At 45.7% G+C, this 57,671-nt stretch carries 46 protein-coding genes and 1 tRNA gene (2 of these 47 cut by a window edge); 16 read left to right on the top strand and 31 right to left on the bottom strand.

What is annotated here, in order from left to right:
• The 5 genes from metH to JUB15_RS21745 all read right to left on the bottom strand — a co-directional run.
• A protein-coding gene (gene metH, locus JUB15_RS21765) for a methionine synthase (RefSeq protein WP_207514768.1) crosses the window boundary here: on the bottom strand, window positions 1-2,144 show its 5' portion. It extends 598 nt beyond the left edge of the window; 2,144 of the gene's 2,742 nt are visible here — the first part of the coding sequence; it begins with the start codon at window positions 2,142-2,144; its stop codon lies beyond the left edge, outside the window.
• Between the two features lie 148 nt (window positions 2,145-2,292).
• Window positions 2,293-3,321 carry a homocysteine S-methyltransferase family protein gene (locus JUB15_RS21760; RefSeq protein ID WP_207514767.1) on the bottom strand — a complete coding sequence of 343 codons (1,029 nt, stop codon included), beginning with the start codon at window positions 3,319-3,321 and terminating at the stop codon, window positions 2,293-2,295.
• A 347-nt stretch (window positions 3,322-3,668) separates the two neighbouring features.
• Window positions 3,669-4,286, bottom strand: coding sequence for a recombination mediator RecR (recR, locus tag JUB15_RS21755; protein ID WP_207514766.1), 618 nt, complete (start codon window positions 4,284-4,286; stop codon window positions 3,669-3,671).
• A 121-nt stretch (window positions 4,287-4,407) separates the two neighbouring features.
• Window positions 4,408-5,850, bottom strand: a complete 1,443-nt coding sequence (locus tag JUB15_RS21750; RefSeq protein WP_207514765.1) for an Ig-like domain-containing domain — start codon at window positions 5,848-5,850, stop codon at window positions 4,408-4,410.
• A gap of 184 nt (window positions 5,851-6,034) precedes the next feature.
• Window positions 6,035-9,256: an ATP-dependent helicase gene (locus JUB15_RS21745; RefSeq protein WP_207514764.1), complete on the bottom strand. Its 3,222-nt coding sequence runs from the start codon at window positions 9,254-9,256 to the stop codon at window positions 6,035-6,037.
• Between the two features lie 319 nt (window positions 9,257-9,575).
• On the opposite strand from JUB15_RS21745, the gene JUB15_RS21740 reads away from it, so the two are divergent.
• Both JUB15_RS21740 and JUB15_RS21735 read left to right on the top strand, forming a co-directional pair.
• Entirely contained in the window at window positions 9,576-10,937 is a 1,362-nt protein-coding gene (locus JUB15_RS21740) for a sigma-54-dependent transcriptional regulator (RefSeq protein WP_207514763.1), read from the top strand.
• A gap of 54 nt (window positions 10,938-10,991) precedes the next feature.
• Complete coding sequence (locus JUB15_RS21735) at window positions 10,992-13,391, top strand: ATP-binding protein (RefSeq protein WP_207514762.1); 2,400 nt, start codon at window positions 10,992-10,994, stop codon at window positions 13,389-13,391.
• Between the two features lie 120 nt (window positions 13,392-13,511).
• On the opposite strand, the gene JUB15_RS21730 is transcribed toward JUB15_RS21735, so the two are convergent.
• From JUB15_RS21730 to JUB15_RS21720, 3 genes are all read right to left on the bottom strand, one after another.
• Window positions 13,512-14,162 carry a tetratricopeptide repeat protein gene (locus JUB15_RS21730; protein ID WP_207514761.1) on the bottom strand — a complete coding sequence of 217 codons (651 nt, stop codon included), beginning with the start codon at window positions 14,160-14,162 and terminating at the stop codon, window positions 13,512-13,514.
• A gap of 216 nt (window positions 14,163-14,378) precedes the next feature.
• Window positions 14,379-14,828, bottom strand: a complete 450-nt coding sequence (locus JUB15_RS21725; RefSeq protein WP_207514760.1) for a VOC family protein — start codon at window positions 14,826-14,828, stop codon at window positions 14,379-14,381.
• Window positions 14,829-14,934: 106 nt separating this feature from the next.
• Window positions 14,935-15,432 (bottom strand): DinB family protein, encoded by a 498-nt coding sequence (locus JUB15_RS21720; protein ID WP_207514759.1) that lies wholly within the window; start codon window positions 15,430-15,432, stop codon window positions 14,935-14,937.
• 243 nt (window positions 15,433-15,675) lie between these two features.
• Between JUB15_RS21720 and JUB15_RS21715 the strand changes: the two genes are divergently transcribed.
• Window positions 15,676-15,747, top strand: a tRNA-Arg gene (locus JUB15_RS21715).
• 641 nt (window positions 15,748-16,388) lie between these two features.
• Here the strand turns inward: JUB15_RS21715 and JUB15_RS28655 are convergent.
• Complete coding sequence (locus JUB15_RS28655) at window positions 16,389-16,514, bottom strand: hypothetical protein (protein WP_255539662.1); 126 nt, start codon at window positions 16,512-16,514, stop codon at window positions 16,389-16,391.
• Between the two features lie 67 nt (window positions 16,515-16,581).
• Between JUB15_RS28655 and JUB15_RS21710 the strand changes: the two genes are divergently transcribed.
• Window positions 16,582-17,637: a hypothetical protein gene (locus JUB15_RS21710; RefSeq protein ID WP_207514758.1), complete on the top strand. Its 1,056-nt coding sequence runs from the start codon at window positions 16,582-16,584 to the stop codon at window positions 17,635-17,637.
• A gap of 285 nt (window positions 17,638-17,922) precedes the next feature.
• On the opposite strand, the gene JUB15_RS21705 is transcribed toward JUB15_RS21710, so the two are convergent.
• From JUB15_RS21705 to JUB15_RS21665, 9 genes are all read right to left on the bottom strand, one after another.
• Window positions 17,923-18,087, bottom strand: a complete 165-nt coding sequence (locus JUB15_RS21705; protein WP_207514757.1) for a hypothetical protein — start codon at window positions 18,085-18,087, stop codon at window positions 17,923-17,925.
• A gap of 190 nt (window positions 18,088-18,277) precedes the next feature.
• A complete protein-coding gene (locus tag JUB15_RS21700; RefSeq protein WP_207514756.1) occupies window positions 18,278-18,646 on the bottom strand; it encodes a hypothetical protein in 369 nt (122 codons plus the stop codon).
• Between the two features lie 190 nt (window positions 18,647-18,836).
• Window positions 18,837-20,609: a RagB/SusD family nutrient uptake outer membrane protein gene (locus tag JUB15_RS21695; protein ID WP_207514755.1), complete on the bottom strand. Its 1,773-nt coding sequence runs from the start codon at window positions 20,607-20,609 to the stop codon at window positions 18,837-18,839.
• Between the two features lie 20 nt (window positions 20,610-20,629).
• The gene (locus JUB15_RS21690) at window positions 20,630-22,933 is read right to left on the bottom strand and encodes a SusC/RagA family TonB-linked outer membrane protein (RefSeq protein ID WP_207514754.1); all 2,304 of its coding nucleotides are present in this window, start codon (window positions 22,931-22,933) and stop codon (window positions 20,630-20,632) included.
• Window positions 22,934-22,984: 51 nt separating this feature from the next.
• On the bottom strand, window positions 22,985-23,437 hold the full coding sequence (locus JUB15_RS21685) for a TonB-dependent receptor plug domain-containing protein (RefSeq protein WP_242696467.1): 453 nt from the start codon (window positions 23,435-23,437) through the stop codon (window positions 22,985-22,987).
• Window positions 23,438-23,561: 124 nt separating this feature from the next.
• Window positions 23,562-23,885 carry a carboxypeptidase-like regulatory domain-containing protein gene (locus tag JUB15_RS21680; RefSeq protein ID WP_207514753.1) on the bottom strand — a complete coding sequence of 108 codons (324 nt, stop codon included), beginning with the start codon at window positions 23,883-23,885 and terminating at the stop codon, window positions 23,562-23,564.
• A gap of 438 nt (window positions 23,886-24,323) precedes the next feature.
• On the bottom strand, window positions 24,324-25,172 hold the full coding sequence (locus JUB15_RS21675; protein WP_207514752.1) for a helix-turn-helix transcriptional regulator: 849 nt from the start codon (window positions 25,170-25,172) through the stop codon (window positions 24,324-24,326).
• Between the two features lie 114 nt (window positions 25,173-25,286).
• Entirely contained in the window at window positions 25,287-25,940 is a 654-nt protein-coding gene (locus JUB15_RS21670) for a hypothetical protein (protein ID WP_207514751.1), read from the bottom strand.
• 165 nt (window positions 25,941-26,105) lie between these two features.
• Complete coding sequence (locus tag JUB15_RS21665) at window positions 26,106-26,897, bottom strand: DoxX family protein (protein ID WP_207514750.1); 792 nt, start codon at window positions 26,895-26,897, stop codon at window positions 26,106-26,108.
• A gap of 170 nt (window positions 26,898-27,067) precedes the next feature.
• Here JUB15_RS21665 and JUB15_RS21660 point away from each other — a divergent pair, with 170 nt between their 5' ends.
• Together JUB15_RS21660 and JUB15_RS21655 are read left to right on the top strand one after the other, a co-directional pair.
• On the top strand, window positions 27,068-28,345 hold the full coding sequence (locus tag JUB15_RS21660) for a hypothetical protein (RefSeq protein WP_207514749.1): 1,278 nt from the start codon (window positions 27,068-27,070) through the stop codon (window positions 28,343-28,345).
• A 413-nt stretch (window positions 28,346-28,758) separates the two neighbouring features.
• Entirely contained in the window at window positions 28,759-33,249 is a 4,491-nt protein-coding gene (locus tag JUB15_RS21655; RefSeq protein ID WP_207514748.1) for a DUF4979 domain-containing protein, read from the top strand.
• Window positions 33,250-33,348: 99 nt separating this feature from the next.
• Here JUB15_RS21655 and JUB15_RS21650 read toward each other — a convergent pair whose 3' ends face one another.
• Entirely contained in the window at window positions 33,349-34,251 is a 903-nt protein-coding gene (locus JUB15_RS21650; RefSeq protein ID WP_207514747.1) for a hypothetical protein, read from the bottom strand.
• A gap of 221 nt (window positions 34,252-34,472) precedes the next feature.
• Entirely contained in the window at window positions 34,473-36,728 is a 2,256-nt protein-coding gene (locus JUB15_RS21645) for an ATP-binding cassette domain-containing protein (RefSeq protein ID WP_207514746.1), read from the bottom strand.
• A 197-nt stretch (window positions 36,729-36,925) separates the two neighbouring features.
• Here JUB15_RS21645 and JUB15_RS21640 point away from each other — a divergent pair, with 197 nt between their 5' ends.
• The 6 genes from JUB15_RS21640 to JUB15_RS28500 all read left to right on the top strand — a co-directional run bounded on the left by JUB15_RS21640 (window position 36,926) and on the right by JUB15_RS28500 (window position 42,470).
• Window positions 36,926-37,744 carry a helix-turn-helix domain-containing protein gene (locus JUB15_RS21640; RefSeq protein ID WP_207514745.1) on the top strand — a complete coding sequence of 273 codons (819 nt, stop codon included), beginning with the start codon at window positions 36,926-36,928 and terminating at the stop codon, window positions 37,742-37,744.
• Window positions 37,745-37,801: 57 nt separating this feature from the next.
• Window positions 37,802-38,965: a serine hydrolase domain-containing protein gene (locus JUB15_RS21635; protein WP_207514744.1), complete on the top strand. Its 1,164-nt coding sequence runs from the start codon at window positions 37,802-37,804 to the stop codon at window positions 38,963-38,965.
• Window positions 38,966-39,040: 75 nt separating this feature from the next.
• Window positions 39,041-39,460, top strand: coding sequence for a DoxX family protein (locus JUB15_RS21630; RefSeq protein WP_207514743.1), 420 nt, complete (start codon window positions 39,041-39,043; stop codon window positions 39,458-39,460).
• Between the two features lie 114 nt (window positions 39,461-39,574).
• On the top strand, window positions 39,575-39,955 hold the full coding sequence (locus tag JUB15_RS21625; RefSeq protein WP_207514742.1) for a nuclear transport factor 2 family protein: 381 nt from the start codon (window positions 39,575-39,577) through the stop codon (window positions 39,953-39,955).
• A 142-nt stretch (window positions 39,956-40,097) separates the two neighbouring features.
• Window positions 40,098-40,898, top strand: coding sequence for an ABC transporter permease (locus tag JUB15_RS28505; protein ID WP_242696457.1), 801 nt, complete (start codon window positions 40,098-40,100; stop codon window positions 40,896-40,898).
• Between the two features lie 42 nt (window positions 40,899-40,940).
• Window positions 40,941-42,470, top strand: a complete 1,530-nt coding sequence (locus JUB15_RS28500; RefSeq protein ID WP_369411574.1) for an ABC transporter permease — start codon at window positions 40,941-40,943, stop codon at window positions 42,468-42,470.
• A gap of 64 nt (window positions 42,471-42,534) precedes the next feature.
• On the opposite strand, the gene JUB15_RS21615 is transcribed toward JUB15_RS28500, so the two are convergent.
• Window positions 42,535-44,859, bottom strand: a complete 2,325-nt coding sequence (locus JUB15_RS21615; RefSeq protein ID WP_207514741.1) for a TonB-dependent receptor — start codon at window positions 44,857-44,859, stop codon at window positions 42,535-42,537.
• 245 nt (window positions 44,860-45,104) lie between these two features.
• Between JUB15_RS21615 and JUB15_RS21610 the strand changes: the two genes are divergently transcribed.
• Window positions 45,105-45,581: an LEA/WHy family protein gene (locus tag JUB15_RS21610; protein ID WP_207514740.1), complete on the top strand. Its 477-nt coding sequence runs from the start codon at window positions 45,105-45,107 to the stop codon at window positions 45,579-45,581.
• A 24-nt stretch (window positions 45,582-45,605) separates the two neighbouring features.
• Here JUB15_RS21610 and JUB15_RS21605 read toward each other — a convergent pair whose 3' ends face one another.
• Together JUB15_RS21605 and JUB15_RS21600 are read right to left on the bottom strand one after the other, a co-directional pair.
• Window positions 45,606-46,322: a LytR/AlgR family response regulator transcription factor gene (locus JUB15_RS21605; RefSeq protein WP_207514739.1), complete on the bottom strand. Its 717-nt coding sequence runs from the start codon at window positions 46,320-46,322 to the stop codon at window positions 45,606-45,608.
• Window positions 46,319-47,353, bottom strand: a complete 1,035-nt coding sequence (locus tag JUB15_RS21600; RefSeq protein WP_207514738.1) for a sensor histidine kinase — start codon at window positions 47,351-47,353, stop codon at window positions 46,319-46,321. The genes JUB15_RS21605 and JUB15_RS21600 overlap by 4 nt, the downstream gene beginning before the upstream one ends.
• A 230-nt stretch (window positions 47,354-47,583) precedes the next feature.
• Between JUB15_RS21600 and JUB15_RS21595 the strand changes: the two genes are divergently transcribed.
• Window positions 47,584-48,738, top strand: a complete 1,155-nt coding sequence (locus JUB15_RS21595) for an acetyltransferase domain-containing protein (protein WP_207514737.1) — start codon at window positions 47,584-47,586, stop codon at window positions 48,736-48,738.
• Between the two features lie 19 nt (window positions 48,739-48,757).
• Here the strand turns inward: JUB15_RS21595 and JUB15_RS21590 are convergent, their stop codons facing one another.
• The 5 genes from JUB15_RS21590 to JUB15_RS21570 all read right to left on the bottom strand — a co-directional run bounded on the left by JUB15_RS21590 (window position 48,758) and on the right by JUB15_RS21570 (window position 51,673).
• Window positions 48,758-49,231: a nucleoside deaminase gene (locus JUB15_RS21590; RefSeq protein WP_207514736.1), complete on the bottom strand. Its 474-nt coding sequence runs from the start codon at window positions 49,229-49,231 to the stop codon at window positions 48,758-48,760.
• A gap of 10 nt (window positions 49,232-49,241) precedes the next feature.
• Window positions 49,242-50,141, bottom strand: a complete 900-nt coding sequence (locus tag JUB15_RS21585; RefSeq protein ID WP_207514735.1) for a pyridoxamine 5'-phosphate oxidase family protein — start codon at window positions 50,139-50,141, stop codon at window positions 49,242-49,244.
• A gap of 70 nt (window positions 50,142-50,211) precedes the next feature.
• Window positions 50,212-50,574 (bottom strand): DsrE family protein, encoded by a 363-nt coding sequence (locus JUB15_RS21580; RefSeq protein WP_207514734.1) that lies wholly within the window; start codon window positions 50,572-50,574, stop codon window positions 50,212-50,214.
• A gap of 39 nt (window positions 50,575-50,613) precedes the next feature.
• Window positions 50,614-51,027: a nuclear transport factor 2 family protein gene (locus JUB15_RS21575; protein WP_207514733.1), complete on the bottom strand. Its 414-nt coding sequence runs from the start codon at window positions 51,025-51,027 to the stop codon at window positions 50,614-50,616.
• Window positions 51,028-51,103: 76 nt separating this feature from the next.
• Window positions 51,104-51,673: a TetR/AcrR family transcriptional regulator gene (locus tag JUB15_RS21570; RefSeq protein WP_207514732.1), complete on the bottom strand. Its 570-nt coding sequence runs from the start codon at window positions 51,671-51,673 to the stop codon at window positions 51,104-51,106.
• A 210-nt stretch (window positions 51,674-51,883) separates the two neighbouring features.
• Here JUB15_RS21570 and JUB15_RS21565 point away from each other — a divergent pair, with 210 nt between their 5' ends.
• Together JUB15_RS21565 and JUB15_RS21560 are read left to right on the top strand one after the other, a co-directional pair.
• Entirely contained in the window at window positions 51,884-52,828 is a 945-nt protein-coding gene (locus JUB15_RS21565) for a helix-turn-helix domain-containing protein (RefSeq protein ID WP_207514731.1), read from the top strand.
• A gap of 84 nt (window positions 52,829-52,912) precedes the next feature.
• Complete coding sequence (locus tag JUB15_RS21560) at window positions 52,913-54,154, top strand: MFS transporter (protein WP_207514730.1); 1,242 nt, start codon at window positions 52,913-52,915, stop codon at window positions 54,152-54,154.
• Window positions 54,155-54,255: 101 nt separating this feature from the next.
• Here JUB15_RS21560 and JUB15_RS21555 read toward each other — a convergent pair whose 3' ends face one another.
• The 3 genes from JUB15_RS21555 to JUB15_RS21545 form a co-directional block, all read right to left on the bottom strand.
• Entirely contained in the window at window positions 54,256-55,215 is a 960-nt protein-coding gene (locus JUB15_RS21555) for a homocysteine S-methyltransferase family protein (RefSeq protein WP_207514729.1), read from the bottom strand.
• Window positions 55,216-55,222: 7 nt separating this feature from the next.
• On the bottom strand, window positions 55,223-56,503 hold the full coding sequence (locus JUB15_RS21550; RefSeq protein ID WP_207514728.1) for a vanadium-dependent haloperoxidase: 1,281 nt from the start codon (window positions 56,501-56,503) through the stop codon (window positions 55,223-55,225).
• A gap of 93 nt (window positions 56,504-56,596) precedes the next feature.
• Window positions 56,597-57,671, bottom strand: the 3' portion of a protein-coding gene (locus JUB15_RS21545) for a tetratricopeptide repeat protein (RefSeq protein WP_207514727.1). Its footprint extends 707 nt past the window's final position; the window shows 1,075 of its 1,782 coding nt (coding positions 708-1,782); its start codon lies off the right edge, out of view; its stop codon occupies window positions 56,597-56,599.

Genomic DNA, 57,671 nt, shown 5'->3' with positions numbered 1-57,671 from the left:
TGCCCGGCCGCTTTTTTATTTTGCTGACGCAAATGCTCGAGCCTTACTGTTTCTTTTCTGGTTTCATCATATACAAACACAGAGTCTTTTCCGTTGCTGTTAGCCTGCCAGAAACCGACCACCCCACGGGCTGTTAACCATTTTTCTGCAATGATCTTCTTCAACAGCTCGTTGGCATCCTGAAACAGTTTGGTAGCTTCTTTTCCTACTTTTTCATCCTGTAAAATGGCGGGGAACTTACCATGTAATTCCCAGGCAATGAAGAATGGACCCCAGTCGATATAGTTGGTGAGTTCGTTAAGATCGTAGTTATCAAAAATGCGTGTGCCCGTGAATGTAGGAACCGGTGGGGTATAATTGTTCCAGTCGATGGCTACGCGGTTTTCCTGCGCCTGCTCAAAAGACAGGTATTGTTTGGCGGTCTTCTTGCTGCCGAAATCATCGCGCAGTTTTTGGTATTCTTTACCGATAGTTGCCAGGAAATCGGGTTTTTGTTCTTTGCTTAATAAAGAACCGGCTACGGTAACACTGCGCGAAGCATCGAGCACGTGCACTACCCCGTTGTCATATTGAGGGGCAATTTTAACCGCCGTATGCATACGGCTGGTGGTGGCGCCGCCGATCAGCAGCGGCTGCTTCATGTTGCGTCTTTTCATTTCATGCGCCACATGCACCATTTCATCGAGCGATGGAGTGATTAGTCCACTTAACCCAATGATGTCTACGTTCTCTTTCTGGGCTGTTTCCAGGATCTTATCTGCCGGAACCATTACGCCCAGGTCGATGATATCGTAGCCGTTACAGCCCAATACCACACCTACAATGTTCTTTCCGATATCATGCACGTCACCTTTTACCGTTGCCAGCAGGATCCTGGCGGCGCCTGATGTTGCCTGGCCTTCACCGGCTGCCCGCAGCTTTTCTTTTTCTGCTTCGATGTAAGGGGTAAGAATAGCCACCGATTTTTTCATTACCCGCGCACTTTTTACCACCTGTGGCAGGAACATTTTACCGCTCCCGAACAGATCACCCACCACGTTCATGCCGTCCATCAAAGGCCCTTCTATGACGTCTAATGGTTTTGGGTATTTCTGCCTGGCTTCTTCGGTATCCTGGTCTATATAGTCTGTAATGCCGTTTATGAGGGCGTGTTTCAGGCGTTCTTCGACTGAGTTACTGCGCCAGGCCTCATTCTTTACTTCGTTCTTGTCTTTTGCTTTTACGGTTTCGGCGAACTGGATCAACCGGTCAGTTGCATCTTCCCGGCGATTCTGGATCACATCTTCACAGAGCTCCCGTAACTGGGGCTCAATTTCATCATATACGGCCAGCTGACCGGCATTTACGATACCCATATCCATGCCGGCTTTAATGGCATGGTACAGGAATACCGCATGCATGGCCTCACGCACCGGTTCATTACCGCGGAAAGAGAAGGAGATATTACTTACCCCGCCGCTTATTTTGGCCAGGGGCATTTTTTGCTTAATGATGCGGGTAGCTTCGATAAAGTCAAGCGCATAGTTATTATGCTCTTCAATACCGGTTGCTACGGCGAATATATTTGGGTCGAAGATGATATCCTGCGGATCGAAGCCTACTTCTTCTGTTAAGATCTTGTACGCTCTTTCGCAGATGTCCACCCGGCGTTGCAGGGTATCTGCCTGTCCCTGTTCGTCGAATGCCATTACCACAACAGATGCGCCGTACAGTTTACAGATCTTTGCCTCGCGAATGAATTTCTCTACGCCTTCTTTCATGGAAATAGAGTTCACGATACACTTGCCCTGCACGCATTTCAAGCCTGCTTCAATGATCTCGAATTTAGAGCTGTCGATCATGATGGGGATCTTGGCGATATCAGGCTCACTTTGCAACAGGTTCAAATAAGTGGTCATGGCTTTTACCCCGTCGAGCAGGGCATCATCCATGTTCACGTCAAGGACCTGCGCGCCGCTTTCTACCTGCTGGCGGGCTACGCTTAGTGCTTCTTCATATTTGTTCTCCCTGATGAGTCGGGCAAATTTTTTGGAACCGGTTACGTTCGTACGTTCTCCTACGTTCACAAAATTGGTTTCAGGACGAATGACCAGGGGTTCTAACCCTGAAAGCCGCAAGTATGGTTTTATCGTGTTCGCTGGCATATCTTGTTTACTTTTTGGGAATCTTGAAACCGATCGGTTCCCGGGCAGGCGGTTCCTGCACCAGCAATTCCTTTAATATTTTAAAAATTGCCTGTATCTCTTCATCTTTTTAAGCAGGCTCTTTTCAATAGACTCGATCCAAATATCCTTACAACGCCGTTTCCAATACCGGTAAAGGTCTTGGTTTAAACTGGCGAACATGATCGGCAATATGTTTGATGTGATCGGGTGTAGTGCCGCAGCAACCGCCTACAATGTTTACAAAACCTTCTCTTGCCCATTCTTCCAGGAAGTGAGCGGTTTGCTCAGGTTGTTCGTCGTACTCACCCATGGCATTGGGCAAGCCGGCGTTGGGATATGCTGAGGTATAGCAGGCTGCGATCTGGCTTAACTCTTCAATATGCGGCCGCATTTCTGATGCACCGAGGGCACAGTTCAAGCCAATGGAAAGCGGTTTGGCGTGCATTACCGATGTATAGAAAGCCTCCAGCGTTTGCCCGCTCAGCGTTCGGCCCGATGCATCGGTGATGGTGCCGCTGATCATAATAGGCAGCTCTGGTTTGGCTTCATCGCTGAAATATTTTTTAATGGCGTAAATAGCGGCTTTGGCGTTAAGCGTATCGAAAATCGTTTCGATCAACAGCAGGTCTACACCACCTTCTACCAGTCCTTTTACCTGTTCGTAATAGGCGCTCATAGCCTCATCGAAAGTAAGGGCTCTGAAGCCGGGGTTATTTACGTCGGGTGATAAGGAGAGGGTTTTGTTAAGCGGACCAATAGCACCAGCTACAAAAGCCCGTTCGCGGCCGCCCTTATTGGTGGCGGGGTCGGCAAAGAATTCCTGTACGGCTTCTTTGGCGATCTTTGCGGCGGCAAAATTCAGTTCATAAGCCAGCGGCTCCATGTGGTAATCTGCCAGGGATATGCGTTGGGCATTGAAGGTATTGGTTTCAATGATGTCGGCGCCGGCTTCGAGGTATAATTTGTGAATCCCTTTGATAATGTCTGGCTGTGTAAGGCACAAGAGGTCATTATTGCCTTTGAGGTCGCCAGCCCAGTCTTTAAAACGTTCACCGCGATAATCAGCTTCTGTAAGTTTGTGCCGCTGGATCATGGTTCCCATGGCGCCATCGATGACCAGGATCCGCTCCTGCAGGCATTGCTGTATTGTTTTCATGCTGCCCTCCTTTTGTTTTGCATAGCAATTAATTTAATGAGCATAACCGGATGTTTTAACGACGATCCAGCTACCTGAAACGGGACAAATGCCGCGAGGCGAAAAAACCGAACTTGTAAACGTTGGGAAACTGTGTAGAGGGAGTTTCTTATCGTTTATTAGTTCAGTTTTGGCATCGTATGCCTCCTGTTTACCAGGATGTCAGATGCCGGTTCCTGCTCAGGATGCACAGGCCGAACAATAAACAAATCTGCCTATGCGGGTGCAAATTTACAGCTTGTTATGGTAATAGCAAACTTGATGTTAATGGCGGTTATAATCGGGGCGGGTGTTGTTCAGGCTGTTGTTTAATGTTGTACGTATTTTTCAACCGGCAGGCGATTGGTAATGCTGCGGGCAAGGGTCATTTCATCGGCATATTCCAGCTCGCCGCCAAAGGCTATGCCCCTTGCAATGGTGGTTATTTTCACCTGTGTAGCCTGCAACTTCTTTTGAATGTAATAGATGGTGGTATCGCCCTGGATCGTAGGGTTCAGGGCAAAGATCAGTTCTTCAGTATTTTCCTTTTGTACGCGTTGAACCAGGGGCTCAACAGTAAGCTGGTCGGGACCAATGCCATCGAGCGGGGAAATGATACCGCCCAGAACATGATATACGCCACTGAATTGCTGCGTGCTTTCGATGGCAATTACATCGCGCAGATTTTCCACTACACAAATGATCTCCTGTTTGCGCAGCGGATTGGCGCAAATAGCGCAGGTGGTAGTATCGGCAACGTTATAACAACGTTCGCAGAATTTGATCTCCCGGCGCATTTTCAACACCGCTTCGCCGAAAGCATCTACATTACCGGGGTCCTGCTTCAATAAATGCAGCACCAGCCGCAATGCTGTTTTTTTACCAATACCGGGTAGTTTGGCAAACTCACTCACCGCATTTTCCAGCAAAGAAGAAGAAAATTCCATAGCGCAAAGATACCAAAGAGTTTGTGGTTTGTGGTTTGTGGTTTGTAGTTGTGGTTTGCCGCTGATCGAACTCACCGACCAATGGCATGCTCATATTTTTTATTTCCTAATTTCTAAATCCTCATTTTGTCAGCGTAATATCTACTATGTTATCCCAGTTGGCTTTAACGTTTAGTTTCCGGCTGATGGGCTGTACTTTTTCGGGTTGGTGGCGGTCCTTAAAAAAGGAGCCCGGGTCCCAAACATTGTTCTTATTATCATCGTATAAAATACGTAGGTCGTATTCGCCCGGCGCAAATAATTTGGCGTAGAATTCCCTGTTCGTCATAGGATAGGCGAATTTCACCTCCTCGCCCTGCACAAATTGTAATACGGGGTTCCTGCTGAAATCGAGGCCGATGATGCGTAAACGAACCAGGCCGTAATCGCTTTGTTTTTTGGTGCGAAAGGCAACCGTATCCGTACGGGCAATCTTACTGCCGGCCGTATCCTCAGCAAAATCCTTATCTACAATAAGATTATAGGCAGTATTTTCTGTCCAGTTGTAGGTAAGTGTGACCTTTTTGTTGCTGGTGTCTTTCGTAAAATGATAGTTGGACAGTGGCTCAAACTTTTCGCTGGTGAGAATGACCTTGGTGCTGTCGAAATATTTGATCGGGGTTTCAAACCGCATCTCAAATTTGTTCAACAGGTCCTGCTCATTATTGCTCAGGTTGGTCTCCAGCTTCAGGCGGGGTTCCTGTTTATCATTTTTTCTGGCAGGTTTTACAGCAGGTGCTGTCGGTTTTTTCGCTTTGGCCGTATCTTCTTCTTCTTTTTCGAGGTAGGCATACAGCGTAATTGGCGTGGGCGTTGTACTCGGGCTTACCCGCTCATCGGCAAAAGCGAACAGCTGGGAGTTGCTCAGGTACCGGCGCTGACCCCCTTCATCTTTTAATGCGAACATGGCAAATGAACCGGAAGGCAGGTTGCTAAAAGTAAAATTGCCATCTTTATCAACCCGGGCAATATAGCGTGGCTTTTCTTTAATTACGGCCGAATCATCGGTGCTGCTGTGCAGCATAACAATGAGGGTGGAATCTGTTTTACCGGATTCTGCAATGATCACTTTACCGGCCAGCGACAGTGAATCCAGGGTTTCACCTGTAGAGAACAGGTACGTAAAGTTCTTTAACACGTTTCCCTCGTTAATATCTTTTATGGCGTTTCCGAAATCAATGGAATAGGTAGTATTGGGCTGCAGGGTATCTTTAACGGTCACCGTTACCGTACGCAGTTTTGCATCAACGATCGGATTTATTTTAGGGACTGGTGAAACCAGCAGGTTTTCCTGGGCATTTTCTACCTGAACGAATTCATCGAATTCAAACACGATCTTTTTACCTGAAAAGTTTATGGCTGAATCATGGGGATTCACTTTTGTCAGCCGGGGCGGCAGGGAGTCGCGCGGCCCGCCCATGGGGGGAACTATATTGGCACAACCAGTTTGAACCAGGGTAGGCGGAAGCAGCGCAAGGATCAACAGGAACGGCGAAACTATCTTTAATATAGTAGCATACTTCATAAGGCCGCAAACTTAAGCCGTTTATTGGCAAATGTTGCTTCAAAATCCGTTAAATTAACACCCCCAGCCCATACCCCCTAAAGGGGGAGCGGTTCCCGGTTACCGGTCTATTATACAGGCCTCATAAATATTGCGTTGAAGTTACAGAACCTGCAACCCTGTACCCGGGAACCTGTAACACTTACTAGTCCTGTGCTTCTTCTTCGGAGGTCAGATCGTGCAATGCGATAGCCAACTTATTGGTTTTAACAAAATTGCACCAGTGGCAGTCTTCCTTGCCGCAGCCAATATAAAACTCGCGGTTCTGGATCTTTTCCCAAACCGTAACGATCTGCTGGGTAACGGTGGTAATATCTGAGGGTTTTATAATTACTTTTTCCTTGCGGTATACCTTCTTTTTATCGGGTTCTATAAAGTCGAATTCTGTGCTGATCACCTGCCAGTCGCGGCTTTCGTAATTATCGACCAGGATCTTGTAAAACACTGCCTGCCGCCAGTAATCGCCGCCATTGGGATCTTTTTCACTGGGCGGCTGCAGTTTGGCCTTTGCCTTTTCGGGATCGCCGGTCTTGTAATCAACAATATTTACCTGTTTGCCATCAAACTCAAGTTTATCGAGCTTGCCTTTGAGCGGCACGCCGCTCACCTCAATATTGCGAATATTCCTTTCCACGGCAACGATCCGGTTCCAGGTAAAGATGTAGTTGTCGTAATAATTCGATAATACTTCCTGGCCATATTCCAACCGGCGCTCGAACTGTTCACGGGTAAAGTTTTCGCGGTGGCGGTGCATATACCAGTTGAAATCATCAACAAATTCCCGTTTACCCGGGAATGTGTTGTTGTTCTCCTTCATTTTTTCAAAGAACCGCTGCAGGGCATGGTGAATAGCCGAACCAAATTCGGTGGCTTCATTCTTGGGCGAAGGAATGCGCAGCAGGTTTTTGAAGTAGAACTCGAGCGGACATTTCAAATAATTGTTCAGCGCGGTTACGTTCATCACAAACCGGTCGAGCAGGGCCGTTATAAAATCATCTTCTATGCGGCCGATCTCCGGGGCTTCGGTTTCGCCAAACTGAACGATCTGGAAATCGGTAAGCGTTTCATCGCTCATAAACACTTTTTCAACAGGCAGCAGGTGCTGTTCCTGTATTTCTGCAATGAACATGGAGGGTTCCAGTTCCCGGCCATCGTTTTTATAGCGACAATAAGAAATGGTGAGGTGTTGTTCGGCCCGGGTGAGGGCTACGTAAAAAAGGCGGCGCAATTCTTCGATCTCTACATCACTACGGCCGGCAGCATTAACAGCGGGACCGGCTTCCCCCCGGCCCCCTCCGGTGGAGGGGGTGCTGTAACTGGAGAAAACGTTCTCTGGTATTTTATAACCGCCACCGGGTTTACGTTTCTTTTCCCAGAAAGAAGCGTTGCAGCCGGCAATGAACACATGCTCGAACTCAAGGCCTTTGGAGCCGTGAGCGGTTAACAGGTTTACCCCTTTATCGTTACCGCTAACCTGTACGAGTGGCAATGACAACCCTTCCTTTTCCATAAGATCAAACACTTCTACCAGGTCGCTCAGCTGCAGTAAAGGATTGCGGTGCGATTCTTCTTTTATAAAATCGAACAGGGCGGTTAACACCTGCATCATCCATGCTTTTTCAGGACTTTGCATGATGTTGTTGAGCAACCCTGTACGGCGGATGATATTTTCAACCAGCACCAGCAGCGTAACGTTGGGTACGATGCCTATCAGTTTTTCCAGCGCCCTGGTAGCCTGCTGTAAACCCGGGTGCAGCCCCCTGCTGAACAGGTCGGCCGGCGGCGTATTCGCCTTGTCGTACAACAGGCGGCGTAAGGATGTTTTGTTATTACTGAACTGGCGGTCGGCTACTTCAATGCTAAGTTTGGCAATTTCAACAGGCGGAATATTGAACCAGTCGAAATGCAGGATCTCAAACAACATTTCATCACCACCGTAAGGTATGTCATGTTCGGCGGCGATGTATTTGATGAGCAGAATGATCTTTTTGGCAAAGGGTTCCTGCAGCAAATTCAAATGCCGTTTGCTGTAAACCGGTACGCCCAGTAATTTGAAATACTGGGTCAGTTCTTCGCCATATTTATTTTCGCGGTAAATGATGCTGATCTTTCCCGGCGGTACATCCTGCGCCAGCAGTTGCTGTACCTGCATGGCGATGTCGATCATTTCATGCCGCTGCGTTTCGTATTCTTTTATGACAGGGATAGCGTCTGTTGGTTCCAGCGCAAAAAAACGCGGGTGCGACGATTTAAGGTTCTTGCTAAGACCTTCAATTTGTTTCACCAGACGCTCCCTGTTGTTGTTAATAAGCGTCATGGATACATCGAGAATAGGTTGAGCCGAACGATAGTTGTTGGTCAACACTACAGTAAGCAGGCTTTCGCGGTAGGAGTTGGCAAACTGCAACATATTCTCCACGTTGGCGCCCTGAAAGCGGTAGATACTCTGGTCGTCGTCGCCCACAACAAAAATGTTGGGCACATCCCAAAAGCTGATCAGCAGGTTAACCAGCTGATTCTGCGTACCGCTGGTATCCTGAAATTCATCTACGAGAATGTACAGGAACTGCTCCTGGTAACGGTTCAACAAAGCCGGATTTTCCTGAAACGCTTTGATCACCCAGTTGATCATGTCGTCGAAATCATACCGGTTGCGGCCGCGCATCAACTGCTGAAAACGGTCGAATTCATTGACCGCTGCCCGCAGTTTTTCCATCTTCTCTTTTTCTTCATCGAGTTTGTCCTTCTTCACATCACCGGCTTTGAATTGCTTGTACGCCCGTTTGTAGATGAACTCTTCACGGGTGGGAAGATCGGCGATCCAGGCATCGATGCGTTCATTGATGAATGCGGGCGACCAGCCTTCGCGTTTCATGGTGCTGAAAAGCGATTGCAGGTTATGGATCTCATAGTATACATCACCGCGGTAACGCTTGAGCGCGTGGTTCCTGGGGAAAGTATCTATGAGATGTTTGAACAGTTCAATTCTTTCCAGGTCAGAAATGGGATCGAGCGCTGTTTTTTCAAAAAGCGACAGGTTCTCCTGGATGATATCGTTGCAGAAAGCGTGAAAAGTATAAATGTTCACCCGGTATGCATCGGGGCCAATGAATTGTGACAACCGCTTGCGCATGGCCACTACCCCGGCATCGGTATACGTTAAACACAGGATGTTCTGAGGCTGAGCGTCTGTATCGAGGAGGATCTTGCCAATGCGGCTGGCGAGGATCTGGGTTTTTCCGGTTCCCGGTCCGGCGATCACCATAACGGGACCTTCAATGGTGTCGACGGCAATGCGCTGCTGAGGATTCAGCTTTCTGTACTCTTCAGTGAATTTCTGGTTAAGGCGCTCCCGGTTCACGCTCATATACCAAAGATAAAGAAGGGTCAATAAATACGACGGCGCCCTAATATGATAACCGGCAGATGTTCAGAAACTGTGTCTAAATGTGCAAAAGTTTTTAGTTTTTTAATCTCACGGTATGCCCGATTTGATCTTTTTTTACCTGATTTTGCCGCATTTTCGTGTTCAAAATACGCTATTTCCACTAAGGAGAAACAATTAGTTGTTGATAATAAATAGCTTATGAGGAAAAAAGAAAACGATGGTTCCGCGGTGGAAACGTTCTTTTTTTGGGAATAAAATCAAATTTCCTTCGTTTCTAATATTACAGATTTTCACAATAATGAAAAATCAGCACCCTTTAAAGATATTTATACTCGAAGACGATGTTTGGTATGGATCAATGCTTCAGCATTACCTGGCACTGAACCCCGATTATGAAGTTAAACGCTTTCACAACTGTAAAGATTTTCTGAATCAGTTGCATGAACGGCCAGAAGTCGTAACGCTTGATTACTCCATGCCGGATATGGATGGCAGTGAAGTGTTGAAGAAGATCAAGGAAATTGATCCCGGCATACAGGTGATCATCATTTCGGGTCAGGAAGACATTAAAACCGCTATCAGCCTCATCAAGAATGGCGCCTTCGACTACATTGTAAAGGATGATGATGCCAAAGACCGCTTGTGGAACAGCCTGCTGCATTTAAAAGAAATTGACGGCTTGAGAAAAGAAGTGGAGCAGCTGAAAGAGCAGGTGGGCAAAAAGTATGACTACTCAAAATACCTGATCGGTAAAAGTCCGGTGTTCGAAAAAGTATTCAGCTTAATAGAGAAAGCCTGTAAAACCAATATAACTGTTTCCATTACGGGCGAAACCGGTACCGGAAAAGAGATGGTGGCGCGGGCCATTCATTATAATTCCGATAAAAGCAAAAAGCCGTTTGTTGCGGTGAATGTGGCAGCAATTCCCAGGGAGTTGATAGAAAGTGAGCTGTTCGGGCATGAAAAGGGGGCATTTACGGGCGCCATTACCCGCCGGATCGGTAAATTTGAAGAAGCGCATAACGGTACGCTTTTTTTAGATGAGATCGGAGAGCTGGACATTAACCTGCAGGCAAAGCTGCTGCGTGTGTTGCAGGAACGGGAAATAACCCGGGTTGGTGGTAATGAGGTAGTGCCGATCAACGTACGCATTATTGTAGCTACCCACAAGAACCTGTTGGAAGAAGTGCAGGCCAGGCGGTTCAGGGAAGACCTGTATTACCGTTTGATCGGTTTGCCCATAGCGATACCACCATTGAGGGAGCGGGGCAATGATATTGTCATTCTGGCCAAACATTTTATGGACCAGTTCTGTAAAGAAAATAACACGGATAGGAAATTGCTTTCGCCCGAGGCACAGCAAAGGCTGTTACACCATGCATTCCCCGGTAATGTGCGGGAATTGCGGTCGGTAATGGAGTTGGCTGTCGTGATGGCAGATGGTGATACAATTTTACCGGAACACATAACCCTTAATTCCAACTCATCGGTGAACGACCTGATGAACAAAGAGCGGACGCTGAAAGAATTTGAGTTGCAGATCATTCAGCACTATCTCGACAAATACGACAAAGATGTACTGCTGGTTGCAAAAAAACTGGACATAGGTAAATCGACCATTTATCGCATGATCCAGGCCGGTGAATTAAATGCCCGGTAAGTGGTGCTGCAGTGACTTCGTTCGTGCGTGTTGGATACCATTAACATGAAACCGTTGAAAAACATACCGTCTGCCGAAAAGGCTGATCCGCCCGTAACCAGCGGTAGCGGGAACGGTAAGGACAATGTGGTTAACACACCGGCTTCCTTTTATGAAGAGGTGCTCATGAATATTCCGGCAGACATCGCCGTGTATAATACCCGCGGCGAGTTTATGTTCATTAATGCAGCGGTTATCAAGGATGCGGCTACCCGCGAATGGCTTATTGGTAAAACCATAGAAGATTACTGTAATATACGGCAAAAGCCACCCGAACTGGCCATCAGGCGCAAGGAAATGATAGCAGAAGCGGTGCAAACAAGGCAACTGCAAAAATGGGAGGAGCGGTTTGAGTTTCCTGACGGGCAGGTTAAATATCATATCCGGCATATACAGCCGGTATTGGATGCGCAGGAACAGGTTAAGTTCTGCATTGCGTATAGCATTGATATCAGCGACCAGAAGCGGGCGGAAGAGTATATACAATTAAGCGAGAAGAAATACCGCGATCTGTTTAATTACAGCCAGGCCTGGATCTGTACGCATGATCTTAACGGCAGGTTATTATCGGTAAATCCCGCTGCCAGCCTGGCGATGGATTATACCGCCGGCGAAATGGTTGGCCGTGAACTGTTGGAGTTTATTCCGGAAGAAGATAAAGCGTTATACGAATTGAATTACCTGCAGCCGATATTGCGGAATGGCAGATCGGAAGGAGTATTCAGGGTGCAGGGTAAAACCGGAAAGGTAATTTACCTGTTATACCAGAATTATAAAATGGACGTACCGGGCGTAGAGCCCTATGTTATTGGATTTGCACAGGATATCTCGGACCGGATAAAAGCAGAGCGGGAACTGAGGCAGGCCAAGAAACTAACGGATGAGGCTGCCCGCGCAAAAGAGGTTTTCCTGGCAAATATGAGCCATGAGATCAGAACGCCGATGAACGGTGTTTTAGGCATTGCGGGGCTGCTGGCGAAAACAAAGCTGGATGAACAGCAGCAAAGTTATCTCCGGCTCATACAGGATTCGGCCAACAATTTGTTACTGCTGGTAAATGATGTGCTTGACCTGGAAAAGATCCTGTTGGGCAAACTGCAGTTTGAGCATGTGGTATTTTCACTGGCCGATCGCATCGAACTTTGTTTGCAGTCGTTTATTTATAAGGCTGAAGAAAAGGGCATTGGCCTGGTACATGAGAATTTAATGGGTGAAGACCTGGTAGTGTTGGGAGATCCGTACCGGTTGAGTCAGGTGTTGAACAACCTGATCAATAATGCACTAAAGTTTACTGAAGCAGGAGCCGTAACCATTGAAACGCGATTGGTACAGAAAAGTGGTAATGAAGCGAGGATAGCATTTGTTGTAAAGGACACAGGCATAGGGATAACCGAGAGCCAGTTGGGACTGATATTCGAGCCGTTTGTACAGGCGCATGTTGCTATCAGCAGAACCCATGGCGGAACCGGGCTGGGATTAAGTATTTGCCGGGAGTTAATAACCATGATGGGTGGAGAATTAAAGGTAGCAAGTGAGGCAGGAAAAGGTTCATCCTTCAGCTTTGAGTTGCCATTTGCAATTAGCTCAACTAAACTCAATCAATCAACCGTGGCAAAAGAGTTGAATTTTCAAAGCCTTGGCAGCAGGTATATTCTTGTAGCCGAGGACGTGGAGTTGAATCAATACCTTGTTCGGCATATTATGGAGTCGTGGGGCTTCAAGGTGGATGTGGTGAACAACGGCCGTGAGGCTGTTGAAAAGATCCAGGAAAATAATTACGACCTGGTGCTGATGGATATTCAGATGCCCGAAATGGATGGAATGGAAGCCACCCGGGCTATCAGGCAGTTAAGCGATCCCGTTAAAGCAGCGATCCCTGTTGTGGCGCTTACAGCCAATGCATTAAAGGGAGATAGTGAAAAATACCTGGCCGCGGGTATGAACGATTTTCTGCCCAAGCCATTTAATGAGCAAAAGCTGTTTCTGGTAATATCAAATAATTTAAAAACAGGTGCAGGTGTACCGGCACGCAAGCCTATGAATGACATGAAAACGACTGTTACGGAGAGTGAGGAAAAATTATACGACCTGAGCATGGTACAAACGATTGCCGGCGGCGATGAAAGTTTTGTAAAGCGGATGGTGGAATTGTTTATAGAAACGGTACCGCCATCGTTGGCTGACCTGCGGCAGGAAACAGCGGCACAAAACTGGGTAAATGTAAGCAAGATAGCCCATAAGCTGAAGGCGACTATAGACAGTATGGGTATTACCCGCATAAAAGAGGTGGTGCGAATAATAGAATCGAGTGGAAAGAAGGGCGAAGGAGTGGATAAAATACCGGGGCATGTGCAGGAAGTTATTAATGTATTGCAGGCCTGTATGGAGCAGTTGAAGCGGGATTTTAAATTATAAGTTTACAGTTCATAGTTCTTAATTGGAAGGATCTATGATATAAAGAAGAAGTCGGAAGCATGGAGTTTCGGGAACTTCATACTTCCGACTTCTTACTTCAGTCGCGACCAACGGTCGGGGCTAGCCCGGCAGGCGGGGAATATGTTTTTCTAATTCTTTGATCTGTTTTACAATTTCAGGGGTAGTAGGTTTCAGCGCTTTCGCCTTGCGGAAGAATTCTTTCGCTGCGCGGAACTCCCGTTTGTTCATCATGATATTGCACATTTGCAGGTAGGCAGCCGCTTCATTCTCTTTATCGGGCAAGCCTTCGCGAATGGCCTGACGGATATATTTTTCTGCCTGTTTGAAATCGTTCTTCTGTAAAGCGATCATTCCCATTTGCAGCATGCTGGCGCCTTTCACTTCTTTCATGGGGGTGCCCAGGTCGAGGCCTTTCTTCATATTCTTTTCCGCGGTATCGAAATCCTGTTCCATCATGGCCAGCTGACCTTTGAAGGTAAAAAAGGCCGACCGGATCGGTTTATACAACAGGTTGGGATATTTTATGGAATTGAGTACGCGTTTGGCGCCTTCAAGATCGCCGGCTTCCATGTGTTCCTGGATGAGGCGAAGGGGACCAATAAAAAAGTGGCCGGCAATAAGAATGAGGCCGATCAAATAGGCCGGGAAAGCGGGCCAGAAACCACTGTAGACATTGGCCAGTACGCCCACAACAATCAGCGCCAGACCCAGGTAAAGGCGGTAACGTATGAGCCATGTATAAAACTTCATAAACCTTTAATTTTTTAAGGATGGCAAAGATAGGCTAAATCAGGGTTACCAGTTACCAGTTTCCGGGTGCCGGTTTATGGCTTTCCGGTTACAGGTTTCAGGTTTCAAGTTACAAGGACCCGGTTGATAATTGCAGGGAGCTGATACGTGCTTTTGAGATTCGAACAAAGGCCCTGTAACCTGCACCCTGTACTTGTACCTGTTTTTGCCCATAGATCACTTATCGTCATTGATTTCGATCCAGTAGCCATCGGGGTCGCGGAAATAGATCTGTTGCACCCCGTCGACCCGTTTGGTGACGGTATTTTTTTCGCCCGCCCAGTTTTCATATTCCACTTTGTGTTTCTTAAGGTTGGCAATGAAATCGTTAATAGATGGAACGCTGAAGCAGAGATGGCTGTTTTTGTCGTGCGATGTTTTGGCGGCGGCACCGGATATGATATGCAGGTGGCCCTGGATGCCGACGCTGAACCAGGCATGGCGGCCATCGTGAAAAGGTTCGGGAATGGTGTCGAGACCTATCACCTGTTGGTAGAACCGCGTGCTTGAGGGAAGATCTACCACATAAATGGCGATATGGTTGAGCCGGGGTTTATTTTGGGCAAATAATGGCAGGGAGGCTAACGACAGAGCTAAGACCGGCAGTATACAGGCTGCTTTTTTCATATGTGTGTGTTTCCAACGGTAAGTTAATAAAACGGGCTAAACCGGGAGAAAATAAAATTGCGCAGCCATTGTTGGCCGCGCAATTCGCATTTACCGTCAATTATTTTTAAGGGCGATCCCAGAAAGCAGGCGGTTCAATACCCAGGCTTCTTAAATAAACGTAGCCCTGACCGCGGTGGTGGATCTCGTTATCGATAGCATAGAAGAGAATAGAGATGCAGGTGCCGGGCCATTGACCAAAAGCAACCGTCTGCTCCTGCCAGCGTTGTGCTGGAATGGTGGACCAGATCTTATTAATATCTTCGGTGGCCTGGTCCCACAATGCCAGTAGTTCCTGTCTGGTTTTTACTTTTTCCGCGTCGGCCCATTTTTCCCATTTTTCAGTGGCTATACCTTGCAGGCAGGGTACGCCCATACCGAGAAATTCATATACCAGTTCGGCAAATGGGCGCATGCCGCCGATGGAATAAGTGAAGAGTTTGTCTTCGGGGAAAGCCTCGATCATTTTGCGGGTGAGACCCCGGTGGCCCTGCCAGTGTTTAAGCAATTGTTCTGGAGAGATAATACTGGCGGTAGCGTTCGGTGTTAATTCTTTGGTTGACATGATTATTATTTTTTAAGTATTTGTAATAAGTACAATGCAAACCTACCTCGGGGTTGTGACAACAGTATGTCAGTAGGATTTCAGGAAGGCAAAAAAATTATGTGTATCGTCCAAAAAACGTTGAATTACGATCCTAATCATAGGATTTTCAGGGGATTTAGTGTGGTGTGGTTCGGGGATTAATGGTTTTCTTCTTATTTTTGCCATCCGCCAGTGGACAGCGTATCAATTGCTGGTGGTTTTGGTCCCGTAGTTCAATGGATAGAATAGAAGTTTCCTAAACTTTTGATACAGGTTCGATTCCTGTCGGGACTACAATGAAAAAAAAGGGTTTTAAGTGGTTGAACTTGAAGCCCTTTTCGTTTAGTATTATAAATAGAACTTGTTTGCAATAATTGGTATCGGCATTGTTTTCAATAACTGGATTGTACTTAATGGCTCCAGGTCTTTTTAGAGAACAAAGCAACTACTTCCTCCTTCGTAGCCGCGATTTTGGCAATACGGTATTCTATTGTAGGTCCGATAATCTGGCTGGCTTCTCTCAACGTTAACTCATAACAATTTGTAACCAGGTACGCATGGCATTAGTAGCTACTTGCAAAGATTTGTCCAGAAAGGATTCAATTCAAAAAAACAAAAGTTGATCTGCATTTCTACCATGGGTACCCGTAATTGAAATTACTTTTTTTATGTACCCTTGCCGTTGAATCAAATTGTGGTATAATATGAGCTACCCTGAAGAATGGCAATTCGTTTTTTATTACTATTGAGCAATAGGAAAATTCATTAAGAACAAATCTTTGCACCTAAACACTGTTTTTAATAGTCGCCCGACTGGTGATGGCGGCTGTTGTCCGTTGCTCACAAAAAGTTACGGGTATGTGGTTAGGTATCCTCCAAACCGCGATCTTACAAAACTTTTTTTCCAACCGTATCAAAGCCATGTGAATTGCGCTTTATAACTTCGTATTCATTTTCTCTTCAAGACCTTTCCAAATAGCCACCTGATAAGCTTCGTCATGAAGTGCAGCAGCCATTAACAATACAAATTTTTTCAACCTCGACAAGTGATTGATCTTCATTATGTGATATTTACTACCATGTGAAAATAATACACAAAAGAAGGTTGCCTTCATTTAACCAGTTATTATGTTTAAAATGTTTAAATTGTATATAATAAATACCTGGGTTACGAAATTAGAGAAGTTCTATAACAAGCAGGGAGCGATCGCATTTGATCGCATACGTTATACCATCCTGTTAGCGAGGGCAAAATCCATGCTCAGGAGAAGCACGATTATTATTATTGTGATTTCTCTCTTTTGGGCGGTTTTAGCATCTCGTCAGATATTCCAGAGAGAGACTCCGAGGTATTTAAAAACTGTTCGTAACAGCATAGGGATGCAGCTCAAAGTCGTGGAAGAAAACACTCAACCGACGTTGCGAATTGTCTTGCCCGATCGTCCTACCTCGGATCGCACCCTCGAGATCATCTTTCCCGAGCACGTCACGATACGGCCTCGGGGGAATACAAATGCAAATCAAATCTATATGTGGCGGCCGGGACGATTCGGCGAGCCACCGCAATGGCGACAGTATGAGCGAATCCTGGAGTACGAGAAAAATTTTCCAGACAAAGTTCATATGCTGGCAAGAGCAACCCTCGAAGAAGACGGCGTTCGCTTCCACTTCAGACTCCGAAATCAGTCTAAATTGACTTACGATCTCATCTGGGCGCCAATCGATCCACGGCTTACCTCGGAATTCCATGACGTCCGGCTGGAGCGGACTTACGTCCATCATGCAGATGGTTTCGATTTGCTCGCTTCAGAAACACCGGAACGATTGACAATGCCGCTCAATCAATGGTTGCCGGCCCGGTACCTTGCTTCATACACCTGGCCAATACCCTCACAGAAAATAGAACGCCGTGAAGGCATTATGTACTATAATAAGTCGCGGGTAGTTGATGCGCCTTTTATTGCTACGCTTTCTCAGGACGGTCGCTGGGTAGTTGCGAGTTTCACCCGTAACACAGGCAATGTGTGGAGCAATCCGGAGCTGACCTGTCAGCATGTGGACCCACAGGTCGCGTTGGCACCGGGTGAGGAGGCGATATTGGAAACCAAGCTCCTCGTCGTCGGAGCCTCACTTGACGATGTATTTAAGATGGCTATGAACCAACGTGACTCGCTGAAGTGGTGACTCGTCCTGGTAAATACTTAAACAAAAGCGGTTGAAAATTTTAAGTTCGATATAACGTGTTATTCCCTGCTATTCCCATTTCGACTAAACAAGTTCTCAATTAAACCTAAGAGCGTCAATAGTATTTGACTTTTCACTTGCTAATCTCAACCTGTAGCCTCCCTACGCACGCCTTCATACCTTCGGTTGTGCTATGGCTTTCCACACTTCCGATCAAATTGAAAAACAGGGGGCGTAAAGTAATACTGTATTGCCTCGTTACGGCCGCACGCCAACGACAACCTTTTAGTTATTATTGGTACCGCTCTGTGGAGAAATGATCTTGTCGATTGAGTATTTTCCTTTGGGCGTTAAATCGTTGTTCCGAACCATTACTACGTTGCTCCATTCTGCGTTGCTCCTGACCATTGCTATGTTGTTCCGGACCATTGCCAGCTTGCTATGGACCATTGTTTGGTGTTTTTGAATAACTGCCAGCTCACTTTGAGTTGAAAGTCGGCTGAAATGGAACAATTGCAGTGAGATAACCGTCGTTGTTAAATGATCTGTAGTCACAGACACGCTGCAATGCTCCGAAGTTAGCTGGCTATGGTGATTTCATTGCTGTGATGGTGCATTGCTACGTTGCTCCGGACTATTGCTACGTTGTTCCAGACCATTGCCAGTTTGCTATGGACCATTGTTTGGTGTTTTTGAATAACTGCCAGCTTACTTTGAGTTGAAAGTCGGCTGCAATGGCGACAATTGCAGTGAGATAACCGTCGTTGTTAGGTGATCTGTAATCAAATACACGCTGCAATGCTCCGAAGTTAGCTGGCCATGGTGATTTCATTGCTGTGATGGTGCATTGCTGCGTAGTTTCGGAACATAACAAGCCAGCAATGTCCCATTGCAGCCTGGATTGGGGCAATGTAAGGTTGCAGTGATGAAAAAACAGCCAGACACGATCCGTTGTAACAAACAACGATCCATTGTAGCGAAACAGTGATCCGGCCTTTTTGCCATGCATAGGAGCGGCGAAGCAGTATTACGGTGTGATGCAGACCTGTTCTTGTTCATGCTTACAATGCTCTTGCTTCCATGTATATATAGATATGTAACTAGGTAGTTGTTGGTTGGGCAAATTTTTTACTAAAAGCCATCGGGGGTACCAGTTAACTGGTACCCCCGATGGTTATCTAAAATTGTACAAATGGCGCTTACTTCCAGTAAGGGTTCTGCGTCAACTTAGGATTCAACAAAATCTCTCCTGAAGGAATTGGATACAGGTAGTCTTTTGTTTCGTCGAATTTTTTCGTAATGTTTTTATTGATCACTACATTACCACCATTGACACCATTTTCCAGGTCAATATCGGTGCCCAGTTTAAGGTAATGATATCCGGGATCGGTGGGTTTTGTGCCGGTGTAGATCCAGATGTCGTCCTTAGCATCTCCATCCAGGTCGTACTTGCCGGGGCCTGGAAAGTACATACCTTTAAATTGATCCTCGAGCAGTTTACCTTCCTTCCATCGCATCAGATCATTCCAGCGGAAGTTTTCCATCACCAGTTCAATTCTTCTTTCACGGCGTATTTCAAGAATGACGCCTTTGTTGGAACCGGTTACATTTTTATATTGGTTAGCCAGGTATGGATCGGGATTGGCATTCGCAGCCGCCATATTCAGATTGGGCATACCAACGCGATCACGGGTAAGAAGAATGGTCTTATCGATATCGCTTTGCTGCAGCGTACCCAGTTCTGCTTTCGCTTCTGCCAGGTTCAGCAATACTTCTGCATAGCGGAAGATGATCAACGGATTGTACGATTTGGTGAAACTGTCATCCACTTCTCCGGTCACATACTTGGTAATCTGGTAGCCGGTAACCGTGGCGCCAAAATCTGGGAAACGTTTCACGGTACTGCCTATGCGGGTATAACCGGGGGTACGAATGGTTTGCGCCAAACGGGGATCGCGGTTCAGCGTTTCCTCTGAAAACTGCATGGTAGCATAACCGGCTTTATCAGTAAAACGCGTACCATCTTTCATGAGGTAACTGTTCACAAACTTTTTCTCAAGACCCGGTTTGCCATAAGAAGGAGTGATCGTATAGTAATTGACGTTGTGGAAGATCTGAAGCGCGGTGCTGTACTGGCGCGCCAGCAACACTTCATTTGAGTTGGCACTATACGAAGCAAACAGATCCCGGTAAGGTTGATCGCCGGTCTTAGAGATCGTATAACCTCCTTTGGAGATCAGTTCTTCAGATGCCTTCACACATTCTTCCAAAAACTTGTTGGCATTGGGTAGGTTCAGCTCCGTGTGGTATTTTCTAAATGTTCCTTCAAACAAACAAATGCGTGATTTCAGTGCCAGGGCTGTCCATTTGGTGATCTGGTCGGCGCCATTATCCTTGGTGGTACTGGCATTGGCAATAGCGAAATCGATATCTGCCAGTACTGAATCCATCACCAGCGTTCTGGGATCGCGGGGTTTTTGGAGGCTGGCGCTGTCGGCCGGTTCAATGACCTCTCCATACCAGGGCACATCGCCAAACCGTGCTACCATATTGTAATAAAAGTAAGCGCGGAAAAATTTTGCCACTGCCAGGTATTTGTTGGTAATTGAAGGATCGAGACCTCCCCGTTGGTGGTACTGGATGAAATAAATCACATTACGCAACTCGCTCCAGTTCCACCCGCCTCCGCTAACAGGTATGGTGCGGTTACCGGTAAGCTCTACCGGGAGTGAATTTTTGATGATGTTATCGATGCCTTCATTGTACAGGCTAAAACCCTTGTCGTCGTTATCTGCATTGGGTAGCATACGGTCGTAAAAAGACTGCGTATACAATCGCAGCTCTGCTTCTGAACGAAAGGCTGCGGAGGGAGCGACCTGAGATAAGGGTTGCCGGTCGAGGAAATCCTTTTTACATCCGGCCGCTATGCCAAGGATCACAGATAACAGTGTATATAATAATTTCTTTTTCATGATAAACGATTTTGAATTGATCAGAAAGAAAGGTCCAGTCCGAACGCATACGATTTCATAAATGGATATACGCGTCCGTTTGTTTCCGCACCGGCCTGTTCAGGATCGATGTAATCTGTTTCGAGTTTGGTGAGGGTGAAAAGATTCTCACCTGTTACATAAAACCGGCAATTACTGAATCCTAACCGTTTCATCAAAGGCAAAGGGATCGTATACCCAATGCTAAGGTTCTTCAGGCGGATATAGGCCAGGTCTTGCAGGTATTTATCAGTCGGCTGACGCAAGGTGCCGCCGTCGTTCAATGCCTCGTAGCTTCTCAAACGTGGGAAATAGGCGTTTGGATTATCGGGGCTCCAGATCTTATCCAGGAATCCATTAGGCGTAAAAGAATAATACGCTCTTGAATAAGGTCCCCAGAATTTATCGGCATTATTACCGGGATACCATTGTTGTTTACCGATACCCTGGAAGAAGAAAGACAGATCGAAATTATTCCATGCAGCACTGCCGGTAATACCAAACGAATAACGTGGCAGGCTGTTACCGATGATGCGCATATCACCAGGATCTCCAAGGGTATTATTGCCATTATTTATAATCGAGTCGCCATTCAGATCCTGAAATTTCAGGTCGCCGGCGCGCAAGCGGTTCCATTCGCCCGAACCGCCTCTGATCTGTCTGTACACCAGGCTTTGGGCCACTTTATCCTGTCTCCATTTCGACGCTTCTTCATCCGATGCAAAATATCCATCGGTAATATAGCCCCAGATCTCGCCTACCTGTTTACCTGCGTAATGATCGTTCAGCCGGAAAGTGGGATTATTAAAACGGGTGATCTCTGATGTATAATCAGACAATACGCCGCCAATGCTCCAGCTCAGATCTTTGCCGGCCACCTTGTTGGTTTGTTGCCAGGTGAGTGATATTTCAAAACCTTTTGTCAACAGATCGGCCGCATTTTGTTGTGGTGAGGCGGCGCCGAATACTGCTGCCAGGGTGGGTCCCGGATTTAACATGTCTTTGGTGGCACGGCGATATACATCGAACGAGCCCAGTAATCGATTGCGGAAAAGACCCAGGTCGATACCAATATTGGTAGACGTGGTCTTTTCCCACGTAAGATCAGCGCTTAACGGAGTAGGCGCACTTAAGAATTGTGCGCGGTTGCCATCGATCAGCCAGTTGCTTTGACCGTTACCCATCACTTCGGTACGGGGGTAGCTGCTGTTTGTTTGCTGGTTACCTAATGAGCCATAAGAACCTCTTAACTTAAGTTCTGATACAACAGCTTTCAATGGTTCGAAAAAGTTTTCATTACTGATGCGCCAGCCAGCTGATATTGAAGGGAAGAAGCCAAAGCGTTTGCCTTTGGGGAAACGTGACGTGCCGTCATAACGGCCATTTACTTCCAACAGGTATTTACCATCGAAGTCATAGTTCAGGCGGCCGAAGAAACCCATCAGGGCCCATTCGCTGGAATTACCGCCAGATACCTGGCCAGCGGTGCCAAGGTCCAGTTCATTCAGGTCTTCGGATAACAGGTCTGTTCTTTCGCCGCGCAGCATTTTAAAAGTGCGCAGTTCCTGGTTATAACCGGCCATGGCTTTAAAAGAATGGCGTTGCATACTTTTTTCGTAAGTGCCGTATAAATTGATCACATGGTATTGATCCAGCCGCAGTACCTCGGTAAACTTATCGTTGCCTACATAGCTGATGATACCAGGATATATGCTCCAGGGCGCCATGGTCCTTCTCAATCGCTCGTGTGTATATGTATTAGTGTTGGGTGTAACCGGGTTTAATTCATACGTATAATTGGCGGTAATGTCGAATCCTTTTGCCACTTTAAAAATGCCACCAATGGTATTGGTCATATTATAGTTACGGTTCTCACCCTTCGATTTTCCATACAACAGGTCGGCATAAATGCCATCCCCAATCGTATAATTGTTCAGCTCTGTACGGTAGGTGGCTGTTCCATCAGGGTTCACCGGCAGGTAAGATGGTAACGCATGAACGGTGATGGAGACAAAATTGTTGTTGATACCCCAGCCAGGAAAAGTATACTTGTCGATACTGAGCTGTGTATTGGTGTACAGCGTAAGCCAGTCGGCTACTTTTGCATTGATCTTGGCCCTGAAGTTATAGGCATTGTATTCATCCTGGTTGATCCGCAACATGCCTTTTTGCTTCATAAAACGGCCCGACAGATAATAATCCACTTTATCGCTCCCGCCAGAAACACTGATGGAGTGTTGCATCGAAGGCATATAGTCGCGGAACATGGTATGCCACCAGTCGGTATTTCCATAATGGATATACATATCCTTGCCATTGCGGTTATCCACTACTACCGATGGCAGTGATTTATCAGTTTATCTTTTTTTCAGCTCCTCGTAATCTTTATCCGTATAACGGGTATAAGTGTTACCCGTAGCGCGTAAAAAGGCTTCGTCCATCATCATGGCCACATCGTATCCGTCGGTCATGAAATCGGTTCGTACCGTAGGTGTTTGCCAGCTAAAATTATTACTGTAGCTCACCGTTACTTTTCCTTTCTTTGCAGTTTTGGTAGTTACGAGTATTACACCAAAAGCAGCCCTGGCCCCGTAAATCGCAGCAGCAGAAGCATCCTTCAGTACCGATATATTGTCGATATCGCGGGGATTGATAAGGTTGATGTTACCGGGAACCCCATCCACAAGGACCAGTGGTGCGCCGGAGCTGCCCGAGTTAAGTGTAGCATATCCTCTGATGTTCAGGTTACCGCCCGCTCCCGGATGACCGTCGCCAAACGTGATGTTCAGTCCAGGCACCCTGCCCTGCAGGGCCTGCGTTGCATTGGCTACCGGCCTGTCGCGAATGGCTTTGGCATCTACCCGCGCTTTTGTGTACCATATCCTACCACTACCACATCCGACATTTGCGAACTGCTGCTGCTGAGCTGCACGTTTAATGTGATGGGTTGACCATGCTGAAAGTGTATCCTTTCATCTCTTTTCGTTCATAGCCCTGGTAGGTGATCACAAAGTTGTAAGGACCACCTGATGCCAGATTCGAAAAAGAAAAATTACCCTGGTCATCTGTTTGCGTTACGGCGGAAAAATCAGCACTTTTGTTTTCCACTGTTACCGTAGCACCGGCCAGCGGGTCGTTCTTTTCATCGCGCACAGTTCCTTTAACCGAAACAGATTGCTGTGCCTGTAAAGCGCTGTTGAGCAGTAAACAGCCCAGCAGACATAAGCGTGTTAGCAGACGAGTCAATTTTCTTGTCATGGATTTAAAAAATTAAAGTGATCGATTTGGTTAGAACAACATCTATTTCCAGGGATAGGATCTGTTTCTTCGCGCAATATTACGAGGCGATTATAATTGAATTTTACGCGTAATAATTTCGTAACAAACGAATTCCGGTATTGAATTTAGAGAAAGTATGTATGCATTTTACAGGCAAACGATTGCGTGAAAAATAATAATCACGTAACAGGTGTGCGAAGAAACCTAAGTTCGAGTCTGGGGATAGATGATACTTTGATAATAAGATTTAATGAAAATAAAATACTTGGATGTGGCGAATGTGGTTCCACTAAGAAGATGTGCAAAGAGGATGTGATAATACACGGGAAGCAGGGAAGTGGCGCAGTCTCGTGGCGCACAGATGGCACCTGGGTTTGGTTTGATGAGCTGTTTGATTATATTGATAAGCATGACATATCAAACCGGGATCCAAAGTTCAACCACGCCGCTATTTGGTGGGATGATCATTAAAAAATCATGACCTGTGATGGCCAGGTTACCGCTTTTCCGGCCCGCATCAATCAGTTTGTAAACGTACCATTTTAGCAATGCAAGCGGTCCCCTGTATTGATTCACCAGGTATTGCTGCCAGGTAATCCTTTTTTTGAAATATTCTGTATCAGGAATAAAGGCATCGTTGCCTTCTACCAAAAATCCATAGTTCAGCCGAATGGTGTCTGTATCGCTCACGCAGGCCACATCGGGGGAGGTAAGTACCAGCTGTTTTTCACAATATCCCTTTATCAGGTTAACAAGAAAGTCAAACGTCGCAGGTCCCATCGGACCTTGCATTCTTTTATAACAAAATGTTTTATTGGCAATTTTCTCAAACCTTATCAGGCCATCTTCCTGAAGCTGATGAAAGTTTTGGAGTTGGTCAAAAATATTTTCGTTGACCTGTTCTTTTATTTCCTTATCAATGGGCAGCATATCTATTGACCGAAACCGTTTCGGGCTGGCGCCAAAATGTTGTGAAAAGGCTTTATTAAAAGAATGCGGGGTAAGGTATCCTACTTTTTCAGCAATCTCAGCGCATGAATAATTGGAATGCCGTAATAATCCACCGGCATATTCAAGCCGGTATCTTTTTATATACTGCCAAATGGGTTCCCCGCTAATTTCTTCATATAAATGCCTGAAGCGACTGTAAGAAAGGAAACTGGCGTCTGCAAGTTCTTTGATGGAAAGCTCTTTGTCAAGGTTGCTTTCTATGTAATTATGGACATTATATACAAATTGTCTAATTATATTTATTTCTAATGCCATGTATAAGATGGAGGTTTCCTATACATGGCAATTTACCTAAAATACTTCAGTGTTTGAATTGTATTTGACAGCTGGAACCTGGAAAGTGATATGCGTAACCTGTTATATGGGGTGTTAATAACGACCGATCTTTATCGCAGTTTGTAAGCTTAGCCCACTCAGATCACCGGAGCTGAGCTGTTCAAAACGCCGCGCAGCAATCCACCGGTAACCTAATCCAACGTGTACCCTGAGTTGCCTGGTGAGGTTCATTTCCATATTCAGCATAGGTTCAATGATCCCAAAGCCAGGTGAATTAAAGGTTGTGCCATGATCGCCATCGCTTTCAATAACGTATTCATTACTACTGCCAACACCAAAAACGGAGGTGAAAGTAGCATGTACAGAACGATTAGATTTACATACCACCCCCAACACCAGGCCGCCATATCCATAACCGACTGCCATTTTCTGATGCGGGTTGTCGATGATCTGTCCGTCGTTTTTACCTATGTAGTGGCCATAAAAAGAAGTTCTGGTTACTTTACCCCAGCCCCCGATGCCCAGGATCACTTTTCTGTTAACGATCACGCCCAGGCTGGCTCCCAAAACCGGGGAAACGGTTTCCTCCATCCGCGAGCCATGAAAATGCCACTTTAAATCCGGTCCCCAGTAAAAGGTGGTCACTTTGTCGTGTGAGGTACCCAGTAATGTTTTTGGTTCTTCCTGAGCAGCAACAGGATAAGTAAACAGAAATATCATAACAACTGTAAAAGCTAGCTGTTTCATAATTTAATTTTTAACAAATCTATTTACGGTGATATCCCTGTTTGTTGTCCATTTTGTCTCTTTTTATTTCAGCTTACTTCAATTGAAATTGTGTTAAGCGCGAGGTGTCCCAGTCAAAGCAAGAGCCATCACGATGCCATACTCGAGATATAGGGCGGCGTTCGTTCAGGATGAAATTTTGCCAGCATTATTTTCTGGCCTCCTTTGAGATATGATCAAAGCAATGCCACAAAACGCCATGCAGGTGATCACACCAATAAAATTTTCGCCCTCCTTCCATTGCGGAAATCGAACAGCATAATAAAGATGCAGTGACAGCAGCCAGATAAATAATACGGCTGCCAGTAAAAGAGTAATTTTTTCCGTTTTATACCTGGTGAAAATGGAAATAGCTGAGCCCATCAATGCAATACCGCCCATAAATGTCCAGAATTTGGGAAACGGGATATATTTCGGCACCAGGGTGCTTAGTCCACTCAAACTCACAATGTGCGCCACCGAAAAATTATATAACATGATTGCAAATAAGTACATACCTATCGGCGCCAGCTTATACAACGAGCTCAAAATCGGGTTGCCAGGCCGGGGCGCGTTGATTGTCGAGATCAGGAAAAAGCCGCCGCTCAATGCCAAAATCTTATTCAGGTTTATCCAAAGATCCCTGTTCTCAGGGCCTGCGGGTAAAAATACAGGTAAGTGCGCGAACAGGAATAATGCTAAAAAGATCACTCCCATTATCAGGGAGATTGTATGAAACTTTTTACCAATAATGATCAGCAGACCTGTAGTAATTAATAATAAAGCCGTGAGGTATACAATCCAGTATAATCCGGAAGGTATATTTGTCAGATCAGGTATAATGATCGGCCGGATGCCCGGATAAAAAAAATGTAGGACGCCAATTCCTGCTATACAAATGCCGAAAAATATGCGGCCGGTAACTAATAGATGCTTCACGATTTGAATATTTAATTTAAAAATGTTTTGCGGAGGGTGAGATACAAACACATGGCAAATAAACATTTATGACGGAGCGGCGCAAACCAAAAGCCCGACAAAAGCCTGCAAAAACAAACAAACTTGAATTTGTGTGCGGCTAACCTAACTTTATCATCTATCTAATTATCATGAATGAACGCGAGCTTGTAAAGGATGTTATTCTGGAGGTCTTTAACAAAAGCGGCTATACCAATACCGCCCAAATGACCCAACGCGACTTTGACTATATCTCAACCGAGATCGAAAAAAGGTCGGGCATCCTGATAAGCGGCACCACCATTAAAAGACTTGCGCTGGGCGATTTTAGCCGGCTCCCCCAGGTAGCCACCCTTAATGCGATCGCCAATTATTTCGATCATAAAACATGGCAGGATCTTAAAACTTCGAGGTCTGCAGTCATAAATTCTGGGAAAGAAATTTTTTCTTCCGGTAAAAGAAAGAATAGATTCAAAATACTAAAGAACAAACTGGTTTATTTTACTGCTTCTATACTCGTGGTAATTGTGATTTTGGGACTTTTCTTATTTAAATCGAGGCCCGACAGTATTTTACATGCGGAAAAAGCCAAATTTTCCTGCCAGCGAACTACCCTGAACGATATGCCCAATACGGTAATCTTCAATTATGATATTGACCAGGTACAGGCAGACAGTTTTTTTATCCAGCAGTCATGGGATAAGAACAGAAGGAAAAGGATCTACAAGAATACGCATACCATTACCGACATCTACTACGAACCCGGCTATCATATCGCCAGGCTGATAGCCAACGATTCAATTATCAAAACAATTGATGTGCACATCCCCACAGACAGGTGGTTTTTTTATGCCATAGATAATATTGCCAATTACATTCCTGAGTATATAAAAACAGCTAAGTATTTAGATAATGGCATATTAGGGTTAAATGCGCAAGCGGTAAAAGAAAACAACATAGATATCACCAAAGACAAATTATACCATTACACGTATTTTCCCAGTGAAATGACGGTGCGATCAAACAATTTCAGGTTAAAGACAAGGATACGAATGAACGAAGTAAGAAATAGTTTGTGTCCTTACATTACCCTTGAACTATTTTGCCAGGGCTATTTCATGCTGATGAAAATGACTAATAAAGGGTGCGCCAACAAGGCTGCCCTGTTGCTTGGCCGGGAAATAAAAGGAAATGAAGCCGATCTGACAGCACTGACTGTTGATGTAAATCAGTGGACAGATATAGAAATTGCTTCAACTGATAATATCGTAAGTATATACATTAATAATAAAAAAGTTTTTTCGGCGCCCGGCTTCGACCGGGTCAAATACATTTCAGGCCTCGCCTTTATTTCAAATGGATTATGTGAAGTGGATAACCTCGATGTAACCGGGCTGGATGGAAAAATTGTATATAAAAATGAATTTTGAAAACAGCAACAGTTGATCTGCACCGATCACCTCGCCAGCACTAACTTATAATATCTGCTGCCGGAATGGAGCGGCTAAGGTTATTCTACCGCCTGCGGCTCGATGCCCGGCGGGCATTAACTGCTTATCAATTCACAAGTGTGGTAAAAATACGACACGAAACGCGCCTCTGTTGCATGCGATTGGCAACAGATAAAAAATAAATTTAATTACTATTTACCCCTTACAGCCAGGTCGGCGGACAGTATATGTACTGTTATTGCAGAAGGTGGCCCCAGCTATCATCCGAATTGGTATGTTCAATAGAGCGGTGGTCGCACTGTATTGACAATATCCAACGGCGCATTGACAGTGCGAAACCATATATGTAAGTGTATTTTCTAAACCCCATGAAATATCCAAACCCCTCAGACATGAAGATTACCGTTTTGAGTAATGCGCTTCTGTTGAAGCAAAAATGGCTGCGATCCATTGCCATGAAGATGAAAACAACTTTGCTTTTTGTGCTCGTGCTTTTTGTGCAACGATCGTGGGCCCAAACCGGGTTGCTGAATGATGATTTCTCAACCGGCAGCACCAACAACTGGAAAGCCGCTACTGCCGGATCTACAGGACAGATTGTGAACGGCCGTTTTGTAGTAACGATGGCTCGTCAGTCGTCAGGCAAATACCGGGGTGACTTTCAAAAGACAGGCGGCGTAACCCTGAACCGTAGCACCTATCCGATCGTGGCTATCAAGTTCAACAAACCGCCCCGCTGTAACTTTTTCTTCGACAGCAACCTGGGGTCGTACAATGGTACCAATAACAATGCCACCAAAATAGCTTCGGCCAGTGGCAATGTTTATTACTGGAACCTTGCTACGGGCACCCTGGGTACTACCACATTAGCCGAGGGCGGCGCTACCACCTTAACAACATTCCAGTTCAAGGTGGCCGATGTGGTATTAACATCCGCAGAAATAGCTGCGAATGATATCCAGTATGAAGTAGACTGGGTTAAGACCTTTGCATCGGTAGACGAACTGCGGGCGTATGTAGGCGTTAACAACCCGCCCTCTTTCTCTTTCACCGGAACTTTTGTGCATCCCGGATTGTTGCACAATAAGGCCGACCTGGAAAGGATGAAAGGTTTTGTGGCTAACAAGACCGGGCGTCCATACCAAAGCTACCAGTTGCTGCAAACTTCCACCCGTTCTTCTGCTTCTTACAGAATGGCAGGACCTTACCAGTTACTTACCCGTGACGCTACGGTTACAGTGAACGGTGTAAATGGCGGCACTATTAAAAATGGCGTGGAAAGCGATTTTCTGGCAGCTTATTACAATGCCCTCATGTATAACATCTCGGGTGATGAAGCACATGCCAGAAAAGCTGTCGAAATAATCGATGCTTATGCTGCTACCACTACCGGTATCACCGGTACTGATGCCGAATTGAACGGCCTGTATGGTTTTATGCTGGCCAATGCGGCCGAGCTCATGCGCTACACGTATTCAGCATGGCCGGTGGAAAAACAACTGCAATGCGCAACCATGCTGAAGCAGGTGTTTTATCCCGTGCTGCAAAACTTCAAACCCTGTTCTCATGGCAACTGGGACATTATCTGTATGAAAGCTTTGATGGCCATTGCCATTTATAGCAATGATACCGACATGTTCAACCGGGTGGTGACTTACTTTTACCATGGCGAAGGTAATGGCAGTATCGATAATTATGTATTGACTGCTGCCGGTCAGTTGCAGGAAAGCAACCGCGATCAGCCGCACGTAATGCTGGCATTGGGCTCAATGGCCGAACTGGCTGAAATGGGCATTAAGCAGGGCGTTGATCTTTACTCTGCTTCTGGTAATGCCATGATGCGTGGTTACGAGTATACCGCCAAATATAACCTGGGTCAGAACGTAGAGTACCAGACAGCGTACGACTATTGCGAAAAAAACTACAGTGATTACACACCCGAGGCAATTTCTGCCAATGGCCGTGGCCAGTTCAGACCCGTATTTGAACTTGCATATAACCATTATGTTGTTCGCAAGGGACTGCAAATGCCCTGGACATTGCAAGTAATAAAAGCCATGGGCCCCGAAGGAGCCCCTAACGGTGCAGATAATCCTGGCTATGGCTCTTTGTTCTTCTACATCAACAATGCACCTGATTATCCGAAAGACAGCACAGCAACGCCGGTTGATACCACTATCGGATTGATCAACGATAACTTTACTGCTACAGCCGATGGCTGGGCGGCGGTTACCAGCGGCTCAAAGGCCACTGTTGAGGATGGAAAACTGGTAATTACGCTGGTTCCCCAGTCAACCGGTAAAGGCCGTGGGGATGTAAGGAAAACAGGCGGCGACACGCTGTCCCCTGCCAACTACCCCATCTTTGCCATCAAGTTCAAAAAACCGCAGACAGGCAATATCACATTCGATACCAACCTGGGTGCTTTTGGCAATGGCGCAAACAAGTGGACGGGCAAAGTGGGTGATGACATCTATTATTACGACCTTACCAAAGGAGGATTCGGTTCTGCGCCTACGTACCTCAGTAAGGATAGGCCGACTCTGTTAACCACCTTGCAATTCAAAGTGGCCGATGTTACCTCCGGGGAAGCCAGCTATGCGATAGAATGGATAAAAACAGTGAAATCGGTTGCTGATCTGCAGGAACCAAAGGTTCCGCATATTCCGCAAACCATCACTTTCGACTCGCTGCCTGTTGTAATACTCGGTGATACCGCAGCTATTGTGCTGAAAGCTACTGCCAGTTCAGGCCTGCCGGTTACTTATACCATTTCCGATACTACAATTGCTACAATTGTCAACAATACAGTGATTGTTAAGAGCGATGGTACTGCGATCATTACCGCTTCACAACCTGGTGATACTGCATACCTGCCTGCAACATCAGTTGCACGTACGCTTATCATCCGCGATACCATCAGCGGTTTGATCGATGACAACTTCATTGGTAGTAACGATGGCTGGGCTGCTGCAACCAGTGGTTCCGTCGCAACCGTTGAGAATGGGAAGCTGGTAGTTAGCCTGGTTCAACAGTCGAACGGTAAAGGCCGCGGCGATGTAAAGAGAACCGCCGGCGCCAAACTGTTACCCAACAATTATCCCATCGTTGCCATCCGGGTGAAAAAACCACAGGTGGCCAATATCATTTTCGATACCAACCTGGGTTCCTTTGGCAATGGCTCCAATAAGTGGACTGGCATGGTAGGTGATGATATCTACTACTATGATCTTACAAAAGGTGCTTTCGGTGCTTCAGCTGCCAAACTGCCGCAGGACAGGGGTACCCAACTCACTACCTTCCAGTTTAAGGTGGCTGATATCACTTCCGGTGAAGCCAATTATGCGATAGAGTGGGTAAAAACTGTGCGATCAATAGAAGATCTGAAGAAAACTTTACCCCATATTGAACAAAGCATCAGCTTCGATTCGCTGCCTGCTGTATTATTAGGCGATACCACAGCTGTTGTGCTCAATGCTACCGCCAGCTCGGGCCTGCCTGTTACCTACACCATCTCTGACTCAACCATTGCTACTATCAATAATGGCGTAGTTAAGATCAACCGGGATGGTATAGTGATCATTACCGCTTCTCAATTGGGTGATTCGGCTTACCTGCCTGCAGCACCTGTTGCACGCACGCTGAACATTGCACCGCTGCAGATAGCCGTACAATCGCTCGATGGCGACAAAGGAAAGACTGATGATAACAGCATCAAACCACACCTGAAACTGGTACATCAGGGAACTGCTACTATACCGTATAGTGAGTTAACTGCCCGTTACTGGTTCACTGCCGAGAACTTTGCTGGTATCAATACCTGGATCGATTATGCGCAACTGGGTAAAACCAATGTGAAAATGAAATATGTGCAGCTCGATACGCCCCGCGCCGGTGCTTATGGTTATATTGAATACAGTTTCGATAGATCAGCGGGCAACCTGGTTGCCGGCGGAAATTCAGGTATTATTCAGTCTCGATTTGCCAATACTGATTGGGCAAACCTCGACGAAACAGATGACTACTCATACGTGAATAACAAAACCTTTGCAGACAATAGCCACATCACATTGTACCGCAATGGGCAACTGGTATGGGGCGTAGAACCCGCAGCCGTAAGGCCTGAGGTGAACATCAAAGCTTATTCATCTACCAAACATGGTGGCGCAAATACTATCCACACTGTGCTGACCATCAACAACGAAGGCAATGTGCCCGTATCTTACGGCGACCTGAGTGTTCGTTACTGGTTTACAGCCGATGGAACAGCTGCATTGAATGCATGGGTTGATTATGCCAACCTCGGTAAGAACAATATCATCACCAGTTTCAAGGGAGTAAGTCCTGTTGCAACCGGTGCCGATAAGTACTTTGAGGTGAGGATAGATCCAACGCTGGGTAACCTGTACCCTGCAGGCAATACCGGTAATATCCAATACCGCATAGCAAAATCTGATTGGTCGAACTTTACATTCACGAATGACCATTCATGGAAATCGCCTGCGGCATTGGCGGTGAACGATCGTATAACCGTTTATTACAAGGGACAATTGATCTTTGGTACTGAGCCAACTGCTTTGCAACAAGCGCGTATGGCTACCAATGCCACCGCCGAGGTAATTGACGATGCGAATCGCAAAACCGCCTCCGCCAACATCATCCTGTTCCCCAATCCGGCAACAGACCGTTTGAATATTCAGGTAGGCACAGTAGTACCTGGCGCCATGGTACAGGTTTACAGCCTCAAAGGCAACCTGTTACTTACACGCAGCATTACTGGTTCTATCCAAACCATTTCCCTGCAATCACTGCCAACCGGTATTTACCAGGTTGAAGTGCGCAATGGAAAGACGGTAACAACCAAACAAATAATCAAACATTAAAAAAATAGCCAGGGAAGACTTTACTTCCCTGGCTATTTTTTATGTTTCAGGAAATTCCTGCCCCCGCAAATCTCACAGGCCTGGCTCGAACGCGGTTGGCTAATCACATTTATACTTAAAGCTAATTGTGTCATTGATGCTAATCCCCTTTACAGTAGAAGCCGCCATTGTAACTTTATCGAGCCTTTTCCCCCTGACAGCATAAGTATATTGAATAGATCTATAGTAGTCCCTTATACCGCCTGTACCATCAAACATTTTAAGTTGTATGGCCGTTACATTATTTTTATTTGGCTTGCCCGTCTTAACGTCGGTAACCTCATGTAAGTATACTGCTTCGGGGAACAAGGGCGCATTATCGTATGTATAAGTGATCGTATCTGCACCTATTTTAACACCAGGCGTATATAACAGGGCATAGTGAATATTTTCCCGCTGTACCAGATTGCCTGCCTGATAAGTGAACTTCCGCTCCTGCATAAGATCCGAGCCATAAGCAAATATTTTTTCACCGATCAGGTAACCATCGGAATTGTACTCATACATTGTTTTGTCCTGTCGTGTATATGCATCAATGGATGCCGGCCTGTTATAACTGGCTGTCGTATTGGAAACAATCCGTCCATTATTGTCAAGCGTATAAACGTAACGCGCAACCATGTTAATAAGGGCAATACTGTTGATGTAGGTGGTCTTAATAATTTTTCCGGTCTCGTAATTATAAACGTTAAACTCCCCTGCACCTGATAGCTGGCTAACCCTTTTCAAACTGTCATATGCCAGGGTAAACGGGTAACTATGGAATGGCGAGTTGAGCTGAGATCCATAATTTACCTCTGACAACAGGCAGTTTGAATAATCCTGTTCCGGTTCCTGTTCCGTTCCGGTGTCTGGAGGTGGAGTATTGTTGGTATCGTTGGATGAACTTTTGGAACAGGCGCTGGCAAAACAAAGTGCAGCCAACATGGGCAATAACAGGGGAAACTTTTTTCGTAGTAACATTTTTGATTGGTTAACTGGCGAAATTAGTAGCCGGCCCGCAGAAATGCAAGTGCCTGGTTCAATTTATTAGTTTTAGACATTACAGAAGGGTCAAATCAGATCGCGAGGCCATACCGGCTCGGTTACAAAATCATCTTCATGAACGGTGAGGGTTTATAACATCTTTAAAACCGACATCATTATCCCAGACCGCGTTTTTTAACGGTAAACATACGCCTGCACTATGTTGTGATGGTAACATACCGCGCCAAATGCTGACCGGTTTTCGACCCGGCATGTTTTATCAGATCGGATGGGATTCCTTCAAAAACAACCTGTCCGCCTTCCGAACCGCCGCCCGGCCCCATATCGATTATCCAGTCTGCCTGTGCAATCACATCCAGGTTATGTTCAACAATGATGACGGTATTGCCGCGATCCGCAAGCCGGTGGAAAGTAGCCATCAGCTTTTCAATATCGGAAGGATGAAGGCCTGTTGTTGGCTCATCGAAAACAAACAACTGGCCCTCTTCATCAAATTCCATAGCAAGTTTCAATCGTTGCCGTTCTCCCCCGGAAAACGTACTGAGCGGTTGTCCTAAGGTCATATAACCAAGTCCCATTTCTACAATCCGGTGCAATAACTCTTTGTCGGCTCCATGAAATAGAGCGCTTGCTTCTGCAACAGACATTTTAAGTATTTGAACAATGTTCTTTCCATTCCACGTATAGTCCAATACCTCCTGTTTATACCCTGTGCCCTGGCATAAATCACAGCTTTCCTCCACTTCCTCCATAAAAGCGAGGTCAAGCCTGATCATACCCAGGCCCTTGCATTGAGGACATGCTCCCTGGGCATTGGCACTGAAAAGGGACGCACTCACCTGGTTTGTTTTTGCAAACACATTCCGAAGCGTGTCAAAGATGCCTGTATAAGATGCGAGATGCGAACGCCTTGACCCACGCAAAAATCCCTGGTCGATGAGTTTTGCGTAGGGATGTTGCCGGGGCAACTCATGATTGATCAATGAACTTTTTCCAGAACCGGCTACGCCCGTTACAACCGTGATGACATGCCGGGGAATTTTCACCTTAACATTTTTCAGATTGTGTAACCGCGCATTTTTTACTGTTAGAAATTCTTTAGCTAGCCGCTGGTTCTTATTCAGTGTCCTTTGCATCCGCCAGAATTTTCCGGTAAGGCTGTCAGCGTGTTTCAGTTCGTTCAGCGTACCACTAAAAACAATAGTACCACCGTCTTTTCCGGCGCCCGGGCCCATGTCCACAACATGGTCGGCAATTTTAATAATGTCGGGGTCGTGTTCAACGATCAACACTGTATTGCCCTTGTCACGAAGTTGTTGAATAATGTTTGTGAACCTGGCGATATCATTGGGATGTAGGCCGATACTCGGTTCGTCGAAAATATAAAGTAAGCCGGCAAGACTGCTTCCTAAATGTCTTACCATTTTGATGCGCTGCGATTCTCCCCCGGATAACGATGCCGTTCCGCGGTTTAATGAGAGATAATCAAGGCCAATGTTTTCCAGATGAGTGAGCCGCGCGATCAACTCATCCAGCACAGATCTTACCTGGTTGTTCTTAATTGTTTTCAGAAATTCAATGAGATGGCTGATCTGCATTTCGCAGCAATCAGCAATGTTCTTTCCCAGAATTTTACAACGAAGCACTTCTTTATTCAACCTCGACCCTTTACATTCCGGACAGGTTTGCCGGTAAAATATTTCCTGCAGCGCTTCTTCATTTCGTTTATATTCTTTCGTTTCTTTTTTTAAGAAGCTGCGTTTGATGCGCGGAATGATGCCTTCATACAACATCGTCTTACCCCATTCCTTCGTTGGATTTTTAGGTTTATGCTCCTCTGCATACAAAAGCATTTGCAATTCATCCCTGGAATATTTTTTTATCTTTTTGTCGTTATCGAAATAACCGGAATTTACATATCGCGTCCATCGCCATCCACCCGGCTGAAAAGCAGGAAAACGGATCGCGCCTTCATTCAAAGATTTATCTTTATCTATCAACACATCCAGGTTGATGTCTGTAACGGTTCCCAGTCCTTCACATACAGGACACATACCTTTTGGATTATTAAAAGAAAAGACCATGGAATAGCCGACAAATGGCTCACCGATACGCGAGAACAAAAGACGCAGCAGCGTATAAATATCTGTCGCGGTTCCTACTGTTGACCTTGCATTTCCGCCCAGCCGTTTCTGATTTATAATGATCGCCACATTCAGATTTTGAATGGAATCAATCTCAGGATGTCCATAATGCGGCATCCGGCTGCGCAGGTAGCTATCATATGTTTCATTGAACTGCCGTTGTGCCTCTGCGCCAATGGTCTCAAATACGAGCGATGACTTTCCTGAGCCCGATACCCCCGTAAAAACGGTGATCCTGTTTTTAGGGATATCAATGGAAATGTTCTTCAGATTATTTTCGCGGGCGCCTTTGATTCGGATAAAGTCCATTCTGTTTTATTTTTTTACCAACGGTTAAAAAAAATTATGCCCGGCCATCCCTGCGCCGAACGTTTACATGAACGGAAGCGCATGATATAAAAAAATGATAATATGCGTTTCCAAAATGTATTTGCCCTGATTTCCAAACTAAAATATAACAAGAAGGAATGCCGCGGATAAACGATATTTGAAAAGGGGAGTAAAATATGTTTTATCAGGAATACAAGCCGTCAAAAGAATTAGCCGATTACATTGAATGTTACTGGCTGTTTAAATGCCCGGCCGATCAAATGGCTACGCAGGAATTGATAATCCCTGGCGGACGGGTTGAAATAATGATCAACTTAGGCACACCTGTGTCCTTTGTAAGCAGCACAGGCAGATCTTTTGAATTTAAAACGAATATGTATGTATTAGGGCAGCGGAATACCTTCTTTACTACTAATTTTCAACCGGGCAATTATATGTGGGGCATTCGTTTCAGACCGGCTTTCTTCTTTACTGTTTGTAAACTTCCAACATCACAGCTGTTAAATGAAGCAGTACCAGCCAATGAAATATTTAAAACCATAAATACCAGCGAACTGGGTGAAAAACTGATCAATGAGGGAAGCCACTGTGTACATGAGTTGGAAGCATTTTTAAAAAGGATTTTATATATAGCGAACACACCGGAAGTTGTGATCCATCAAACGCTTGCACTCATAAAAGGTACTCATCAGCATACATCGTTATTTGAGTTTTGTGCTGAGAACAAACTGTACTATAAAAAGATGGAAAGGCAGTTTTTGCAATGTGCAGGCTATACACCGAAAGAGTTTCTCAACGTGCGCAGGTTTTATCATGCCGTACGATTAATGTACCGATCAGACAGAAGTTTAACCGATATCTGCCACCATCTTGGATTTTACGATCAATCGCATTTTATAAAAGACTTTAAAGTATATACATCGTTATCTCCCTTGCAATTTAAAAAACGAGAATACCAGATGCCGCGGTTGATTGCCTCCTCTGCTAATGTCTAAAATTTACAATTTTTACCCATCGGCCTGTCTTTACTTTGCGGAAAGATTGCACAACGTATGAATGTATCTATTAATTACAGGGCTATAGCGCCCGTTTATATTTTGCTGTTGTTATTACATGGGTCCATCGCCCGTGCGCAGCAAAAAACACGCTCAACCTTTAATAGTGCTGATGACCAGCTTACCATGGGGCAGCTCACAGCGGTTGGCTTCGATTCGACCATAATCAATAAAATTGATACAGCTGTTGCCAACGGAACTTTCCCGAATATTCACAGTGTATTAATTGCAAAGGACAACCGGTTTGTGTATGAGAAATACTGGAAAGGTAAGGATGAGGTATGGGGTATCAATGCTGGCGTTAAAGATCATGGAAAGGACAGTTTGCACGATATTAGAAGTATTACAAAAAGTATTGTGTCTGCCTGCTTCGGCATTCTTTTACAGCAGGGAAAAATAAGAAGCACTTCGCAAAAGGTGTTTGCATTTTTTCCTGAATATAAAAAGCAGGATACCGGGCTCAAATCCTTGTTGACCATTGAGCACCTGCTTACCATGACCTCGGGGTTCAAATGGAATGAAGATGTACCATACGACAATCCCGAGAACAGCGAAATACAAATGATAAAAAGCGGCCATCCGGCTGAATATGTATTAAGCCAGCCCATGGAACAGCCACCGGGAAAACAATGGAAATACAATGGCGGTACCACCCAGTTACTGGCTGCTATTGTTGAAAAGATAACCGGGCAAAACATAAAAGAATTTGCTGCCAGCAACCTGTTTCTGCCTTTGGGTATTACAAAGTTCGAATGGATCATTTACCCGGGCACAAAAGAATATGCCGCAGCTTCCGGATTGCGCCTGCGTTCGAGAGATCTGCTTAAGTTTGGATTGCTCTATCTGAATAATGGTGCGTGGAACGGTAAACAGATCGTTCCGCGCCGTTGGGTGGATGCATCAGTACAACCTCATATAAAGCGCGATAACCGCGGGAATGCGTATGGTTACCAGTTCTGGCTTTTTAGTGATACGCTGCAAAATAAACCGGTACACGTAATTGCATGTGTTGGTAATGGCGATCAGCGGATCATTATTAATAAAAAGATAAAACTGGTAACGGTGGTCACTGCAGGTAATTACAACAAGTGGAATATTAAAAACGGTTCATACGAGTTAAGTAAACAGTATATTTATCCGGCGCTGGGCAAGAATTTTTAAATAAAAAAATATTCTCCGATCTGTCCTTTTTCGTCCATCTCAGTCATTATTAAAGTATCAACTAAATACTTTACTATGACACAAAAAAATTCATCGGGAAAACGGCTGATTACTTTTTGGATAGTTACTGGATTACTGTTAACCGGCATGCTGGCCGGGGGGCTGTCGCAACTGCTGGGCGCAGAATGGACAGCAGCTGGCTTTCGTGATCTTGGTTACCCAATGTATTTTATGCACCTGTTAGGGGCATGGAAAATGTTGGGAGTGGTCGTTTTGCTGGTGCCCGGCTATCCGAGGCTGAAAGAGTGGGCCTATGCCGGTTTCTTTTTCTTAATGACAGGCGCCGTTGTTTCACAGCTCGCCATCGGTGCTGGTTTACAGGGCATTGTTTTTCAGTCTATATACGTTTTATTAATTGTTGCTTCCTGGTGGTTAAGACCGGCCAGTCGCCGGTTTGAATTCAAACAGGCGCCAACACCGCAATGGCAATTATGAACAATGAGCCTGTTGTTACCAGGGTTAGAAATTGTCCAAATTAACCCTTTTTAAAGTCCATTTGGCACCCGGCGAAAGCGATAGCCCGACAATACCTTTGGATAAACGAATACAATGACAACACTACAAAAAAAGGTACTGTCAACACAGGAGGTAGCTGACCGTTTCAATGAACTGGCCCAGCAGGAAAAATGGTTCGAGATCCAGGAGGAGTTTTTTGCTGAAAATGTCAAAAGCATCGATCCGCCCGGATCGCCTTATATGGGTTATGCAGAAGGTAAAGCGGCCGTTCGCAAAAAGGGCGAAGACTTTGTTAGCCGGATCCAGGCAGTGCACCGCACCTATACTTCTGCGCCTATCGTTACCGGCAACCATTTCGCCGTGGTCAGGGAAAAAGATCTTACAGTACAACCATTTGGAAGGATTCAGATCAATGAGATCATGCTGTACGAAGTAAAGGATGGCCAGATCGTATCTGAACAGTTCTTTTATTAATGGAAAACCTTTCTGCGTTAAAACCGGACATGCCCTGTATCGGAAGTGAACAGTTGCGAATTATATAAATGTATATTTTGATGGTTTGTAGTTAGTTTTATCCGGGCATTTTCTTGGTGCTGCTGTAAGTAAATGCAGAACCATGCTCAAAAACTATCTTAAGATCGCCTGGCGCAATTTGCGCAACAATAAAATGTACGCTGTACTTAATGTTGTTGGTCTGGCTACAGGCATGGCTGTGGCTCTGGTGATCGGTTTATGGGTAAGGGACGAGCTTTCATTCGACAAATATCACCGCCAATACGACCGGCTCGCCCAGGTATTGGTAAAAGCAACCAACGGAAGTCAGGTGTATACCGGCAAGACCACTTCCATTCCGATGGGCCTTGAGCTGCACGATAAGTATAAAGATGACTTTAAGCATGTAGCACTGGTTTCCTTTTCTGCGGCCCATATCATTGCAGTAGGCGATAAAAAGATCTCACAATCCGGTATGTGGGTGCAGGATGCTTTTCCTGTTATGTTCACCCTGAACATGATAAGGGGCAATGCGGATGCATTAAAAGATCCTTCATCGGTATTGCTGGCGCAATCGGTGGCCAGGGCGCTTTTTAACGATGCAGACCCTTTGAACAGGATAGTACGCATAGATAATAAAATGGAAATGAAGGTGGCGGGTGTATATGAAGACCTGCCTTACAATACCACCCATCGCGAAATAAAACTTTTGCTGCCCTGGTACAGATATGTAAATGATACGGAAGGATGGATAAAAGATGCACAAACCCAGTGGGATAACCATATGTGCCGGTTATTTGTGCAGCTTCATGATCATGCAGATGCAGAAAAAGTAAACGCTAAAATTAAAAACGTTCCACCGCCTCATATAACCTTTTCGAAAGAAGAACTGTTGCTGCACCCTATGCATCAGTGGCATTTATAAAGCGAGTTTAAGGAGGGCAAACTGGTGGGCGGGCGTATCAGAATGGTATGGCTGTTTGGGATCATAGGCGTGTTTGTATTGCTGCTGGCCTGCATAAATTTTATGAACCTGTCAACCGCCAGAAGCGAAAAACGCAGCAGGGAAGTTGGCATTCGCAAAACGATCGGCTCTTTACGCTGGCAGCTCGTTGTTCAGTTCCTGGGCGAATCATTGATAATGGCATTACTGGCATTGCTGCTGTCGCTGTTAATGGTTCACTTATCGCTTCCATTGTTCAATGGGCTGTCAGATAAAATGATGGCTATCTCGTGGGGCAATCCTGTTTTCTGGTTATTGATCCTGGCGTTTACTCTTTTTACCGGACTTGTTTCGGGCAGTTATCCGGCCTTTTATTTATCCGGCTTTAAGCCGATCAAAGTATTGAAAGGAACGGTTAATACCGGGCGAACCGCTACGCTTCCCCGCAAAGTACTGGTGGTAGTGCAATTCACCGTTTCTGTTGCGTTGATCATAGGCACCTGTATTGTTTACAGGCAAATACAACACGCCAGTGACCGGCCGGTTGGTTATACCCGGGAGGGATTGATCACCGTAGATATGAATACGCCGGATTTCAATGGCCATTATGACGCTTTAAGGAATGATCTGTTAGCGACCGGTGCTGTAGCGGATATGGCACAATCAAACAGCGCCCCAACAGAAGTGTGGTCTAATAATATTGTTGAATGGAAAGGGAAGGATCCGGCGCTGGTGGTAAGCCCGGGAACGATAGCCGTGTCACACGACTTTGGCAACACGCTTGGTTGGAAAATAAAAGAAGGCCGGGATTTTTCCAGGCGTTTTCCATCCGATACCGGCGCTTTTATTCTGAACGAATCAGCCGTTAAGCTCACCGGGTTTAAAGATCCTGTAGGGCAAACGATCCGGTGGCTGAACCAGGACCATCTGATCATTGGTGTTGTAAAAGATATGGTCATGGAATCACCTTATGCACCTATAAGACCTACGATCTTTCATTTGAATCCGAACTGGGCCCGTTTGATCACTGTGCGGATAAAACCGGGTATGTCACTGCAGGCAGGATTGGCTAAAATAGAACCTGTGTTCAAAAAATACAATCCGGGCAGCCCATTCGTATATAAGCTTACAGATGACGAGTATGCGAAAAAGTTCAGTGATGAGCGGCGCATAGGCAACCTCACCACTGTTTTTGCCATTCTGGCTATTTTTATTTCCTGCCTGGGCTTATTTGGACTCGCGTCATTTGTGGCAGGACAGCGCACCAAAGAGATCGGCATCCGCAAAGTATTAGGGGCATCTGTATTCAATCTCTGGAGAATGTTGTCAAAGGATTTTGTCATGCTGGTGGTGATCTCCTGTGCCATCGCTATTCCTTTGGCCTGGTATTTCCTGCATCAATGGTTACAACAGTATGAATACCGCACCACCATTTCATGGTGGATCTTTATTCTGCCAGCGATTGGTGCATTGATACTTACACTGGTAACCGTAACCGGCCAAGCAATAAAAGCTGCGCTCACAAATCCTGTAAAGAGCTTAAAAACGGAGTAGCATATAAACAAGCAAGGGTGCCCCGGTTGGCGGAACACCCTTGCTCATCATTTGCCATTGTAGTTTAAAATCTAAAGCCCAGGCTAAGATTATAGCGGGCGCCATTTCCCTGAACATATTCAACGTCCTGAACCCGGTACTGGCTTCTGGGCGGATAATAAGATTGATTGAAGAGATTTTCGATACCCATGGCCAGGTTGAAGGAGCTGTTGATCCTGTAACCGGCATTGAAGTTGAAATAGGTCACCGGCTTAACAGGGCCTTCACTCAAGCCATACACACCATTACTGCGGGGCTGAAAGCGATTGCGGCTGCCTGTATGAACTGCAGACAACTGTAATTGTAGTGCAGGAACAGGGGAATAGTTAATGAACCCGGTTGCTTTCAGCGGCATGATACGCTCGCCGTTCATATACACTTCACTGCCATCTTCTTTTTCTGCTTTACCTTCTACGTATGACAGGCTGCCACCGGCGCGCAGGTTCTTAATGATGCTGGCTTCGGCAACGAATTCATAACCGTACACTTTTTCAGGTTCGCGTTGTGTTACGAACATGCCGTTCTCTTCTACAAGGTTCGCTCCGAGTTTTGATGTACTGACAAAATACGCTGCCGTAAAGCTAACAGGTCCTAACTGGCTGCTGAAACCTGCTTCATAATTATTGGTGATCACCGGATCTGTCGTGATCTGGTCGAGTGTGTTCTCTTTCGCAGTGCGCAGCACACGGCCAAGTTCGTTCAAACCAAAAGCCTGGGAGAAACTTACAAATGGGTTGAAGAATGCAAAGCGGGTATAGCGTACGCCGGCGTTGAACATGGTGGCGTTATAATTCAATTTTCCCCCTTTAACGGCAATGCTTCCTTCACCATTAGGTCCTTTTGCAATAGTATTGAAATCTTTTACTTTAATGTTGGCGTCTTCATAACGGATACCCCCTTTAATAACGAAGTCTTTGATATCGATCTTCACCTGGGCGAAAGGCGCAATGTTAAACATGTTCATGTCGGGGATATACACGCGGCCATCTGTCAATACCTGGTTGGTCATGTCTTTTAGTACATCCAAACCATAAGTAACATCGCCCGATATACCTTTCAATTTCCAGGGGGTGTTCAGGTTGGCGCGTGCTCCTCTTTTTTCAGATTGAATATACGTTTGTCCAGGTCCATACCAGGCGGTGCTCTTTTCTACATAGCGGTTCAGCGACTGAAAGCGGTGGTCGTACACCATAACCTCCAGGCTGCTGTTGGCGGGTAGTTTGGTGGCCCGGTAGTTAAGATATAGATTATGATTGTGCGGTGTGCCTGCAGCTTCTCCCGGATCGTCACCGCGTACACCAACGGCAGGTAATTGACCATAAACGCCTGCCATGTTAATGAATTCGGCGTATTGGCGGCTGCTGAAAAAATTGTAAGAGGCGGTTATTTCCTGGTTATCGGTGATCTTGTAACTCAGTTTGCCGAAGATATTGTAAAGCTTTGTTTCGCTGAGCCCGTCAGGCTGGGCGATAACATTTCCATCGGCATCTTTTAATGCGCCTGTTTGCTGGTATACACCGCTAACTACGTAGGAGAATTTTTTTATTGTTCCATGCAGGGTTTGTGATGCCCGGTAACCCATGGTGCTGCTTCCGTGTACAAGGTTGCCATCGGTGCTGATCTGCGTTTCTCCGCTGATGGCTTTTCCACCCTCGGGCTTTTTAGTGATCATGTTGATGATACCACCGCCGGAGCCATTGCCGTAAATGGAGGTAGCGCCTTTGATAACTTCCACGCGCTCAATGATGGCAGGATCAATGGTCCGCAGATCGCGGCTGCCATTCATCAGCGGGGTAGATTGTGGGATGCCGTCGATGAGCACCAGTACAGAACGGCCACGCAGGGTTTGTCCGGCATTTGTCGCTTTATTCGTAAAAGTGCCGAGGCCCGGAACTGTATTACCGAGTATGGAAGTAATATTCGGGTTGATGGCCGCCTGCTCCCTGATCTGTTTGGCTTGCAGAATGGTTACGGAAGAAGGCACTTCCTTGATGCTTTCGACCTTACGGCCTGCGGTGATCACCACTTCATTCAGAAATCCCTGAGGTTCAAGGGAGATATCGATAGTCGTCTCTTTTCCTTCATGAATATTAACGGTGATAGTGCGTGTGGCATAACCTGCTGAACTGATAAGCACCTCCTGGCGCCCGGCAGGCAGGCCCGTCAGCAGGAACCGGCCGGTTGAATCGGTCATGGCGCCGGCATTCTGTTTTACGGAAATCGTTGCATTCGGCATGCCTTCTCCTTTTGCTGTATGAACTGTGCCTTTTAAAGAGCCATGTCCTTTATCCTGGGCCTGGAGTTGAAAAAACGTCAAAAATGACAGAAAGAACAAAAAAAACCGCTTCATTACCAATTGACTTTTAGGGTCTGCAAAATGAGTCAATATTCCACGGAAACGCTGTTGCGATCGGGAAAAATGATTTCGAATTGCGGAAAAATCAGGGAATGGTAGCGGCGTCTGCCATAAAAAAGCCATGCGGCATACTGCAAAGCATTGTTAAAACGCTTTTTTGAGGATCTCTTAACCTAAACCGGTCTGAAAGTTTCCAGTCTATATCAGACAATTATTTTATTACTGTTAAATGAATTAACATGAAAATAGCTACTACACTCCTCCTTGCTGTAGCCTTTGTTTTTACTGCCTGTCAAAGCACCCGAAATGTAAGTCAGCCCGAATTCAGGGACATTGGCGCCGTGCGGCTTATTGAGGTTGGGTTGTTGAAGACAACAGCCGGAGCCGACATGGTCTATTATAACCCGAACAATTTTGGCATTCAGCTTTCCAATGCAAGGGGTGATGTGTATGTCGACAATGTTTATTTTGGAAGCTTTCAGCTGAATGAAGGCGTACAGGTAAGGAAGATGTCGGAGTTTGTGCTGCCTGTTACCCTTAAGATCGATAATATCAACGCCATTAAGAACCAGGGTGACATTTACAAAAAGAAAGAAGCATTGGTGCGCGTGGAAGGCCTGGCCTTTGTAAAAAAATCAGGCATTTCAAAAGAAATTCCGATCAAATATGAGCAGCTGCAAAATTTAGACAAGTTAAGAGCCCTTGTTACCCGTTAATGGCGGGTGCCATGAGAAAAGGTTTTAATGACCTTTTGGGTTCAGGAGCACTTTTTTCAGAAACTCATTTTTATATACACGACCTATTGGAATGGTGGCGCTTCCGATGCTGATCTGCTCAGCCTGAACACCGGTGATCTTGTCAATGGCAGCAATAAATGATTTATGCAGCCGGGCAAACTTGTTTTCAGGCAATTTGTCTTCCATATAGCTAAGCCTTTCGGAGGCGACCACCACCTTTTGCACCGTATGAACTTTTATGAAATCCTTAAGCCCTTCAATGTATAGAATGTCTTTTAGGTAGAGTTTGATCTGTCCCTTACCGACTTTCAGGAATATATAAGCTTCGTCATAACTGTTTGTAGTGGTAGCTTTTTCAACACGGGTATGATTGTAGAAATTGAATCTGGAAATGGCTTTCATGAAGCGCTCCCGGGTAACCGGCTTGATTAGATAATCCATCACGTCCAGTTCAAAAGCCTCCACTGCATAATCGCGGTAAGCAGTAGTGAGTATGATCTTCGGGCATACTTTCAATGATCTGATCAGTTCCAGCCCCGTAACCCTGGGCATTTGAATATCCAGGAACAGCAGATCAATGGCGTTCTTTTGCAGAAAGTTAAAACCATCCAACGCATTGTCAAAGGTAGCCAGCACCCGAAAATCATGCAGGGTGGAACAATGAAGGGTGATCAGTTCCCTGGCCGGTTGTTCATCATCGATCACAATGCATTTTATCATTTTGATATCTTTATTTTTAGTACTGCCAGGTACGAATGGGGTTCTTTAACAATTTTAAATTCGTGTGCCTGCGGATAAATAAGGTTTAATCTTGTTTGTACATTTTTAATTCCAATGCCTCCATTCCTGGCATCATTCAGCCCGGCTTTTTCTTCCATACTATTTTCAATTTTGATAGAGAAATGATCAGCCGCTCTGGCAACATCCACCCTTATCCAGCCTCCCCTGATGGCATTGGCGATGCCATGTTTAAAACTGTTTTCAATCAATGGAAGTAAAAGAAGAGGTGCAATATAGAGGTCGCTTATTTCGTCGTAGATGTTTACGGAAACGTCGAGTTTGCTGCCATACCGGTTCTTTTGCAGTTCAACATAATGCTTTACATAAGCGATCTCGGCAACCAGCGAAACGAAGGGGTATTTAGCTTCGTACAGGTTGTAGTCAAGCAAATTAGATAAATGGGAGATCAGCCTGGCGGTTTCCGGACTTGTTTTTAAAGCGGTGCCATAGATATTGTTGAGCGCGTTAAAAATAAAGTGCGGTTGTACCTGGGATTTTAACAGTTCCAGCTCAGCTACCGTTTTCTCCTGCAGCAGGCTTTGCGCTTTCTGCCGTTCTTCGTACCATGATCTTACAAAATAAAACAATGCATACACGCCTACGATCACGTATAAATTAACCAGCTCTACGATCAGTTTGCCGAATGAGAATAAAGGCACATGTTGCGCTTGGGGAAAATACGCTGGATAGATGATGTAATAGTTGATCAATCGCCTGCACAATAGCAGCACCAATGAAACGGCGATCTGCAGGATCCAGAATTGCGCTTTTTTGCCATGATTGTAATATTTCGTTATGAATACGTGAACCGTGAGGTATGAAACGATAAACGCCAGTGGTAAGGCCATGCATGCGTTTATCAGGTAACTGCTGTATTCACCTGAAAGGGCGGCCAGTCCAAACCACTCGTACAGGAAATAAAGCAGCCAGAACACCAGGTTGAAAGTTATCTCCCTGTTTAGCTTTTTCATATTAGGGATCTCCTTCCTATTTCCTGACAAACTTAGGAATTAATAGATACCGTTTTCCCAATACAAAACAATTTCGACCAACGGCGGAATATTCAGACCAACTACCGTGTATAGTTTCGTCAGGTGTTGGCCGATTTGAAAGGGGTGGTTTAGCCAGGAACCGATAAATTTGGTTTGTGTTGCACTGGGTCTTCATTGTTGTTCCCCAGGTATTATATAATCTTTATTGCATGAAAAGAATTTACAGCATTGACCTTATTCGCGGCATCGTAATGATCATAATGGCGCTTGACCATGTCAGAGACCTGTTACATACTACATCCCTCACCGATCTGCCCACGAACTTAAAGACTACCACGCCGGCATTGTTTTTTACCCGTTGGATCACCCATTTGTGTGCGCCTACCTTTGTTTTTCTGTCAGGGACCTCAGCATTTCTTTCCATGAAGAGCCGGCAGGATATTCGGGCAAGCCGCAGGTTTTTGCTTACAAGAGGTTTGTGGCTGATCGTATTGGAGTTTACCCTGGTAAATTTTGGACTGTTGTTCGACATCCATTTTAAAATATTGATCTTTGAGGTTATTGCAACCATAGGATTTGGTTTTATTATCCTTGCTTTATTGCTTACTTGTTCTTTAAGAACAATCGGCATCATCGGGTTGTCGATCCTTTTTCTTCACAACCTGGCGCCATTGGTGCCTGGATCAGAAACAGCTTTATTTAAAAAAATACTGATGCCGTTCTTTGCACCCGGCGCCTTTCCATTTGCGGGCGATCGTTTGTTTATTATGACGTATCCGCCTGTTCCCTGGCTGGGCATTTTGCTCACCGGATTTGCCGCAGGCCGATTCTTTGCGATGGAAACGCCAAAGCCATTCTTTTTAAAAGTGGGTATTGCTTCGATGGGATTATTTATTCTTTTGCGGGTCCTGAATATTTACGGAGATCCAGTGCCATGGGCAACGCAGAAAAATGGCGTGTATACTTTTCTTTCTTTTATGAACGTGACCAAATATCCGCCTTCCCTGCAGTTCTGCCTGTTGTTCGTGGGCGTCCTGTTTCTGCTCACCTGCGCGCTGCAGGGAATAAGGAACAAACTAACAGAAGTCATCAGCATTTATGGAAAGGTACCCTTGTTTTATTTTTTGATCCATTTTTACATTATACATCTACTTGTGTTTGTCATGGTGTATATGCAGGGATTTACAAGCGCCGACATGGTATTCGGATTTAATTTCGGCAGGCCTAAATCCGGCAGCGGGCTGGACCTTTGGGCCATTTATGTGGTATGGCTGGCCATCGTTGCCGTTATGTACCCGCTTTGCAAATGGTATGCTGGCTATAAGGAAAATAATAAAGGGAAAAAGTGGTTGCGGTATCTGTGACCGGGATACGGTACGCGCGTTATCCTTTTACTTTTTGGAGGAATTGTAAACATTCTTTTTCCAGCATTCCTCCTTCAGTGGCTACAGACTTTTTCCACCTGCCAATGGCGGTTGTGCCCAGCAATGGGAAATTGGAGTGCACGCCGCCGATGTCGCCTGCCTTTGCTCCAAAAACTACTCGGGCGATCTGTGTTTCCCTGATCAAATAACTGCACATGAAACATGGTTCTACCGTTGTGTACATAGTGCAAAGGCTCAGGTCTTTCGTATTCAGTTTTTCAATGGCTTTTACGATGGCAACGATCTCCGCATGGCCAAGTATGTCGGGAAGCAGGCTTTCTCCTTCCCAGCCTTCTGCTATGATGTTGTTATCTTTTACCATTACTGCGCCTACCGCTGTTTTGCCATTCTTTTTTGCCTCCGCTGCCAGCTGCAGGCAGCGTTGCATAAAAAAGTGATCGTTCATTTGCATATAATTCAGTGATGCATTCAAATTAATGACGTTACGGATTAAAGGGCGAGTATTCCATAAAATTCCAGTCAAACCCTTTCAGGTTTTCCAAAAGGATCCACTCAGCCGGAAAGAACATCCAGTATCTTCCGGTGCCGCCGCTTATTGATTGTGCGTCTTCGTGGTCCCATAGTATTTCAACCGAACCGGTGAGCTGCAGGGTACGGTGCTTTTCAAAATCAATAAACAACAGGCCGGCTTTAGGGTTGGTGATAAAATTACCAAACGTATTGAAAAGACTGTTCCCCTTATAATCGGGAATAAGCAGGGAGCCATCCTGCTGAATGGAAACAAATCCCGGCGCGCCTCCGCGGTGCGAAGCATCCATGTCGCCTTTGTTACTGGCGCTGGCCACAAAAAATGTATCAGCCGTTCGTATCATCTCATGCAGATCAGGCGGCAGCACCGTGCCCCGTTCTTCCGGGCGTTCATAGCCCGGTTTACCGGTTTTCAACACCTGCCTTTGCTGAATGAATTTGGGGCAATTAGGATACGCCTGATCTACGACAATCCGCAACAGGTCATTTTCCTGCTCTATTGTGCCATTGACGCGGAACCGCCTTCGGGTAGCAGGTTCAATAAATAGCAACCCTGTTTTCGCCTGTTCTACAATGTTGCTCCAGAACGGATCTGCCGGATTGGAATTGACCAGGTTGGTGTTGATCTCAATCGTTACAAAGCTGGTCACTTTCAGGAATCCTTCTTCACCTGACAGGGCGGAAACAAATAGTTCGCCTTTGTTATTCCGGGTGCTTATGATAAAGAAAGCCTGCCTTTCAATAAAATTAATAGCGCCCGGAATAATTTGATTGGCCATCGCTTTCCCATTCCGCTCAGCCATGTGCCGTTCACCGGCTCTTTGTTGTGCTTCCAGTTCTCCTTCGTGATACATAAGAAATTTATTAGCGGTTCGTGTAGCAATAAAACAGGAAGGAAAGCGCCCGCATTGAGCGCTTTTTGATTTAAAAACTGAGAATATTAAAACCTTCTTTTTGCATTTGCACCAGGCTGGGCAAACCTGTTGTGCCAGGCACCTGGTTGTCTTTGATAAGATCGAAGCCTGAAGCGTTGGCGCCAAATACGTCGGCACAGCCACAGGAGATACCTGCTACTTTGTCTTCAATGGCTTTGAATAACTGGTGTGCCGGATGATCGGTCTTTTGAAGTTGTTCGGGCCAGCGGGTGCCTGTTCCCTGGAAGTACAGCGATACTTCTTCGCCGGCAGATTTGTATTCATAAACAGTGGCCAGCGCATTATACAGGCGGCCCAGTGACTCTTCTGAACCCGTTTTTGGATCAGAGAAAACCAATACAGCTGTTTTCATTGTATTAATGTGTTATTTGGTTAATGAGATAATTATATTCTATCTGAATTTTCTGTCTTCTTCTTTAATGGAAATATCATTGATGCTGGCATATCGTTTTTCCATGTAACCGTTTGCATCAAACTCCCAGTTTTCGTTGCCGTAAGAGCGGTACCATTGCCCGGAAGCATCATGCCATTCATATTCAAAGCGAACCGCAATTCTGTTGTCTGTAAAAGCCCATAGTTCTTTTTTCAGTTTATAATCCAGTTCCTTTTCCCATTTGCGCTCGAGGAAGCGGCGCACTTCTTCTCTTCCATTTATGAATTCCGACCGGTTACGCCACTCTGTATTAACGGTATAAGCAAGGCTTACTTTTTCAGGGTTGCGCGTGTTCCAGGCGTCTTCAGCAGCCTGCACTTTCTGCAGGGCGGTTTCTTTGGTGAATGGTGGTAATGGAAATCTTTTTTCCATGGTACTATGTTTTTAAGTGAGTGATCGTTTCCGTTGATAGAACAGACAGGTCTGTCTATTTTCAGGGCAAAAAATTTTAGGTATCAGCCAGCAGCGCCTTGATCATTTTCTTTGACCTTTTAACGGGCCAGGTTTCTTTATAGATCTTCGATTCTACTATGGCGCCTTCGTACAGCAGGTAAATGGAGTCGCCGATCATCTCTATCTCATCTGCCGGCTTTCCCTGTAAAGCTGCTGTAACAAAACCTTTCATAAACTCGCGCAGTTTACCCTTGTGCTCAATAATTTCTTTTGACATTAATGGACTGGATTCACCAATTTCCGACAGCATATTGATGAATTTGCAGCCCAGGAAATGGTGTTGCTGTAAGGCATATTCAAGATGATCGAAACAGGCCAGCAATTTTTGTACTGGCGTATTTTTCGCGCTGGTCCATTTTTTTAAACCGCCAAACCATTCCTCACGCCCTGCTTTTAAATAGTGAACACCCAGTTCATCTTTCGATCCGAAATGCTGGTACAGGCTGGCTTTGGCCACCTTGGCTTCTTCCAGGATCTGGTTGATGCCGGTATTATTATACCCCTGGGTATAAAACAACCGGGCGGCAGTTTCTAATATGCGTTCTCTTGGACCCGACTTACTCATGAATGATGAATCTGCGGCTAAGGTAGGTAAGACTTTTGATATAGACAAATCTGTCTATTTTCTTCTATGCCATCAATAGCCCGGATCACCTGAGTGACCGCATGGATCGGGCTCAGCCGCGGAATATCGTTAACAAACTGGTTTCGCCGATTGTTATTACCTTTGATTTATATAAGACACTGTCTTTGCAGTCATTTAATTAATGATACCATGGATAAACAGATCCCCACCGAAAGTCTTATACAATATTATGAAAGAACAGGTCAGCCGGTACCTACAGGTTTGTTAACGGTAGCCAATGGCGTGGGGCATTTTTGCGTGAAGCCCACGACGGGGCCAACCCGCAAAACTCCTTTTAACCGGCGCGACTATTACAAGATCTGTTTAAGCAGCGGCGCAGGCCGGGGCAAGGGCACCCTGATCTACAACGACCAGGAGATCAACCTGCATCCACCCTGTCTTATATTTACGCATCCATCGGTGCCTGCTTCCATTGAAATTTCCTTTACCTCCGTGAGCAGGTACGGATGTATATTCAATAAGCAATTTATAGAAGGGCAAATACAACCTGATGTTCAGTATGCAAGTCCTTTGTTCAATCCCACTTTGTTTCCCGTAGTAGCGCTTACAGAAGCGGAAAGGGACAGATTGAATAACTACTTCACCGAAATGCAGCGCTTGCAGGAGTCGGACTATCCTTTTAAATGGGATATGATCCGTAATATTTTACAATTGATCATTCATGAAGGCGTGCGGTTGCAGCAGGAGCAGTTGTTTCAGCCGGCTGTGGTGCACGACAGACTGGTGAATGCTTTTTATTCCCTGCTGAACCAGCAATTTCCGGTTGACTCCCCCGAGAATTCATTGAAATTATTGACCCCCGCTCATTTCGCCGACCTGTTGCATGTGCACGTGAACCATTTGAACAGTACGGTGAAAAAGCATTCGGGTAAATCAACCCGTAATATTATCCAGGAACGGATTGTTACCGAGGCAAAAGCATTATTGCGCAACACCAGCTGGAACATTGCTGAGATCGGTTATGCGCTTGGCTTTGAATACCCTTCCCACTTCAACAAGTACTTTAAACAATTTACATCCGTTACGCCCCTGGAGTTCAGGCAGCAAAATGCCGCCGTTCCTGCTCACCTTTGATTTGTATAATAACCTCTTTGATTGGTATAATCGTGACAGGCGCCGGGTGATCTACCTTTATATGACCAAATAAACAGATCACCCATGAGGAATTTAACAGAATCCCGGATACGGTCTAACACCTATGTTGCATTGAGCCTGATTCCTTTGTCTGGATTTGCTATGGACGTCTTTATTCCATCACTGCCTGATATGGCAGTGCAATTGCAGACCACACCTGCATCTATTCAATTAACACTTTCCCTGTTCATCATCAGCTATGGCGTTTCACAATTAATTGTGGGCGGCCTGCTGGATAGCTACGGACGTTACTGGCCAACTATCATCAGCATGCTGGTGTTCAGCGCTGCAAGTTTTAGCATCGCCTGGTCGGGCAGTATAGCGGTTATCTATGCCATGCGGATCATTCAGGGCTTTACGGTGGCGGTTATTGTCGTAAGCAAACGATCGTTCTTTGTTGACGTATACAGCGGTGAACAACTGAAGAAATATACCAGCCTGTTCTCCGTGATCTGGGCCATCGGGCCCATAGTGGCGCCTTTCCTGGGTGGCTTTTTTCAAACAACCTGGGGCTGGACCTCCAATTTTATCTTCCTGGGCATTTTCAGCTTTGTGTTCTTTTTAATAGAGATTTTCATTGGCGGTGAATCCCAGAAACAGGCGCAGCCATTAAGCATTAAGAATATACTCGACAGTTATGGAAAAATGGTGAAGACCAGGGATTTCACGGCCGGCATGATCATACTGGGCCTTGCCTACGCCATGATATTGTTATATGGAATGGCCAGTCCGTTTTTAATAGAGCAACGTTTACATTTTTCTCCCGAAGTAACAGGATACTGTGCGCTTTTTTCGGGGCTCTCGGTTTTGACCGGCGGCACGCTTTCAAGAATTCTGATCAAAAAACCATTTATAAAGAAACTGATATTCGCTTCGGCTTTGCAAATAGTATCGGTGGTATTGTTGATAACCCTTAGTTTTTATCATCAAAGTTTACCTACCCTGCTGCTGTATGTATTCCTGTTACATAGTACGGGCGGGTTTATCTTTAATAACCTCATGTCGTACACGCTTACCCGTTTTCCGGAATATGCCGGTAAAGCGGCCGGCTTGGTAGGTGGTGGTTTTTCGGTAGTAACTTCTATTTTAAGCTCATTACTGGTTAATACCTTAACAATAACCAACCAAACTGTTTTAGGTATTGGTTATGGAGTGCTGGCGATAGGTACTTTGCTTATAATTGTAAAAACAAAATGGCTGGTGCATGAAAGCGTGCCGAATAACAAAGCTGTAGCGGAAACCGAGACAGCAGTGGCGGCAGCATAATGTATAATATAAGAGAACATTAAAAAAAGCCCCTGGTGTAGCCAGGGACTTTTTTATATACAGGCTGCTGTAACAGGTCACATTTCATGGCTATACATTCCCTATACTTTCAAAGCTTCCTGTTCTTCCAGCGTTTTACATATTTCTTCAATATGCGTATGATCAGTGCCGCAGCAACCACCGATCACCTTCAGCGCGGGCAGCAGTTGAAACAGTTGCATATATCCTTCGGCCAGCAGGCATTTGTCACCGGTGTCGAGCGTTTCCGATTCATCCAGCTCTGCATGGCTTTTGAGGGACGCGTTGGCCCTGATGCCGCCAATCCTGTTTTTCCAGTCACCGGCTTCTTCGAGTTGGTGTAAGAAATGTTGCGGATGAGCGCAATTGATCATATAATGCCCCGCGTAAGACGCCGTTGCCTGATCTGTTCTCTCAATGGCTTCCCGTAACAATTCACCGCCCGGTAAGCGGCCATCGGTTTCCACCGTAAAAGAAATGACTACCGGGAGCCGGAATGACTGTGCCGCCTGAATGATACCGATCGCTTCATCACTATAGGTGATGGTAACGGCTGTTATTATATCTGCATCGGCCAGGGCAAATGCTTTCACCTGTTCCAGGTGATACATTTTTGCCTGTTCGGCCGTCATTTGGTTTTCGGCTTTATAGCCATCGCCTCTGGGGCCAATGTTACCGCTTATGATTATATGTGGCAGTGTGGTTTTATAAGGCGCTGCCAGCGCGCGAATGAATTGGATCGATTGCCTGTTCAACGCGAACAATTCATCGTGTGTGTATCCGAGTTTAAAACCCCAATCGGAGCTGGCGCGCCAGGTTGGCGACTCCATTACAAACCCCATCCTGTATTGTTCTGCCAGCGCCAGGTATGGCTGGTAGTAGGTGGCTAAGGCCTGCCGCCCTTTTTCATCGGTTAACAATTCAAAAGCGGCAAAAGAATTCAATGGTATGCCCTGGTTAAAAATCAAAGTTGTTTCCAGTCCACCATCTGTTAGGTACAATTTCTGGCTGAAAACAGGCGATGGGTGATTGGTGGTTTCCATTGCTCATTCAGTTTATAGGTTTACAATAATTGTTTACAATCCAATCGCCGACATTATGTCCCAATTCCAGTCCGGCTTCGCAGGCAAAACGGAAGTGAATACCCGCTCTTACTCTTGAATCGGCATTTTCTTTGGCAGCCTGGCTGAAGCTGCTGAAACTTCTTGTACTGCCGGCAGGGAATGCGGTTGGCGAGCTCATGGTAAAATTTGTATGATCGCCCAATAACCTTGCCAGCACGGTTGCGGCCGCATTGCCTAAGGCGCTGTGGGTACTCGGATAATCCTGTACAGGCGGTGTGTTCTCACAAGGCAGCCATTGCTCATCTGCGGTTGTTTGATCATTGCCATCAGCGGCAGCAAAATGAATAGCGGTATACGGGCGCCAGAAATTATAATGCGCCTTCGAATCCCAGCCTGCTGTATAAGCATCTGCCAGGGCAATATCAACCAGGGCAAACAGGCGCGCAGTTTCCAGCAGGTTTAATTTTTTATTGATGGCCACGGTGCGTGCTACGCGGTTCCAGCCGGCTTCTGAAAATTCATACCAGAATTTTGCATAGGCCGTTTGATCGGCAGTACGGGTACTGCTGTTGCGGCTGCCGGTTTCCTTTACTTCATTAAAGGCAGTTGCATAGGCTGCGCTGTTCAATGCCGGTGGCGCCGCTACGCGAAACTGATCTTTCTTTTGCAGGCCAAACAACTTTATGTTTTCCCAATAGGGCGCAAAACAAAAATTGAATGGTGGTACCACCTGGTATTTTCCGGGCAGGTCTGTACCCGCTATGGGCACCATGGGATCGCCTGCAGAACCATCATCGGCACGCATGGCAATTATAGCCTGGGCAGCATCTTCTCCCAGCTTAATGCCTCTCTGTTTTGCATCGCCATCAGCCAAAGGCGCCAGGGACTGCTGCCATGCCGAATCAAGAAAACCTTTTTTACCCGGCAGTTCATGCAGCAGTACTGCATGTGCTGCGCTAGCGGCTGCAGCAACCGGATCGGCGCCGGCATCTTTCCCCGTGAATGCATAAGTAGTGTACCGCGGGTACACGCCATTCAATGCATCATGCATGGCAATATGCACCATGGCATTGATGCGCGAGGCCATCAGCGAATGCTGATACTGTACACCGCCAAAGCCTTCATAGGCCACTTCATTCCATTTCAATATTACATCATTGGGTAAGGTTTTAATGGGATCAGCAGGGTAATTATTCCTTGAACAGGAAATTGTAAACAGGGAAATTGACATTCCCAACATCAACCCGAAATTTCTTAAGTGCTTCATTTTTTATATGTTTTGTATCCAATGAAGCGTAAGTTGATGCCTTACAATGTGAGGCCACGAAAGCCCCTGTGATAGACCTTACAGCTGTTTGCGTTACGAGGTAGTCCAGCTTATTTCACGGTCCGGCTGGTAGGAGCACAGGATACCGGTCTTAATGGCGTTCGACAGGTGGGCGCCCAACAAAGGATGTTGTTGTTCGATACGTGCAATGGCATTGCGGATGCGCCAGGTGAGTGCTGAGCGTGCCTTCTCTACTGTGCTGCCCGTTTCCCTGGCTTTACCTTTCAGACCCAATGATTTTGACAAGTGATCTACCAGCCTGTCGTAAGCTGCCTGTAATTGCTCCATGCGTACATAGTCGCTGCGCTGTTCTGCCTCCTGCAGGTCAATTTGCAGGTCGAGGATCTTTTTTTGGTATTCCTTTCTGGCTTTTTCATCGATCAGTTTCTCGCCCTGGTCATTAACGCTGCTGCCCATAAGTTCGGCACAATGAAACAGCTGGCGCGGCTCGCGCAGCATTTTCTGAATATCATAAAAGCCCTTCAGTTCGGGCATTTGTACCCTGGTGCCATCATAGGAAAGCTTCCATGCAGCTGTTTCTTTCAGAAAACAATTATCATCAGCGGGTTGAATGGCCGGCTTTGTTTTTTGTTCGCGCCGTATTTGAAAATTGCCATTGCTGATATACCGCAAAAACTCATCGAGGTTTGTTTTATAGCGGTAAGGATTGATCTTCGTTATCCAGTCTATCGCTTCCTGCAAAGGAAAATCTTTGCCTTTGCTGATAAGCTTGCGGTAGGTTTCCAGGTATAAATTCCAGTAATACTGCATGCGTTCGGGTTGCTGCAGGTAATAATGAATGGCGGCGTAATACGCTTCCGCATTCGCAATTTTCGCTTTTTGATCCGGTTTTATGAGTGAGGCAGCCTTTTCATAATTACCCTGCCTGAAATAGATGAATACACCAACTACAAAATAATTATCTGCATGCAGCGGCAGCAATTGAAGGGCTTTCTCATAGATCTCAAGCGCTTCCTTTTCTTTACCCAGCAACAAAAAGCATAATGCGATCTGCATATGGGTGTCGGGATCATTGAGGTTCAGCATCAATGATTTTCTGAAGTAGAACTCCGCCGTGTCATAAGATTCTTCATACAGGAAGATCTTG

The organism is Longitalea luteola (assembly GCF_017356035.1).
Classification (GTDB): Bacteria; Bacteroidota; Bacteroidia; order Chitinophagales; family Chitinophagaceae; genus Niastella; species Niastella luteola.
This window is presented reverse-complemented; position numbering and strand designations above follow the sequence as displayed.

What these genes read in the sequence shown, in the direction of transcription:
- JUB15_RS21760 (WP_207514767.1), bottom strand. Translation starts at nt 3,321, where the DNA reads ATGAAAACAATACAGCAATGCCTGCAGGAGCGGATCCTGGTCATCGAT.
- recR (WP_207514766.1), bottom strand. Translation starts at nt 4,286, where the DNA reads ATGGAATTTTCTTCTTCTTTGCTGGAAAATGCGGTGAGTGAGTTTGCC.
- JUB15_RS21750 (WP_207514765.1), bottom strand. Translation starts at nt 5,850, where the DNA reads ATGAAGTATGCTACTATATTAAAGATAGTTTCGCCGTTCCTGTTGATC.
- JUB15_RS21745 (WP_207514764.1), bottom strand. Translation starts at nt 9,256, where the DNA reads ATGAGCGTGAACCGGGAGCGCCTTAACCAGAAATTCACTGAAGAGTAC.
- JUB15_RS21740 (WP_207514763.1), top strand. Translation starts at nt 9,576, where the DNA reads ATGAAAAATCAGCACCCTTTAAAGATATTTATACTCGAAGACGATGTT.
- JUB15_RS21730 (WP_207514761.1), bottom strand. Translation starts at nt 14,162, where the DNA reads ATGAAGTTTTATACATGGCTCATACGTTACCGCCTTTACCTGGGTCTG.
- JUB15_RS21725 (WP_207514760.1), bottom strand. Translation starts at nt 14,828, where the DNA reads ATGAAAAAAGCAGCCTGTATACTGCCGGTCTTAGCTCTGTCGTTAGCC.
- JUB15_RS21720 (WP_207514759.1), bottom strand. Translation starts at nt 15,432, where the DNA reads ATGTCAACCAAAGAATTAACACCGAACGCTACCGCCAGTATTATCTCT.
- JUB15_RS28655 (WP_255539662.1), bottom strand. Translation starts at nt 16,514, where the DNA reads ATGAAGATCAATCACTTGTCGAGGTTGAAAAAATTTGTATTGTTAATG.
- JUB15_RS21710 (WP_207514758.1), top strand. Translation starts at nt 16,582, where the DNA reads ATGTTTAAAATGTTTAAATTGTATATAATAAATACCTGGGTTACGAAA.
- JUB15_RS21705 (WP_207514757.1), bottom strand. Translation starts at nt 18,087, where the DNA reads ATGGTCCATAGCAAGCTGGCAATGGTCCGGAACAACATAGCAATGGTC.
- JUB15_RS21700 (WP_207514756.1), bottom strand. Translation starts at nt 18,646, where the DNA reads ATGCATGGCAAAAAGGCCGGATCACTGTTTCGCTACAATGGATCGTTG.
- JUB15_RS21695 (WP_207514755.1), bottom strand. Translation starts at nt 20,609, where the DNA reads ATGAAAAAGAAATTATTATATACACTGTTATCTGTGATCCTTGGCATA.
- JUB15_RS21690 (WP_207514754.1), bottom strand. Translation starts at nt 22,933, where the DNA reads ATGTATATCCATTATGGAAATACCGACTGGTGGCATACCATGTTCCGC.
- JUB15_RS21680 (WP_207514753.1), bottom strand. Translation starts at nt 23,885, where the DNA reads ATGACAAGAAAATTGACTCGTCTGCTAACACGCTTATGTCTGCTGGGC.
- JUB15_RS21675 (WP_207514752.1), bottom strand. Translation starts at nt 25,172, where the DNA reads ATGGCATTAGAAATAAATATAATTAGACAATTTGTATATAATGTCCAT.
- JUB15_RS21670 (WP_207514751.1), bottom strand. Translation starts at nt 25,940, where the DNA reads ATGAAACAGCTAGCTTTTACAGTTGTTATGATATTTCTGTTTACTTAT.
- JUB15_RS21660 (WP_207514749.1), top strand. Translation starts at nt 27,068, where the DNA reads ATGAATGAACGCGAGCTTGTAAAGGATGTTATTCTGGAGGTCTTTAAC.
- JUB15_RS21655 (WP_207514748.1), top strand. Translation starts at nt 28,759, where the DNA reads ATGAAGATTACCGTTTTGAGTAATGCGCTTCTGTTGAAGCAAAAATGG.
- JUB15_RS21650 (WP_207514747.1), bottom strand. Translation starts at nt 34,251, where the DNA reads ATGTTACTACGAAAAAAGTTTCCCCTGTTATTGCCCATGTTGGCTGCA.
- JUB15_RS21645 (WP_207514746.1), bottom strand. Translation starts at nt 36,728, where the DNA reads ATGGACTTTATCCGAATCAAAGGCGCCCGCGAAAATAATCTGAAGAAC.
- JUB15_RS21640 (WP_207514745.1), top strand. Translation starts at nt 36,926, where the DNA reads ATGTTTTATCAGGAATACAAGCCGTCAAAAGAATTAGCCGATTACATT.
- JUB15_RS21635 (WP_207514744.1), top strand. Translation starts at nt 37,802, where the DNA reads ATGAATGTATCTATTAATTACAGGGCTATAGCGCCCGTTTATATTTTG.
- JUB15_RS21630 (WP_207514743.1), top strand. Translation starts at nt 39,041, where the DNA reads ATGACACAAAAAAATTCATCGGGAAAACGGCTGATTACTTTTTGGATA.
- JUB15_RS21625 (WP_207514742.1), top strand. Translation starts at nt 39,575, where the DNA reads ATGACAACACTACAAAAAAAGGTACTGTCAACACAGGAGGTAGCTGAC.
- JUB15_RS28505 (WP_242696457.1), top strand. Translation starts at nt 40,098, where the DNA reads ATGCTCAAAAACTATCTTAAGATCGCCTGGCGCAATTTGCGCAACAAT.
- JUB15_RS28500 (WP_369411574.1), top strand. Translation starts at nt 40,941, where the DNA reads ATGGTATGGCTGTTTGGGATCATAGGCGTGTTTGTATTGCTGCTGGCC.
- JUB15_RS21615 (WP_207514741.1), bottom strand. Translation starts at nt 44,859, where the DNA reads ATGAAGCGGTTTTTTTTGTTCTTTCTGTCATTTTTGACGTTTTTTCAA.
- JUB15_RS21610 (WP_207514740.1), top strand. Translation starts at nt 45,105, where the DNA reads ATGAAAATAGCTACTACACTCCTCCTTGCTGTAGCCTTTGTTTTTACT.
- JUB15_RS21605 (WP_207514739.1), bottom strand. Translation starts at nt 46,322, where the DNA reads ATGATAAAATGCATTGTGATCGATGATGAACAACCGGCCAGGGAACTG.
- JUB15_RS21600 (WP_207514738.1), bottom strand. Translation starts at nt 47,353, where the DNA reads ATGAAAAAGCTAAACAGGGAGATAACTTTCAACCTGGTGTTCTGGCTG.
- JUB15_RS21595 (WP_207514737.1), top strand. Translation starts at nt 47,584, where the DNA reads ATGAAAAGAATTTACAGCATTGACCTTATTCGCGGCATCGTAATGATC.
- JUB15_RS21585 (WP_207514735.1), bottom strand. Translation starts at nt 50,141, where the DNA reads ATGTATCACGAAGGAGAACTGGAAGCACAACAAAGAGCCGGTGAACGG.
- JUB15_RS21580 (WP_207514734.1), bottom strand. Translation starts at nt 50,574, where the DNA reads ATGAAAACAGCTGTATTGGTTTTCTCTGATCCAAAAACGGGTTCAGAA.
- JUB15_RS21575 (WP_207514733.1), bottom strand. Translation starts at nt 51,027, where the DNA reads ATGGAAAAAAGATTTCCATTACCACCATTCACCAAAGAAACCGCCCTG.
- JUB15_RS21570 (WP_207514732.1), bottom strand. Translation starts at nt 51,673, where the DNA reads ATGAGTAAGTCGGGTCCAAGAGAACGCATATTAGAAACTGCCGCCCGG.
- JUB15_RS21565 (WP_207514731.1), top strand. Translation starts at nt 51,884, where the DNA reads ATGGATAAACAGATCCCCACCGAAAGTCTTATACAATATTATGAAAGA.
- JUB15_RS21560 (WP_207514730.1), top strand. Translation starts at nt 52,913, where the DNA reads ATGAGGAATTTAACAGAATCCCGGATACGGTCTAACACCTATGTTGCA.
- JUB15_RS21555 (WP_207514729.1), bottom strand. Translation starts at nt 55,215, where the DNA reads ATGGAAACCACCAATCACCCATCGCCTGTTTTCAGCCAGAAATTGTAC.
- JUB15_RS21550 (WP_207514728.1), bottom strand. Translation starts at nt 56,503, where the DNA reads ATGAAGCACTTAAGAAATTTCGGGTTGATGTTGGGAATGTCAATTTCC.